Source organism: Aliivibrio wodanis, assembly GCF_052920805.1.
On the sequence record NZ_JBREXA010000001.1, the window covers coordinates 115,343 to 173,013 of the forward strand.

The 57,671-nt window shown below is 35.5% G+C and carries 56 protein-coding genes, 3 tRNA genes, 2 rRNA genes and 2 pseudogenes (2 of these 63 running past the window's edge); 25 read left to right on the forward strand and 38 right to left on the reverse strand.

Annotated elements, in window-relative coordinates:
* Positions 1–291, reverse strand: the start of a protein-coding gene (tssH, locus tag ACU5DF_RS00495) for a type VI secretion system ATPase TssH (protein ID WP_446711370.1). Its footprint begins 2,376 nt before the window's first position; only the first 291 of its 2,667 coding nucleotides appear in the window; the start codon lies at positions 289–291; its stop codon lies off the left edge, out of view.
* A gap of 463 nt (positions 292–754) precedes the next feature.
* Here tssH and ACU5DF_RS00500 point away from each other — a divergent pair, with 463 nt between their 5' ends.
* From ACU5DF_RS00500 to tssG, 13 genes are all read left to right on the forward strand, one after another.
* Positions 755–1,273: an Hcp family type VI secretion system effector gene (locus ACU5DF_RS00500; RefSeq protein ID WP_446711371.1), complete on the forward strand. Its 519-nt coding sequence runs from the start codon at positions 755–757 to the stop codon at positions 1,271–1,273.
* 69 nt (positions 1,274–1,342) lie between these two features.
* The gene (locus ACU5DF_RS00505; protein WP_446711372.1) at positions 1,343–3,421 is read left to right on the forward strand and encodes a type VI secretion system Vgr family protein; all 2,079 of its coding nucleotides are present in this window, start codon (positions 1,343–1,345) and stop codon (positions 3,419–3,421) included.
* A complete protein-coding gene (locus tag ACU5DF_RS00510; RefSeq protein ID WP_446711373.1) occupies positions 3,408–3,905 on the forward strand; it encodes a hypothetical protein in 498 nt (165 codons plus the stop codon). Before ACU5DF_RS00505 ends, ACU5DF_RS00510 begins: the two co-directional genes overlap by 14 nt.
* Positions 3,906–3,913: 8 nt before the next feature.
* On the forward strand, positions 3,914–5,239 hold the full coding sequence (locus tag ACU5DF_RS00515; RefSeq protein ID WP_446711374.1) for a hypothetical protein: 1,326 nt from the start codon (positions 3,914–3,916) through the stop codon (positions 5,237–5,239).
* Complete coding sequence (locus ACU5DF_RS00520) at positions 5,220–6,194, forward strand: DUF2169 family type VI secretion system accessory protein (protein ID WP_446711375.1); 975 nt, start codon at positions 5,220–5,222, stop codon at positions 6,192–6,194. The genes ACU5DF_RS00515 and ACU5DF_RS00520 overlap by 20 nt, the downstream gene beginning before the upstream one ends.
* A gap of 2 nt (positions 6,195–6,196) precedes the next feature.
* A complete protein-coding gene (locus ACU5DF_RS00525) occupies positions 6,197–7,132 on the forward strand; it encodes a hypothetical protein (RefSeq protein WP_446711376.1) in 936 nt (311 codons plus the stop codon).
* A gap of 149 nt (positions 7,133–7,281) precedes the next feature.
* Positions 7,282–9,267 carry a serine/threonine protein kinase gene (locus ACU5DF_RS00530; protein WP_446711377.1) on the forward strand — a complete coding sequence of 662 codons (1,986 nt, stop codon included), beginning with the start codon at positions 7,282–7,284 and terminating at the stop codon, positions 9,265–9,267.
* A 1-nt stretch (position 9,268) separates the two neighbouring features.
* The gene (tssA, locus tag ACU5DF_RS00535) at positions 9,269–10,801 is read left to right on the forward strand and encodes a type VI secretion system protein TssA (RefSeq protein WP_446711378.1); all 1,533 of its coding nucleotides are present in this window, start codon (positions 9,269–9,271) and stop codon (positions 10,799–10,801) included.
* Between the two features lie 42 nt (positions 10,802–10,843).
* Positions 10,844–11,350: a type VI secretion system contractile sheath small subunit gene (tssB, locus tag ACU5DF_RS00540; protein WP_446711379.1), complete on the forward strand. Its 507-nt coding sequence runs from the start codon at positions 10,844–10,846 to the stop codon at positions 11,348–11,350.
* A gap of 8 nt (positions 11,351–11,358) precedes the next feature.
* Positions 11,359–12,837, forward strand: coding sequence for a type VI secretion system contractile sheath large subunit (tssC, locus tag ACU5DF_RS00545; RefSeq protein ID WP_446711380.1), 1,479 nt, complete (start codon positions 11,359–11,361; stop codon positions 12,835–12,837).
* Positions 12,838–12,893: 56 nt separating this feature from the next.
* The gene (gene tssE / locus ACU5DF_RS00550; RefSeq protein ID WP_446711381.1) at positions 12,894–13,304 is read left to right on the forward strand and encodes a type VI secretion system baseplate subunit TssE; all 411 of its coding nucleotides are present in this window, start codon (positions 12,894–12,896) and stop codon (positions 13,302–13,304) included.
* Positions 13,305–13,315: 11 nt separating this feature from the next.
* The gene (gene tssF / locus ACU5DF_RS00555) at positions 13,316–15,064 is read left to right on the forward strand and encodes a type VI secretion system baseplate subunit TssF (RefSeq protein WP_446711382.1); all 1,749 of its coding nucleotides are present in this window, start codon (positions 13,316–13,318) and stop codon (positions 15,062–15,064) included.
* On the forward strand, positions 15,061–16,059 hold the full coding sequence (gene tssG / locus ACU5DF_RS00560) for a type VI secretion system baseplate subunit TssG (RefSeq protein ID WP_446712457.1): 999 nt from the start codon (positions 15,061–15,063) through the stop codon (positions 16,057–16,059). Before tssF ends, tssG begins: the two co-directional genes overlap by 4 nt.
* A 70-nt stretch (positions 16,060–16,129) precedes the next feature.
* Here the strand turns inward: tssG and ACU5DF_RS00565 are convergent, their stop codons facing one another.
* From ACU5DF_RS00565 to ACU5DF_RS00670, 22 genes and pseudogenes are all read right to left on the reverse strand, one after another.
* Entirely contained in the window at positions 16,130–16,579 is a 450-nt protein-coding gene (locus ACU5DF_RS00565) for an Lrp/AsnC family transcriptional regulator (protein WP_446711383.1), read from the reverse strand.
* A gap of 19 nt (positions 16,580–16,598) precedes the next feature.
* The gene (gene tssM, locus ACU5DF_RS00570; protein WP_446711384.1) at positions 16,599–20,000 is read right to left on the reverse strand and encodes a type VI secretion system membrane subunit TssM; all 3,402 of its coding nucleotides are present in this window, start codon (positions 19,998–20,000) and stop codon (positions 16,599–16,601) included.
* Between the two features lie 37 nt (positions 20,001–20,037).
* Entirely contained in the window at positions 20,038–21,204 is a 1,167-nt protein-coding gene (locus tag ACU5DF_RS00575; protein ID WP_446711385.1) for a type VI secretion system ImpA family N-terminal domain-containing protein, read from the reverse strand.
* Between the two features lie 396 nt (positions 21,205–21,600).
* Positions 21,601–22,434 carry a peptidoglycan DD-metalloendopeptidase family protein gene (locus tag ACU5DF_RS00580; protein WP_446711386.1) on the reverse strand — a complete coding sequence of 278 codons (834 nt, stop codon included), beginning with the start codon at positions 22,432–22,434 and terminating at the stop codon, positions 21,601–21,603.
* A gap of 356 nt (positions 22,435–22,790) precedes the next feature.
* Positions 22,791–23,243, reverse strand: a complete 453-nt coding sequence (locus tag ACU5DF_RS00585) for a hypothetical protein (protein WP_446711387.1) — start codon at positions 23,241–23,243, stop codon at positions 22,791–22,793.
* Between the two features lie 118 nt (positions 23,244–23,361).
* Positions 23,362–23,610, reverse strand: coding sequence for a hypothetical protein (locus tag ACU5DF_RS00590; RefSeq protein WP_446711388.1), 249 nt, complete (start codon positions 23,608–23,610; stop codon positions 23,362–23,364).
* Complete coding sequence (locus ACU5DF_RS00595; protein WP_446711389.1) at positions 23,577–23,762, reverse strand: hypothetical protein; 186 nt, start codon at positions 23,760–23,762, stop codon at positions 23,577–23,579. Before ACU5DF_RS00595 ends, ACU5DF_RS00590 begins: the two co-directional genes overlap by 34 nt.
* Positions 23,763–23,773: 11 nt before the next feature.
* On the reverse strand, positions 23,774–24,709 hold the full coding sequence (locus ACU5DF_RS00600; RefSeq protein WP_446711390.1) for a hypothetical protein: 936 nt from the start codon (positions 24,707–24,709) through the stop codon (positions 23,774–23,776).
* A 126-nt stretch (positions 24,710–24,835) separates the two neighbouring features.
* Positions 24,836–25,390 carry a hypothetical protein gene (locus ACU5DF_RS00605; RefSeq protein WP_446711391.1) on the reverse strand — a complete coding sequence of 185 codons (555 nt, stop codon included), beginning with the start codon at positions 25,388–25,390 and terminating at the stop codon, positions 24,836–24,838.
* Positions 25,391–25,437: 47 nt separating this feature from the next.
* Complete coding sequence (locus ACU5DF_RS00610; RefSeq protein WP_446711392.1) at positions 25,438–25,746, reverse strand: hypothetical protein; 309 nt, start codon at positions 25,744–25,746, stop codon at positions 25,438–25,440.
* A 116-nt stretch (positions 25,747–25,862) separates the two neighbouring features.
* Positions 25,863–26,753, reverse strand: a complete 891-nt coding sequence (locus tag ACU5DF_RS00615) for a hypothetical protein (protein WP_446711393.1) — start codon at positions 26,751–26,753, stop codon at positions 25,863–25,865.
* A 31-nt stretch (positions 26,754–26,784) separates the two neighbouring features.
* Positions 26,785–27,054, reverse strand: coding sequence for a hypothetical protein (locus ACU5DF_RS00620; protein ID WP_446711394.1), 270 nt, complete (start codon positions 27,052–27,054; stop codon positions 26,785–26,787).
* A gap of 30 nt (positions 27,055–27,084) precedes the next feature.
* Positions 27,085–27,327, reverse strand: a pseudogene (locus ACU5DF_RS00625) (ISAs1 family transposase); the annotation flags it as partial.
* Between the two features lie 68 nt (positions 27,328–27,395).
* The gene (locus ACU5DF_RS00630; RefSeq protein ID WP_446711395.1) at positions 27,396–28,253 is read right to left on the reverse strand and encodes a hypothetical protein; all 858 of its coding nucleotides are present in this window, start codon (positions 28,251–28,253) and stop codon (positions 27,396–27,398) included.
* A 42-nt stretch (positions 28,254–28,295) separates the two neighbouring features.
* The gene (locus tag ACU5DF_RS00635; RefSeq protein ID WP_446711396.1) at positions 28,296–29,132 is read right to left on the reverse strand and encodes a hypothetical protein; all 837 of its coding nucleotides are present in this window, start codon (positions 29,130–29,132) and stop codon (positions 28,296–28,298) included.
* 215 nt (positions 29,133–29,347) lie between these two features.
* Positions 29,348–29,800 (reverse strand): hypothetical protein, encoded by a 453-nt coding sequence (locus ACU5DF_RS00640; protein ID WP_446711397.1) that lies wholly within the window; start codon positions 29,798–29,800, stop codon positions 29,348–29,350.
* A gap of 4 nt (positions 29,801–29,804) precedes the next feature.
* Entirely contained in the window at positions 29,805–30,365 is a 561-nt protein-coding gene (locus ACU5DF_RS00645; protein WP_446711398.1) for a hypothetical protein, read from the reverse strand.
* Between the two features lies 1 nt (position 30,366).
* Complete coding sequence (locus ACU5DF_RS00650; protein WP_446711399.1) at positions 30,367–31,257, reverse strand: hypothetical protein; 891 nt, start codon at positions 31,255–31,257, stop codon at positions 30,367–30,369.
* A gap of 9 nt (positions 31,258–31,266) precedes the next feature.
* A complete protein-coding gene (locus ACU5DF_RS00655; protein ID WP_446711400.1) occupies positions 31,267–31,536 on the reverse strand; it encodes a hypothetical protein in 270 nt (89 codons plus the stop codon).
* 30 nt (positions 31,537–31,566) lie between these two features.
* Positions 31,567–31,995 (reverse strand): annotated as a pseudogene (locus tag ACU5DF_RS00660) (ISAs1 family transposase); the annotation flags it as partial.
* Between the two features lie 159 nt (positions 31,996–32,154).
* A complete protein-coding gene (locus ACU5DF_RS00665) occupies positions 32,155–33,093 on the reverse strand; it encodes a hypothetical protein (protein WP_446711401.1) in 939 nt (312 codons plus the stop codon).
* Between the two features lie 116 nt (positions 33,094–33,209).
* Positions 33,210–33,554 (reverse strand): hypothetical protein, encoded by a 345-nt coding sequence (locus ACU5DF_RS00670; RefSeq protein WP_446711402.1) that lies wholly within the window; start codon positions 33,552–33,554, stop codon positions 33,210–33,212.
* Between the two features lie 395 nt (positions 33,555–33,949).
* On the opposite strand from ACU5DF_RS00670, the gene ACU5DF_RS00675 reads away from it, so the two are divergent.
* Positions 33,950–35,071, forward strand: coding sequence for an ISAs1 family transposase (locus ACU5DF_RS00675; protein ID WP_446711344.1), 1,122 nt, complete (start codon positions 33,950–33,952; stop codon positions 35,069–35,071).
* Here ACU5DF_RS00675 and ACU5DF_RS00680 read toward each other — a convergent pair.
* From ACU5DF_RS00680 to ACU5DF_RS00730, 11 genes are all read right to left on the reverse strand, one after another.
* Positions 35,054–35,293, reverse strand: coding sequence for a hypothetical protein (locus tag ACU5DF_RS00680; RefSeq protein ID WP_446711403.1), 240 nt, complete (start codon positions 35,291–35,293; stop codon positions 35,054–35,056). The genes ACU5DF_RS00675 and ACU5DF_RS00680 overlap by 18 nt on opposite strands.
* 215 nt (positions 35,294–35,508) lie before the next feature.
* Positions 35,509–35,961, reverse strand: a complete 453-nt coding sequence (locus tag ACU5DF_RS00685) for a hypothetical protein (protein ID WP_446711404.1) — start codon at positions 35,959–35,961, stop codon at positions 35,509–35,511.
* A gap of 4 nt (positions 35,962–35,965) precedes the next feature.
* Positions 35,966–36,526 (reverse strand): hypothetical protein, encoded by a 561-nt coding sequence (locus tag ACU5DF_RS00690; RefSeq protein WP_446711405.1) that lies wholly within the window; start codon positions 36,524–36,526, stop codon positions 35,966–35,968.
* Position 36,527: 1 nt separating this feature from the next.
* Positions 36,528–37,364, reverse strand: a complete 837-nt coding sequence (locus ACU5DF_RS00695) for a hypothetical protein (protein WP_446711406.1) — start codon at positions 37,362–37,364, stop codon at positions 36,528–36,530.
* Positions 37,365–37,378: 14 nt separating this feature from the next.
* Positions 37,379–38,530: an AHH domain-containing protein gene (locus tag ACU5DF_RS00700; protein ID WP_446711407.1), complete on the reverse strand. Its 1,152-nt coding sequence runs from the start codon at positions 38,528–38,530 to the stop codon at positions 37,379–37,381.
* The gene (locus ACU5DF_RS00705; protein WP_446711408.1) at positions 38,531–40,066 is read right to left on the reverse strand and encodes a PAAR-like domain-containing protein; all 1,536 of its coding nucleotides are present in this window, start codon (positions 40,064–40,066) and stop codon (positions 38,531–38,533) included.
* A gap of 63 nt (positions 40,067–40,129) precedes the next feature.
* Positions 40,130–40,921 carry a type IVB secretion system protein IcmH/DotU gene (gene icmH / locus ACU5DF_RS00710; RefSeq protein ID WP_446711409.1) on the reverse strand — a complete coding sequence of 264 codons (792 nt, stop codon included), beginning with the start codon at positions 40,919–40,921 and terminating at the stop codon, positions 40,130–40,132.
* Positions 40,918–42,243: a type VI secretion system baseplate subunit TssK gene (gene tssK, locus ACU5DF_RS00715; protein WP_446711410.1), complete on the reverse strand. Its 1,326-nt coding sequence runs from the start codon at positions 42,241–42,243 to the stop codon at positions 40,918–40,920. Before tssK ends, icmH begins: the two co-directional genes overlap by 4 nt.
* 11 nt (positions 42,244–42,254) lie before the next feature.
* Positions 42,255–42,755 (reverse strand): type VI secretion system lipoprotein TssJ, encoded by a 501-nt coding sequence (gene tssJ / locus ACU5DF_RS00720; RefSeq protein WP_446711411.1) that lies wholly within the window; start codon positions 42,753–42,755, stop codon positions 42,255–42,257.
* Between the two features lies 1 nt (position 42,756).
* A complete protein-coding gene (gene tagH, locus ACU5DF_RS00725) occupies positions 42,757–44,133 on the reverse strand; it encodes a type VI secretion system-associated FHA domain protein TagH (protein ID WP_446711412.1) in 1,377 nt (458 codons plus the stop codon).
* Between the two features lie 9 nt (positions 44,134–44,142).
* Complete coding sequence (locus tag ACU5DF_RS00730; RefSeq protein WP_446711413.1) at positions 44,143–44,745, reverse strand: hypothetical protein; 603 nt, start codon at positions 44,743–44,745, stop codon at positions 44,143–44,145.
* A gap of 225 nt (positions 44,746–44,970) precedes the next feature.
* On the opposite strand from ACU5DF_RS00730, the gene ACU5DF_RS00735 reads away from it, so the two are divergent.
* The 3 genes from ACU5DF_RS00735 to ACU5DF_RS00745 all read left to right on the forward strand — a co-directional run bounded on the left by ACU5DF_RS00735 (position 44,971) and on the right by ACU5DF_RS00745 (position 49,211).
* A complete protein-coding gene (locus ACU5DF_RS00735; RefSeq protein WP_446711414.1) occupies positions 44,971–45,255 on the forward strand; it encodes a hypothetical protein in 285 nt (94 codons plus the stop codon).
* Positions 45,256–45,442: 187 nt separating this feature from the next.
* Positions 45,443–47,776, forward strand: a complete 2,334-nt coding sequence (locus tag ACU5DF_RS00740; RefSeq protein WP_045104037.1) for a Lon protease family protein — start codon at positions 45,443–45,445, stop codon at positions 47,774–47,776.
* Between the two features lie 205 nt (positions 47,777–47,981).
* Positions 47,982–49,211: a hypothetical protein gene (locus ACU5DF_RS00745; protein ID WP_446711415.1), complete on the forward strand. Its 1,230-nt coding sequence runs from the start codon at positions 47,982–47,984 to the stop codon at positions 49,209–49,211.
* Between the two features lie 45 nt (positions 49,212–49,256).
* Here the strand turns inward: ACU5DF_RS00745 and ACU5DF_RS00750 are convergent, their stop codons facing one another.
* The 3 genes from ACU5DF_RS00750 to ACU5DF_RS00760 all read right to left on the reverse strand — a co-directional run bounded on the left by ACU5DF_RS00750 (position 49,257) and on the right by ACU5DF_RS00760 (position 51,908).
* Positions 49,257–49,601 carry a DOPA 4,5-dioxygenase family protein gene (locus ACU5DF_RS00750; RefSeq protein WP_446711416.1) on the reverse strand — a complete coding sequence of 115 codons (345 nt, stop codon included), beginning with the start codon at positions 49,599–49,601 and terminating at the stop codon, positions 49,257–49,259.
* A gap of 79 nt (positions 49,602–49,680) precedes the next feature.
* Positions 49,681–50,712, reverse strand: a complete 1,032-nt coding sequence (tdh, locus tag ACU5DF_RS00755; RefSeq protein WP_446711417.1) for an L-threonine 3-dehydrogenase — start codon at positions 50,710–50,712, stop codon at positions 49,681–49,683.
* A complete protein-coding gene (locus ACU5DF_RS00760; RefSeq protein WP_446711418.1) occupies positions 50,712–51,908 on the reverse strand; it encodes a glycine C-acetyltransferase in 1,197 nt (398 codons plus the stop codon). The genes tdh and ACU5DF_RS00760 overlap by 1 nt, the downstream gene beginning before the upstream one ends.
* Before the next feature lie 123 nt (positions 51,909–52,031).
* Between ACU5DF_RS00760 and ACU5DF_RS00765 the strand changes: the two genes are divergently transcribed.
* From ACU5DF_RS00765 to ACU5DF_RS00800, 8 genes are all read left to right on the forward strand, one after another.
* Complete coding sequence (locus tag ACU5DF_RS00765) at positions 52,032–52,955, forward strand: LysR family transcriptional regulator (RefSeq protein WP_446711419.1); 924 nt, start codon at positions 52,032–52,034, stop codon at positions 52,953–52,955.
* Complete coding sequence (locus ACU5DF_RS00770; RefSeq protein ID WP_446712458.1) at positions 52,955–53,332, forward strand: AAA family ATPase; 378 nt, start codon at positions 52,955–52,957, stop codon at positions 53,330–53,332. Before ACU5DF_RS00765 ends, ACU5DF_RS00770 begins: the two co-directional genes overlap by 1 nt.
* Before the next feature lie 449 nt (positions 53,333–53,781).
* Positions 53,782–55,352: ribosomal RNA gene (locus ACU5DF_RS00775) — 16S ribosomal RNA — on the forward strand.
* 88 nt (positions 55,353–55,440) lie between these two features.
* Positions 55,441–55,516 (forward strand) — tRNA-Glu (locus tag ACU5DF_RS00780).
* An 84-nt stretch (positions 55,517–55,600) separates the two neighbouring features.
* Positions 55,601–55,676, forward strand: a tRNA-Lys gene (locus ACU5DF_RS00785).
* Between the two features lie 61 nt (positions 55,677–55,737).
* Positions 55,738–55,813: transfer RNA gene (locus ACU5DF_RS00790), tRNA-Val, on the forward strand.
* Between the two features lie 345 nt (positions 55,814–56,158).
* Positions 56,159–56,274 (forward strand): 5S ribosomal RNA (rrf, locus tag ACU5DF_RS00795).
* A gap of 196 nt (positions 56,275–56,470) precedes the next feature.
* Positions 56,471–57,391 carry a manganese-dependent inorganic pyrophosphatase gene (locus ACU5DF_RS00800; RefSeq protein WP_045104031.1) on the forward strand — a complete coding sequence of 307 codons (921 nt, stop codon included), beginning with the start codon at positions 56,471–56,473 and terminating at the stop codon, positions 57,389–57,391.
* A 264-nt stretch (positions 57,392–57,655) separates the two neighbouring features.
* On the opposite strand, the gene ACU5DF_RS00805 is transcribed toward ACU5DF_RS00800, so the two are convergent.
* A protein-coding gene (locus ACU5DF_RS00805; RefSeq protein ID WP_446711420.1) for a nonsense-mediated mRNA decay protein NMD3 family protein crosses the window boundary here: on the reverse strand, positions 57,656–57,671 show its end. 137 nt of this gene lie beyond the right edge of the window; only the last 16 of its 153 coding nucleotides appear in the window; its start codon lies off the right edge, out of view — the gene reads right to left on this strand; it ends in the stop codon at positions 57,656–57,658.

Sequence of the window (57,671 nt, forward strand, 5' to 3'; positions counted from 1 at the left end):
TTGTAACCATTCAATTAACATGGAAGAGAAAACAGGCTTTCCGCCGTGATTTTGATGATTGCTCTCTAGACTTGACTTAATAGCTTGTCGCAAGAGGTTTTCAGAACAATCAAAGTGAGCAAGTAATTGGTCAATATCATTATTAGGACGTTCTAATAAACTTAATAAAAAATGTTCGATCTGAACTTCTGCTGATCGTTCAGAAACGGCAAGAGAAGCGGCATCTTCTAAAGCTGTTTTAGTTAAAGGATGTAAGCGCTGTATTAAAGAGGAGAGATTTATATTTATCATAATATCGTTTCTATTGTTAGCCAATGTGAATAATTAGTCTGAGTATACTAAATATAAAAAATATTTTTTTTTAGAAAGTAATTATATCGCTATGTTTTAGATGAAATATCGTTATTTAATTTTATTAGCAATGTCTTTAATTAATATTTTCAGTTATTTTGATTTTTATTGTAGGCATAATAACTAAACTGCATGTCATTATGACCTTTTTGCTATTTGAGTATTATATTAACTAGTATTATTTATATTTGTCGATAAAATGATTTTTTCATCCAATATATTGGATGATTAAACAATAAATTGTTTCAATAAATTAAAATAAAACGGTATAGAATGGTTAAGTTATTGTTTTTATGGTTAAAATAATGTTGGCACAGTGGTTGCTATATCAATTTTAATCGTAGTTATAAACGATTCAATAAATGTAAGTAACTTTAAATATAAATAATGAAAGGATAATAAGATGCCAACTCCAGCATATATGTCAATTACGGGTGAAACACAAGGCGCTATTACTAAAGATGCATACTCTGCAGATTCTGTGGGTAATACATGGCAGGAAGCTCACGTTGACCAATTTTTAGTTCAAGAACTTGATCATGTATTAACTGTTCCACGAGATCCACAAAGTGGCCAACCTACGGGCCAACGTGTTCATCGTCCAGTAATCGTAACTAAACAGCAAGATCGCTGTTCTCCATTAATTTTTAATGCTTTAGTCTCTGGTGAAAAATTACCTGAGTGTAGTATTAATTTTTATAGAACTTCAATTACCGGTAAACAAGAGCATTATTATACAATCAAACTAATTGATGCATTATTGGTTGATGTACAAACTCGCATGGCTCATTGTCAGGATGCGGCTACGTCTGATCGTGTAACTGAAGAAGTACTTAAGTTTACTTACCGAGCAATTGAAGTAACTCATGAGATTTGTGGTACTGCTGGTAATGATGACTGGCGTGCTCCACGCGAAGCCTAATGGTTTTGTGTTAGATATAAAGGGTCACTTTGTGGCCCTATTTTTTTCTATTAGTATTAGGTAAGAGATATGGTTGGCAAAATAGAATTTAAGTTTGACGTTTCAGGAACAGCACACGATTTTCGTGTCGAAAGCTTTAATGTAGTGGAAGGCTTATCTAAATCTTTTAATGTAAGCTTATCGTTACTTTCACTTAATGCAAATATTGCTTTTGATGAGTTGATACGAAAACCAGCACTACTTGAAGTGTTTGGTCAAGGTGTTGGAACGGCTCGTAAATTTCACGGAGTAGTTAGTGAAGTTCGTTATTTAGGTGAAGGTCGACGTTTTTCTCGTTATCAAATCACGCTTGTTCCACAATTTTGGTTCTTAACACAACGTCAAGATTGTCGTATATTTCAAGAAAAATCAGTGATTGATATTGTTAATGAGGTATTTGATCTCGCATGTTTGGTTGATTACCGTTTTGACATTTCTTCTGAATACCCAGTAGAAGAGTATATTTTACAATATCGCGAAAGTGACAGTAATTTTGTACAACGATTACTCGCTGAAAATGGGTTATGGTATTACTTTGAACATACTAGCTCTAATCATACTATGGTTATTGTGGATAAAAATGATGCTATTGCTGAATTAGAAAATACGCTAGGGAATTCATCTTATGTTGGCCCTGTTGTATATCAATCAGATGGTGGTGGTAATGCAGATCGGGAGCATGTTTTCAATTTACAATCCGTTAACCGTGTTCGTACTGGGCAGGTTACGCATACAGATTATAATTATGAGCAACCACTTATTCCACAACAGATGGAAAGTATAGGCTTGATTGATAATGATTTAGCGTATTTTGATTTTCCAGGAAGGTATGTTGAACCTTCTCAAGGCTTACTGAGAGCCGAAGAAATAATGGCAGAGAACGTGGTTGATAATTATCAAATTGAAGCGTTGAGCAACGTAATGCGACTGACTCCCGGTTACAGTTTTGTATTGGATAAGCATCCACGTAAATCGTTAAATCGAGACTATACAATTTTAACAGTGAAACATAACGGATTTGATCCTCAGGTTCATGAGGACGAAGCATCGGGTCAGCCGACTACATATCAGAATCAATTTAGCTGTTTACCACGTGATATTGAAATTAAAACACCTAAGTTAGCGGCTCCTATTGTAGATGGACCTCAGACTGCCATTGTTGTGGGGCCTGCTGGTGAAGAAATTTATACAGACAAACTTGGCCGTATTAAGGTTCAATTTCATTGGGATCGCTATGGTGAGAATGATGAACATTCAAGTTGTTGGATCCGTGTTAGTCAATCAATGGCCGCTCCTACTTGGGGAGCTGTTTATTTACCAAGAATTGGTCATGAAGTCGTAGTTGGTTTTTTAGAAGGAAACCCCGATCGTCCATTAATTACGGGGGCTGTCTATAATGGATTACATTACCCACCGTATTCTTTACCTGAGAATAAAACACGTACAACCTTTAGAACTCAAACGCATAAAGGCGATGGTTATAACGAATTAAGCTTTGAAGACAAAACCAACGAGGAAGAGGTATACATTCATGCTCAAAAGGATATGTCGACAATGGTTCTTAACGATCGTTTTCGAACTATTGGTAGAAATGAAACTTTGAATGTTGCAGGTAACCAGACTAACGACGTAAAAGGTGATCATAAAGAAACGATTAATGGTCATAAAACCACTTTAGTTAATAGTACATTTACTGAAACAATCGAGCAGGATGTTCGTGTTAAATATAATGCTAATGAATCACAAACTGTTATTAACAATACCACGTTAGAGATAGGTGATAATAGAACCACTAATATTGGTAAAAATGATGACTTAAAGGTTAATGAAAATAGTAATCTATCGGTTGGAGCTTCTCGTTCTAGTGATGTTTCTGTTGATGATAATCAAACAGTTGGAGGAGATCTTACTGTTTCAGTTAAAGGTAATACTGCCTATAAATCTGACGATTCAACGCAGATTATTAGTGGCAATAAAATTGTGCTAAAAACGGGCAGTTCTTCATTAGTAATGAGTAGTGACGGAACGATCAAATTATCAGGTAAAGATATTACTATTGAAGGTTCAAGTACCGTAACAGTGAAAGGTGGTAAGGTTGCAGTTAATTAATTCAGTTGAAGAAGTGATTGAGATCCTCAATGAGGCACCGCAAGCTGATGATTCAGCTTGCGTTCCTCGTTTTGGTAAAATCGTTTCTTTTCATGCGGCACAGAATGATCGAATTTATGTCGAGTATGATGGATTACCAGAAGGTAGTTCTGTTATTGCCAAGATAGGACGCTTGTTTCGGCATTCGGAATTAGATTTAGCTATTAAGAATAAATTGATGTGTCGGATTGAGTTTTTAAATAATGATATGAGTTTACCGATTTTAACAAATATATTTTTTTCAGTATTAGATGATGATAACCCGATTGTATTAAAAGGTAAGTCAATCATAATTGAAGCTGAGCATGAAGTAATTATAAAAAGTGGTAAGACTCAAACTAAATATAGCGGGCGTGATGGTAGGGTGACAACACAGGCAAAGCATATTACGTCACAAGCTGAAAAAGCAAATAAGATCCAAGGATCTACCATTTCTGTTAATTAGGGGTATTTATGAATAAAAATAAATATCGTCATTTAGTTGCAGATGTAGAAAAACCACTATTAGAGACAGATAAAAAGCAAGTTTTATCGCATATTCAATCTTCTCAAGAAGAGCTTGATTCATTTTCTGATCTTACAATTGATTTTTTACGAACTAAAGCGATACTAGCAGCTGAAACGGCTTCTTTTTATCTTAAGCAACTGTGTGGGTTTCATCAGCAAGGATATCCGTCCTCAGATATTAGTTACCTTTACTTATTACAAGAACAATTAGCGGCTATTGAAAATGTATTTGTAGCATTATTTCGTATTCACCATGGCTTTGTTAATCTTATTTATGAAGAATTTCCTGAAGTCCTTGCTTGGCTTTACTTAGGTCAACAGTTTGAAAATCAAGATAAAAAAAGTACATTATTAGGAGTTTCTATTTTAGATGATTTAGAAACTACGTTATCTATTGCCTTAATTTTAAGATCCGACTCTTTACAGCTAGATAAAATACTAGTTCGGTTAATTGAAGGGAAATCAAGTAATCGTGATTTGTACTTTCAGTGTGTGGTTTTAAAACAAAGTGTAAGTATTCAACTTGTTAAGCACTGGCTTGAAGAGAAAACGTTGTCTCAAAATACACTACACTCTTACTTAGCATTATCTAATGTAAACAGTAGTATTCAATGGCTTGATGAAGCGAAGAATTATGAAGACGTTCTATTTGAACAACTTATTTTAAAAGAAGATAGAGCGACTTGGTTGTATCAGAAGTATTTACCAGAAAACAAGCCTTCAGATATTGTTTGTAGTTATTCAAAATTACTAGCATTAAAAGAATGTTCTGAATTTGATATACAAAAAAAACACAGTTATGTTCATTTGGTGCTATGCGGAGATACAACGCTAGTTCCTATGGTTATCGAACATCTTAAAGCACTTGATGAGTGTGACGCAAAACCTTGGTATGAAGCCTTATTTATCTTATACGGTGAATTATTACCATTTTTACCATCAGAAATAGGTGTATTAATCGATTGGAAAGATGCTTACATTCTTTTGTTAGAGTGGAAAGAAAAGCAAGATATTGAAAAAACTTATGCGCTTCGTATGGGAAAGCCTCTTGACTTTGATGCTTCAATTACTGCGATGAAAAGCTCAGAGATAAATGCTGTATTACGTGGTTGGTTATGGCGTGAATTATGTATTTTAAGTCGGGTGCATTTTTATTGGCATGCACAATTGCCTTTTCATGACCAAGAACGATTATTCGAAAATATTATTAATATCCCTTTGATTCGAGAACGATTTAATTTGAGAGGTAAAAATGCAACTGTGGGATATTGATCCTGACTCATCCCATTCCTTAAAAGGGCGCTTTCAACGAGATGCTGAAGGGAATGAAGTGTGGGTATTAAGCATGAAAAGAGCATGGTATTTTTCTGATGGGGTTTGGCTGGAAATACGGGATAAAGTTGTGCTTAATGATGATCCTATTTATGAAGGTGCACCAGGCTTCTCGACTATGCTTGCAGATCATGATTTCCCAGTCTATAAACAAAATACAGATGTAGTGATTTATGGTAAAGCTCGCAGTTATGGCCAAAAAGCAGTGAATAGTCACATTTGTCGTTTATTGTTAAATGGTCATATTGATAAATCATTAAAAATAGTAGGTGATCGCCATTGGGTAGAGCATGCAGGAAGCATTACGGTATCAGCCACACAACCTTTTATTGAAAAAGATATTGATTACACAAATGCTATTGGAGGTGATATTCGAAATAAATTTGGTGGTGGAGCTTCAACGAGCAACCATGAATTACTTAAAAGTAAAGTACCTTCTATTTTTTATCCAACCCAAAATTGGCAAGCAAACAGTAACAAAGTTGATGTTGCAGGTTTTGGCCCTTACCCTCAATTTTTTCAAGACCGAGCGAAATGGGCCGGTACATTTGATGAGCAATGGTATGAAGAAAGACGACCTATGTTGCCATTAGATTTTAATCCATATTTTTATCAGTCAGCTCCGTTTGATCAACAATGTAATGGATATTTAAAAGGGGGAGAAAGACTTGTACTTAGTGGGTTTTGTCATGATGATACGTTGTCGTTTTATATACCAGAGAACACCTATCAGGCGTTAGCTATTTTTGATGGTGAAGAAGAGTCAGTGGATATGCCTTTATATACCTTATGGATAAATACAGAAGAGAAGCGTATTGAAGCTACTTATACTGCCTGTTTTCCTTGTCAAGGTAGAGAGCATTTATTAACGTTATCTCGTGTATTGGAGCTTTAATAATGAGCGGTTATGAATATATTTTAGATACAGAAGTCACAGTTCCTTCAGGAATTAATGTTGAATTAGCCATTGCGGTTGCACAAGCAAATATCGATCTTTTTTCTTCATATGAGGCAGATGGTGAAACATATACATTAGCAACATTGGCATTTTTAGAACAGAGTAATATATTCACTAAAGTGACAGATATACTCACTTTCCTATTGCCCCCTTTACTAGAGCGATTACCAACGTTATTAAAGCCATTACCGATAATTTTGTCTGTTCCAAGTACTATTTCTGAGCACAGCCTATTGAACTGGATACATAATAGCCAATACATGGGTTATTTATCTCATATTACAATCAGTCACAATAGAGGAAATGCATTTATAGAAGAGTGCTTGCATAGCGGATCAGAACCAGATGCGGTGATATGTATTGCGATTGATAGTTTACTGGATGAGCTTGATGCCTTAATTGAAAAGAAAAAGGTAATGTGCAAAGTGAACCCTTGGGGAATCATTCCTAGTGAAGGTGGGGCGGGAATGGTGCTAGTTAAAAAAAATGTAGTCGACACATTAAAATTAAGTCCTCAAAGTCAGATTGTATTTTCACAATTCGATCATGGCAGTTCTGATAGAAGGGGCTGTTCTCGTCTTATTAGATTAGTAAGTAAAGACTTTACTCATTTAGGCTTAATCTACAGTGATATGACTAATCAACGTTCACAAATAGAAGACTATGGTTTTGCTATTGGTGCGAGAAGTGAAGTAATGTCTCATGAGCAAGAAGTATTATTAACTAATGAGTACTGGGGAACTATTGGTGATGCTTCAGGTATAGCCACGCTTGCAACAATAAACGCTCTTCATCCAGTAGGGGAAATAGCAACGGCTTTTTTATTCGATCAACATAATAGTCGAGGACTTTTAGTTTTAAAGAAAAATAAGTAACAAAGGTAATGTCATTTATTAGGTTTACCCCTGTCAAATTAACTAAATGTCTAGAGAAAATGCTTGTTTTGTTTTCTAGTATTGAAAGTGATTACCTAAATTTATTATTATAGTCTCTAAATTAATGAGGCGTTTATAAAGAGTATCTAGTGTCTGACCATCAGGGACAAACTAATGATTTTATTAATCAGTTAGTTGTTAAAGCGATCGAAAAGAAAAAAAAGAATGAAGAAACATTGGCAAATAAATTAAAGCCAAGGTTAGAGCATGTCTTATTTTCACAGTTCGATGTATTAGATACGATTGAATCAAAAAATAAAAAAACAACTTTATACCGATTAGCTAAAAAGGATGAGCCAGAAAAGCAGATTTGTTGCAAAGTATTAAATTCAGAACAGTCTGATGTTATTAATGATATGTTTTTAACGGAAGCTACTCATTTAGAAATAGCACAACACCCAAGTATTGCTGAATTTATTAAATTAGGAAAAGAATTTGAACAACCTTATTTTATGTATAAATGGGTTGATGGCGAGTCTGTTTCTAAAAAACTTTCTCGGTATAAATATAAAAACTTTCGCCATGATCATATTGCATGGCTGATCTACCAATTGGCTGGTGCATTAGAATATATTCATACCCAAGGTATTTGTCATTTAGATATTAAGCCTTCAAACATTATTATTTGTGAAGACGATAGCATTAAGATAATCGATTTTGGTGCGTCAAAGGACATGAACGATGTCAGTACTTACAGTGAAGTGAGTCTTGCTTACGCGTCCCCATTATTTATCAAATCAGGCAAGGCGATCCCACAAGATGATGTTTATTCGATGGCACTACTGACATGCTGTTTATTTACTGGTTATTCTGATAACAATGATTGGAAAATAGTATTAAAGCAACGCAAACGACCATCAGGAATGCCGAAATCTGTATGGAACTTACTGCGTCTAGTTGTTGAAAACCCAAGAAATCATGGATTAACACCAATATCATTTGCTCAAGCTTTGGCATATATAGATACAAAGGCGATACAGAGTAATCATAATGCACCGTTATTTACACAATTGAAAAATGCTGATTTAGTGCTTAGAAAAAATGATAAATACGATTTTGTACAAATAGGGCGTTTTAAGTATTTAGAAACGGTATTAGTAGTAAGTGTATTTATTTTAATGGCAACTTTTTTATTTACTAAAACTCCTTTATTTCAAACACAAAACACAGATATAGCATTGGTTCAAAACTCAACTGTTATAGCTTCCCCTCAAGTGGCTCAGTCATCAGAAAATGAGCAGTGGAGTGCTAAGCAATCAGCAGAGAGTCGATTATCAGATTCACAATTGTTTTCACAATATAGAAATGTAACTAGTGTTCAAAATAGTCAGTTAGGTACTTGGTATCAACAAGAAGAAGATAAATTACAACAACAGCGTCTTAGTCAGATAACGCAATTTTCGGAACTTAAAGAAATGCATAAAGATACTGTCTATATAAGAGATATTTTGGCTAGAAATAACGCTTTATCTCCCTTAATCGATAAACGATTAGCGAGACTTATAACAACAGTAAACTCCCTTAAGTTAGAGCACCAAAAATACAACTATTCGTCAATGCTAGAAGGTAATGTATTAGCAAAAAATATTCTAATGGGTCAGAGTGAAAATGTTCAAGAGTATATGAAGAATGCTTGGGTTAAAAGTCAAGCCGAATCTTATTTTTATGCAAAAATATTACCAAATGATGTATTAAAAGAAATATTGATTTTGGTTGATAATCAAGCCGAGTCACATTTTTACAGCAATGCAATCTCAGATCTAGATAAAGCGATTAAGGTCTATGGTAATAGTGTTGAATTAATAGATAAAAGGTCAGAACTTATAGTCAAACGTAGTGAGTACATACTATTTGGTACGGTCACTGGTGAAAACGTATTTCAAAGTGAAAAATTGACTTTAGCTCTGAAAGAGTTAGATAAAATAGAGCCTAAACGATTTAAAGAAGTAGCAAAATTATTAAAGAAAATGTCTCAAGATTCATTGAATAAAAGCTTTAAAAAGAATATACCGACCGACGGTGCTTTATTAATAGAGAAGGCATTAAATAAATATCAGAACAAGGTCACAATTTAATATGCCGAATATAAATATAGAGCCACTGTTAAAACCAATATCTGATAGTTCACCATCAGGAGAAGAGTCAAAGTATGAGTTTTGTTATGAATTAATGGAATTGGAAATAAAAAAATTTGGTTCTTTATTTGGTGAAGTTGTTGACTGGAAAATTGTAGAAACAAACGCAATAGAAGTTTTAACAGTTTATAGTAAAGATCTTAAAGCATTGTGTTATCTAATTCGAGCCTTGATTGAAGATAAAGGTTTTGTTGGTTTAAAAGACGGTTTAAATTTATTAAAACAATATTTAATCTTATTTGGAAGCGAACTTTATCCACGCCGAAATAGAGCTAGAGATGGTGCAATAGAGTGGTTTGTGGCTCAGCTAGAAAGTGTGTTATCTAAACTAAATGTAGAAGACATTAATCGAGATAATCTCAACCTCTATATCCAATTAGTGAATGATATTAATGAGCTTTATCGAGATACCTATCTTGATTCAGAGGTGGATTTTTATGCCATTACTTCAGTACTTAATAGTTTATCTGAGCGAGTTAGTGGCAGTTTTGAGCCTCCGTTGGAGCAGGCCATTAATAAAGTTGACACTGAGGTGGCAGTTTCTCGACCTGTAGTGAACCAACAGAAGTCGATGACAGAAAAAAAATCAGTAGTAGCCGTCAAAAAAAAAGTTGATATTGATACGGACTTTTCTTCACCAAGTGCTTCAAAGCGCACGTTGAAGAAAGTTGCAGAGTTCATGATGCACACAGATATTGGGACGCCACTAGCCTATCGGTTGCAGCGTTATTGTACGTGGTGTGAGGTTGATGAATTACCACCTCATGATAATGATAGCAAAACACCATTGAGTCTTGCAGTCTCACAAGATCAATTAAGTGAGTATAAAGATAAAGCAAAAAAAGAAACGGAATCGGACGTAATTAAAAGGTTAGAGAAAACGCTCACAGATGCACCTTTTTGGATCACAGGGCATTATTTAATGTTCCAAATGTTATCGAACTTAAATCATACCGCTGCAGCAGAAGCTGTGAGACAGGAGACTCAAGATTTTATTTCTCGTTTAGAAGGAATTGAATATCTAACGTTTGCTAATTTGACCCCATTTTCTGATAAAGAGACACTAAAGTGGCTTTCTATTAAGACACAAAATAGTCGGTCAATTTCGCAAAGCCCTGTTGTATATTCAGAAAGCAGCGATCTGGTTGAGGGGGAAATTTCATTAGAAACCCTTGGGGAATACGTATCTCGTATTTCTCAACATTTGGCGGAAGATCCTTCTGGTCGAGGTCAATGGATGCTCCACCTTAAATTAGTTAAAGCTTATCAGTTTATAGGTTTATGCCCCCTTTGCTTACCTTACATTGAAAAAATGCAGGCAATGAAGGAAGAAAATAATCTTATGAATTGGGAACCTAATTTATGTAGTCAGCTTGACTCGTTGGTTAATCAAGTCTTAGGAGATTTGTATCCATCAAAAGAGAGCATGCCTGAAAAGTACCAACAATGGATAGAAATTAATAACCCCAATTAAAATAATTGGAATAAAAAATAATCATAGAAATAAGGATAGATTATGTCACGCGATGGCTCGGTTGCACCTAAAGAGCGAATTAATATCCGTTATGTCCCTGCGACAGGCGATGTACAAGAAGATGTGGAATTACCATTAAGTATGATGGTAGTTGGTGATTTTACTGCTCGTGCAGATGAAACGCCGATTGAAGATCGTACTCCAATTAACATTGATAAAGATAACTTTAATGATGTATTAGAAGGTTACTCTCCTAACATTAAAGTCAATGTTGATAACAATTTAAGTGAAGAAGAAGGGGCTCAACTAGGTGTTGATCTAACGTTTAGTAGTTTGAAGGACTTTTCTCCAGAAGCGATAGCTAAAAGTGTTCCTGAATTGAATGGTCTACTTGAATTGCGTGAAGCTTTAGTTGCACTAAAAGGACCTCTTGGCAATGTTCCGTCATTTCGTAAAAAGATAGCAGCTTTACTTCAAGATGAAGACGCTCGTCAAAAACTATTAACAGAATTAAATATTGATTCTGATAAAGAAGAAAAAGCTGAATAGAGGGTATTATGACAGCAGAAGCACAAGCTCCAGAACAAGAAGCAGCAAGCGTTGAGTCTGTTTCTTTATTAGATAGTATACTTAATGAAACGCGTTTAAAGCCAACAGATGAAGGTTTTGATGTTGCAAAGCGCGGAGTAGAAGCATTTATTAGTGAGTTGCTAACAAATAAGACAGCTGAGAAAGTAGATCAATATTTAGTTGATTTAATGCTTTCAGAAATTGACCAAAAATTGTCGAAACAAGTTGATGCTATTTTGCACAATGAAGAAGTTCAAGCAATTGAATCGACATGGAGAGGCTTGAAATATTTAGTTGATCACACTGATTTCCGTGAGAATATTCAAATTGAACTAATTTCAGCTAAGAAAGATGAAGTATTAGATGATTTTGAAGATGCACCTGAAGTGGTTAAATCTGGTCTATATAAACAGATCTATACTCGTGAATATGGTCAATTTGGTGGTAAACCAATTGGTGCAGTTATTTGTGATTTCCAAATGTCAGCCTCATCACCAGATATTAAGCTAATGGAATACATGGCAAACGTAGGTGCTATGTCTCATGCACCATTTATTACTTCTGCGTCATCTAAGTTCTTTGGGTTAGACAGTTATGAAGAACTGCCAAACTTGCGAGATTTAAAATCGGTATTTGAAGGTGCGCAATACACTAAATGGCGTGGCTTCCGCGAACACGAAGATGCACGTTATGTTGGGCTGTGTACTTCACGAATGATGCTTCGTACTCCATATTCAGTTGAAGATAACCCAATCAAGGCATTTGATTATAATGAACATGTTAAAGATGGTCATGATAATTATCTTTGGGGTAACTCTGCTTATGCAATGGCTTCAAAAATCAGTGAATCTTTTGCAAAATATCGTTGGTGTCCAAACATTATTGGTCCACAAAGTGGCGGAACAGTATTTGATTTACCTGTATATAACTACGAATCTCTGGGGCAAATTGAAACTAAAATCCCAACGGAGATCTTAATTTCAGATCGCCGTGAATATGAACTAGCAGAAGAAGGTTTTATAGCACTTACTATGCGTAAAGGCTCTGATAATGCTGCATTCTTTTCTGCAAACTCTGTTCAAAAACCTAAAGTATTTCCGAATACACCAGAAGGTAAGCAAGCGGAAATGAACTATAAATTGGGAATTCAATTACCTTATATGTTCATTATTAATCGATTAGCTCATTATATTAAAGTGCTACAACGTGAACAAATCGGTTCATGGAAAGAGCGTTCGGATTTAGAAATTGAGCTTAATAAATGGATCCGTCAATATGTATCTGATCAAGAAAATCCACCAGCAGAAGTTCGTGGTCGCCGTCCATTACGAGCAGCAAAAGTAGAAGTATCTGAAGTAGAAGGTGATCCAGGTTGGTACAAAGTATCAATGTCAGTTCGCCCACATTTCAAGTATATGGGAGCAAGTTTTGATTTGTCACTTGTTGGTAAATTAGATCAGAACTAATCTGCTTATCATTTATAGGCGCTCAGTTTTGGGTGCCTATTTTTTAAGAAGTTATTATGGAAAAAGGTTACCGACTGCTTGAGCGAATAGAATTAGGGGAACCTAAGAATTGTTATGAAGAAATTGTTTCGCATAGGCATTTAATCGAATCTATTCATCTTCATCTTGCTGATTTACTAAATACGCATGCAGGAAACGCGATGATTGATCAGGATTATGGATTACCAGATTTTAATGATGTGTTATCTAGTAATCGAAACTTGGTTATAAATATTCGACAGCATATTCGTACATCCATCGAAAAATTTGAACCCCGATTGAAAAGTGTTGAAGTTCACTACTTGCAAGATAGTAATAATGCCTTGCAATTGAGCTTTGCAATCAGTGGGGAGATAACTCATAACGGTAATAAAAAATCAATGTCACTGAGTGTTTTTATGGGCATTGATGGGCAATTTAATGTTTAATGGAGTAAGTGATGAGTAATAGTAAATATTTTCAAGATGAACTTGCCTACCTAAAAGAGTCAGGCAGTGAATTTGCAAAATACAATCCTAAGCTAACTCATTTTTTATCAGAGGGTGCTTATGACCCTGATGTTGAACGTTTATTGGAAGGCTTTGCATTTTTAACTGGTCGAATTCGTGAAAAAATTGATGATGAGCTACCAGAATTAACCCAATCTTTAGTTTCTTTGCTTTGGCCTCACTATATGCGATCTTTGCCTTCAATGTGCATTAGTGAACTAACTTCCCACGTCGGTAGCGTGACAGAAAAAACCCTTGTTAAACGCGGGGTAGAAATGGCAAGCGGAGAAGTTGAAGGTACACAATGTCTATTCCGAACTTGTTATGACGTTGCCCTATATCCATTAAAAATTAAGAAAATAGAACAAAATAATAGTAGAACTAATTCATTAGTACATTTAACCATTACTGTAAATAATGGACTGGAGCTTTCTAGGATTAAACTAGATACGCTGCGTTTTCATTTACATGGAGAGCAGCATATTACACGCAGCTTATATTTATGGTTATTTCGTTATTTGGAATATATTGAATTAGATGTTGGTGGTGGGCATAAGCACAAGTTAAGACCTGATCAAGTTGTTCCGGTTGGTTTTAATGATAATGAAGGTTTATTGCCTTACAGTAAAAACTCTTTTTCTGGCTACCGTTTACTGCAAGAATATTTTTCTTTACCTGATAAATTTATGTTTTTTGATCTTAAAGGACTTGAGTGGTTAAGTGGCATACCTCAAAGAAGTACGGTAAAGATTTCTTTTGCTTTTTCTCGTGCATTGCCATCAGAAGTCATGGTCAAAAATAAACACTTTAAATTGCATTGCACTCCGAGTGTTAATCTATTTGAAAAAGATGGCGATCCTATTCGACTAGACTACCAGCTTAATGATTATAAAGTTCGTCCTCAAAGTTCAAATCAAGCGCATTATGAAGTTTATTCTGTAGAAGAAGTTGAAAGTTGGAGTAAAGCCGAGCGCTGTCGTAAAAAAATTATTGAATTTGAATCGTTTGAGCATCAAATTAACCAGAAAGATAAGCGAGATTTTTACAAAACAAAAGTGAGTGAACGTATTAATGGCCGTGGTCTTGAACGTTACATTTCATTTCATTCTCATAATAATAACGTTTCAGAGCTTGGTTCTGAAACAGTACTAATGAAACTGATTTGTAGTAATTCCAATTTGGCAGAACGTTTATCAATTGGAGATATTATTCATACAACATATAAATCCCCAACGTATGCGACTTTTAGCAATATCACAAAGCCAACACAATCAGTTAGTCCGCAAGTTACTGGTGAGCTACAGTGGCAACTCATTGCAAATATGTCATTAAACTATTTATCATTAGCAAATATTGATGTATTAAAAGTATTACTTTCAACATATGACTTTCATTCTCGTGTAGATAGACAAGCACATAGAGCATCAATACATCGATTAGATGGGATAAAATCAGTAGCGATGACACCAACAGATCGTATTTTTAGAGGCGTTGCAGTTCGTGGGGTTAAATTTAAAATTGGGATGGATTCATCGTACTTTGTTAATGAAGGGGACATGTTTCTATTGGCCAGTATTATAAATGAATTTATTCGTTTATATTCCAGTATTAATTCATTTACAGAGCTAGAGGTTCTTGATGAGAGTCGTGGTGAAATATATGAATGGCCAAGTATCAGTGGGCAGCAGACCATTTTATGATTCAATATATTATTAGTAAATCTTGTGACTACAGCTTTTTTCAAGCAGTATCTCTATTAGAAAAACATTATCAAAATATTCAAGGGCTTGAATATAATGCAATTGGAGAAAATCAATATGCTAAACATGAATATATCCAGTTTAGTGTCTCTCCAAAATTAAGTTTCCCCAAAAGCGATATTGAATATATATCTGAGCTAGAAAGGAACGGTGTTGTTTATACTCAAGTAGAAGTTAATTTCATGGGACTTCACGGGGTAAGTTCGCCGTTGCCGGTTTCATATACAGAAAAATTGGCAGGACGAGATCCTGATGATAATCCAGTAAAAGATTTTTTTAATTTTTTTCATCATCGATATATCAGTATGTTATATCAAGTATGGAAAAAATATCGTTATCATATTCAATATAAAAGTGATGCTAAAGATCCTTTTTCAGGCAGATTATTACACCTTGTTGGTTTATCGAGTGTGATTCAAGAAAGTAATGAAATTGATCTTGATAGAGCGAAGTTGCTTTCTTATGTCAGTCAATTATCAACTCGAACACGTTCACCAAAACTTATTTCAGGTATTGTTTCGCATTATTTCTCATTACCAAATGTTTATATAGAAGAATGGGTATATCGACGTATTAATATAGCATCATCGCAAAGAAATAGCTTAAATAGAAAAAATTGCCAACTTGGTGGAGACTTTCACCTAGGTAAAACTATGGGAGACTTAACGGGTAAATTTAATTTATGTATTGATGGAATAGATTTTGATACTTATATAGATTTTTTACCAGGTAAAACACTAAATGAAACATTAATTGGATTAATGAAATTTATCTTATGTGATCCTATTGCGTGGGACTTGAAATTAACTGTGAAAAATCAAACATTGCCTATAAATAAATTAGGCAGTGGTCAGGGTAATGAGTTAGGACAAACATTTTGGTTAGGGAAAGCAAAAGGAGATGAAACAGAAATTAAAATTGTAGGCAGTAATTAAGATATAGAAAGCAAGCAATAAGTTGCCGCTTAATGCCGCTTTCCATATTAATTAAATATTAGTGGATAATCTATCGACAAACAGGCTGATGTAAAACGATAGTATTTTTTAAGTCTTTAATGCCCGATATTGCTTCAATTTCATTACATAAATAATGAATACGATGTAAATCGGGCGCTTCAACGAGGGATATAATGTCATATGTTCCCCCAACAATACTTGTCATTTTAACTTCAGGGATCTCTTTTAATCCTTCAGATACATCATCTTTTCTCCCTCTCTCACATGAGATAAGTAAATAACATGATGCATGATTCTCGTTACTGCTAGCTCGTATTTGCGCGGTATAGCCTTTGATTATTCCTGTTTTCTCAAGTCTATTCATACGCTCAGTAACCGCAGTACGTGATAATCCAACGTTACGTGATAAGTTTGCTATAGACTCTCTCCCATTGGATAGTAGGTTGGATATTATCCTACGGTCTAATTTATCTAAGCCTTGTAAATTCATGTTTGACATGTTGATCCCTGCCTTTTATCTATTTGTTTTTATTTATTATTTCTGGTAAATCAAAATTTGATAGTTCTGCAAAATTAAATGGATTATTTTGCGTTAACGGAGTAAATAAAATACTAATCTCACGCCCAGACACATTAATGTGACTTATTAAACTCGTATTTGTAACATCAGATAATGTAGATTCACTAAGTAATCGATAAATAGCCCATTGACCGTTTTTAGATAAAGAGTGTTCTTTTCCCTCACTTGTTACGTCTTGTAATGTAACTCTTACTTCAAAGTCACCACTTTTAGGGGGCCATTGAAACGCTTGTACTTTGCTTGGCCCATGATAATAATCCATTATATTTTCACCAATATTAATGCTTGCTCGTATTGCACTTGAATCAAGATCAACAACTTTGGCACTAAATGGAATATAAAATTTATTCGTATCTTGGTTAATCATAGTGTTACGAATTGTTTTATATTTTTTTAATTGAGCAATAAATTGTGGAGATAGAGACATTACTTGGCCATCGACACGTTTTGGTACCCATAAATTAATGTCATAAAAAGGCGCTAGGGTTTCTTGAATGAAATAATCAAGAGTACCGCCAGTAGCAAATAAATTTTCAAAATCCTTTAAAGAAATCTCTTCACTTGCAGACACATCAAAAGGATAGCGATTTAACCCCATATCACGGAATACACTATATACCTCACTGTGCCAGCGAGCCTGTATTCCTTTACTTGCTTCAACCACCACCACCGACCAAGCTTCGTTCACAATATCAAGCAGCCAACTACGAACGGGTTCTGGAGATTTTTGAGCAATTTTTTTAAGTTGAACAAGCGGATCTATATCAGCTCTAGTCATTCTTTTTCGAGCAGCTTCTAATGCTGCTTGATGTAAGTTTTGTGAATCAGAAATATCTTTTATATAAATTCTTACTTGATTAAGAGCGGTAGTAATTTCATCCCACGGAGTAGGGGCGTTTTTTGTCTCACTAATTTGCAATTGATTAAGAGTTAAAAAAACCTGTTCTACACGTGACATTAACACATGATCAGGCTCAACCACTTTCTCAACTACTTTACTTGCAGTGTCTATTGCACCTTGTAATTCTTTTTTTACATTTGTTAATGTCGATATATCAACATTTGGAGAAAACTTTGTATTTTCATACAGTTGTTTTAAAATTACTGTCATCGGTGACGATGGACTTGATGCTAAACTAATTGCACTATTAAGCTCATAAATATTAGAATAATGTTTAACTTTTAATTCGTTTAAAGCATTACGCCAATAATCAATATAATTATCAGTGTATTTATCACGAACGGTATCCTTGAATTTTTTTTGTTCTTCATCAGTTGGAATAATATTTTGAGATAAACCCAATACCCAGTTATCTGCTATTATACGGTTTGATAAAAGATCGATATTCGGACGATAAAATGAAGTAAATCCTGAAGCAGTATATACTTTACTTATTTTTAAACTTTTATTATCAGTTGGATCTTTGAAAATATTATTGAAATCAAATCCAACGACTCTTTGAAGATCAAGAGTACCTAATTCATTACTTTTTGCTTGATCTAGCATTTGCAAATAAACTAAATTTACGTGTGATTGTTCGAGCAACTTACGACGGGTTGTTCTAACTAAATCCATTTTTATACTAATAGGCGAAAACTGTGTTCTAAAGTAAGCGTCTAGGTAATCCATTGTTTGACTAATAGTAACATCGTCATTACTTAGCTGATTAAGTACAGCGGATGTCTGCTGTTTTAGATAGGGTATATCACGTTTACTTGGGTCATTCAGCATCAGGTAACCTTTCAATAGAGGTAGCGACACAGATACATTACTTTGATTTTTCACTAATAAAGTATGGTAGCCATCCGCAATTATAGGCATTAGTGAACTATTGATTTGCCCGATTAAAGCGTTGTAAGCAATTTTAGTTGTGGGTTCTAGTCGGCTTACTTTCATCGTTAATATTTCATTATTTAAAGCATCGTTCCCATTAGACCAAGCTGAATAGGTCGCTTCAATTGTTCGCTGTGCATTAATAAGCTTGTTTGTGTAATCTTTTTGATTTTTTAGATCCGTATTGGTTGTTTCAACTTGAATCAGCTGGTTAATCACACGTAGGTTACTGTCTAAAGCTTGAAATAAAAAGTAAGCCCCACCAGAAAGGACAATGACTGAAGCCGCAAGAGTTAAGTGACTATATTGCTGAATTCGTCTTAAATAATGTTGATTCTCCGTTGAAAAATCAGCTTCAGGTAAGATTTTTGCGTCAATTAAAAAAGAGGTAAAATAGGGAGTTTCTGTTAATTGACTGTGCTCAGATGCAATAATGGGTAAATTAAAATAATTACTACAGCTTTTTGCTAATAAATTATATTTTCTACCGCCTTGTAAACTAGAAGTAAAAAATACTTCACGAATATCAATAGAGTAGGTGCCTTGATTAAGTTCATTTAAACGTTCGATAATGCGAGAAATCTCTGACTGACATAATTCAAATTGTTTAGGGAAAGCAAGAATAGCTTGTTTCTCATTGTCATTATTTGTGTGTGATGAAGAATCAAGGGCATTAGATTCCATTACCTTAACTATATTCTTATAACTGTCGATGAAGTAACTTAACACTGTGCCTTTTGCATCTTTTAAAGGTATAGCTAAAAATTCGATACTTGATTTTAAAGGGCTAAAACTTACATATTCTTTAAAGCCTTCTAGCTTATCTAGTTTTGTCATTACAAGATAAAAGGGCAATGTCGCGCCAGTCACTTCTCTGACTGATTCTAGACGTTGTAATAATGCACTTAAGGTGTAATTTGTATACTCATCATCTTGAACAATTAAAAATTCAAAATCTATAAAGAATAAACAACCAGCAAAAGGCTTACGAGGCTTATGACGAATGACTTCTTTTATTAAAGCTTGCCATAAAAAATCATGCTCACTAGAGCCTTCTTGAAAAGTTAATCTATGATTTGGCTTAATATAAACCGCAGAGTTAGACTCTGACCACTCGAAAAAATCATTTTTAACATCATTAAGTTTATCAATTGGCTTGATAGCATTAGAGACGCTTAAGAATTGGCTCTTACCTGCATTTTTATTGCCTAAGACAAGATATATAGGCTTTTTACCTGATTTATGTAATAAAGGTCTTAAAACCATAGCTAATGTATCTTCTTCAGTTTCAATGTCTTGATCGCTTTTGTGTTTACGTCTTTTAAGATAAAGCGTTAAATTGAAGACAGTATAAAGTAAGGTTACAGTACCTAGCATTCCCCACAATAAGCGAATGTCAGCATCTTTAAACCATAAAAAATACGTCCCTACTAATAAAAGAGCGATAAGCGCTGATACAAATGTAGAGAAAATAAAAGGTGTCCTAGTCAAAAATTTCTTAATCATAATGTTATATTTTTATATTATATTGAGGTAAGCCAAACTATGGTTGAATTTCTTGTTTCACGAGATTTAGTCTATGCTGATAAACATTTAACAAATATTGAGTTTGATTTAGTTCATCGACTGAATTTTCTTTTTCTGCATACTCTAATCTCCCTAAAAGTGGGAACAGTGAGTTGCTGTAATTATAGGCCTTGTCGATATGTTTGTTTGAAGCGTCATCTTTTACATTAGCAAAGACGGTTCGTGCTCTCTTAAATTGCTGATTTAAAAGATAATATTCATTATTAAAGACGCTAAGTTGCTGCGTAAACTCAGTTTCTAGTTTTTTTGCTGTTGCAGAGTCTGGGTATAATGTCTTTAAGTGCTGAACTAATTCACTTAATTTATCAATATTATTGACTTTTAGAGGCGTTATTTCCCACCCTTTTACAAAATCTTGAGTGCGTTGGATTAACTCATTTTTAATGGATTGCTTAAATTTTGTGTCTTTATTTTCAATAGTTGAAAATACTTCATTAATGGAAGCAATATCTGATTGTTGTATTTTTAAAATATAGACTCTTGTCTGGTTATCGTTATAGAAAAAATGTCCAAAAAGCAGGCATATAATAAAAATAAATGCAGATAAAATAATCAAAAATGGTTTGGTATTACTATTTTTCTCTTCTGTTTTATTTTTAGTCACCGCCGTCGTTATTAGTTTTTGATGAACTGATGAGTTATTATTCTCACTTTTTTCTTGATTATAACTACAGTCACGAGTCGTTTTATTTTCTTTATCTTCTAATGCTTGACGTTGAGCTTGAATTTCTTCAATCCATTGTGAAAAAATACGTCTTATAGCACCAAGAGAGGGGGCTTTATTTCCGTAATGCGTACGAAGCTCCTCCTCAATTTTTAATGTAAGTTTATGACCTGTCTCGATTAAAGGTAGATCTGAAGGCGATATTTTCAGCAGCTTTTGTTTTTGAACTGCATGCTCTGTAAGCCAATCAAGAGCGCTCATTCGGGCTGTTGTCTTACTTACATCTGGGAATCCTGAGTACCAATAGATAACACAAAGGTCATGCAATGAATTTAAGCCATTAACTAATCCTTTTAAACCATCAATATGCGTACCTGAAACGGTATAATAGCAGGCACATCTAATATCCTTACTTTCAGTTTCTAAGATATTTTTAGACAGTGTAAAAACTTTTTCCAAGAAACTTTAGAGGTAACGGTACTTAGTTTATTTATTTCTCGTTTTATATCAGAAAAATCATCCAGAAAATTAGGATTAGTCCCAGCAGGAGATTCTTTTGATATAGGGCGTCGTGAAAAATCAGAAAAACTCATAGTTATTATAACCTAGCGTGTATTTAGCTTATTTAAAAAAGCTAATATATAATATGTCGAATTGTACGCATATATTTGATAATTCCTATATTAAATTAGAATATTTAATATATATTACCCTCTAAATGTGATCTTTGTTCAAACATATTTATTGACTTTATATTATCTGAGTTAATTATCATCAATTATTAACTTAGTAAAGACAGATATAATATTTTGTTATTTGTTATTATTTTTATATCAATATATACACAAATTTTCATTAAATTGGCTTATTCGGTTGTAAATTATAGAAATTTTTCGGTTTACCTTTAATGAGGTATTCAAAATGTAAATGAGGGCCTGTTGTTCGTCCTGTATTACCACTATGAGCAATTATTTCTCCTTTGTAGACATAAGTTCCTTTATTTACTTTTCTGTCATTAAGATGAAGGTAGCGAGTTATAACGTTATTATCGTGACGGATCACAATATAATTACCAGCAATAGGGTGGTATCGAGAAGCTAATATAATTCCCTTGGCTATGGTTCTAACAGGAGTACCGACAGGTGTGGCATAATCTGTCCCTAAATGAGGCTTTATTACCCCTAGTACAGGATGCTTTCTTTTCGTTGAAAAATGAGAGCTAATGGCGTATTGACCTGAAACAGGCAATATTTTTTTGCTTGAAGAAAGGTTTGCTCCGTCATTCGTATAGTATCGACCGTCCTTATCTTTTTGAATTATAGTGGTTTTATTCTTTGTAGTATAGGTTAACTGTTCAATGCTTTTATCTAATTCGTTCAAGATTATAGTAAAGGTTGTCCCACTTTTTATTCCTGTCATTAAGTTTATATTTTGCTGAATGGAGCTAGTGAAAGTGAATATTTGTTCGCTAGTCAATCCTGAACTTAAAGCAGCACTGAAGAAAGATGTTTCAATGATACCTGAAATTGTCCTTTTATAGCTGTGATTCTTTTTTAAGAGAGGCTGAGAATTAGGATGAATATTCGTTATATCTTCTTTGACTGGTAAACTTGAAACATAAAAAAGAGATAAACCTATAAATAGAAAGGTTAAATTGAGACCTATAAAAGTAAAATACCTGATTTGCATAATAAAAGAACAGTAAGTCAGTTAATTAGTTATTCTACCGTATTTATGATGAATAATAAATGTACTGAATTTAGTTATAAAAGGTGTGGTTTTAGGTTTTTTTTATAAAAAATGTAGAAGTGATTAGTTAATTTGACGGTTTGGTATTATATAGTGACTTATTAGTTAGTTATTATGACTGTTGTAGTTTTGGTAAATAAAATCTTTTTTATCGGGGGGAATTCTATTTTTGTGAGAAACATTTAGATGTTTGATCTCCTTATCAACTTCCCACGAGTGATATGCAGTTAATGGATAGCACTCATGGTAAAGGGGAGGCGTGTTTTTAAAGTAAATCTATCTCTATCGATAAAATGTTATTTCGGGATCCTAAACTCAATATCAGCAATAGAAGGGGTGCTTAGGCGCTTAAGGAAATCATGGTGGATAACTAAAACATCTAAATGATCGTGCACTTTTAGAAGAGCGGGTTGCTCATCTTTTAAAGGGCTGAAATCAAGCTGTGTGATGTCGATGTTTTCACCTTCTTCTATTGTTTGAATCGTCGAAACGGAACGTTGTGGACGCAGCAGTGAAAACCCTCGAAACAGTTTCTGTTGTTTTGCGGTGAAATACCCAGCCTCTAGTACCTCTAGCTGATCGCTCTTTTTGACATCAACGAGATCGGTACGCAGGAAGATCCTTGGTTGCAGTAAGAAAAAATCAAGGATTAAATCTGGCTCAACACCGATGAACTTATGACCTAAATGTTGCTTAATTGGAAACTGATCAAGCTCTGCTTTCGATAATATTTGATATGGGATAGACATTGTTCTAAATTCCCTCGTAGGTGGTTTCATCGGTGATCAGAATATGATGAGGGATCAGCTCTAATCCTTTTATTCTAAAAAAGTGCAATTCTTCTTGCGGTATTTTCTGGATAACATCTTAAGATAACACGATTTTTTCAAAGCAGTACCCATATTCAGCGTCGCCATCTTCAATGATGGAAGCATTCATATCAATTAAGTTGTGCTCAATCTCTGAATCTAACCGATAATAAGGCAGTGAAACATTATCTGTAAATTGCAGCTCAATAGGGGTGATATGAAGCCCTTTAGGGTCGATCTTTTGAAACGCCTCGGCAATCGCTGGGTTAACAATTAAGCATCTAAATCGTAAAAGCTTTTTGCGCATGAAATGGGTAATTCACTGGTTTTATAGCGAATAGGGCGATCAACCGAAAGGTGAGTACCATCAACTAATGTTGGCCCCATATCATCTTCTTCAATAAGCAGACCTGGCATCCAATCGTAATCTTCATTAATAAAATGCAGTTGTGTTTTCATGATTCTTCCTTTTATTGTGATTGATCATTAGATAATATCGTTACTAGATCTGGCTGATTTAATTTTTTAAATATACTAATTAGCCCATCGGTATTCACATCACTGTTTTTAAGATCAACCAAGACATCCATATAGAGGGATTTTTCATCATCAGTATCGACGTCATCAAGTAATTCTTCCCAAAAGTTTTCAGAATTAATACACCCTGATTCAAACTCTGGAGTATAAAAATATTTTGCAGCCGCAGGGGCACAGATCAAACAATCAAAATATAAATAATTCCACTCCTCACTACCTATATTAACATCTACTTTATTTGATTTAATGAGTTTTGAAATGATATATATTTGATCTGGATCGTCACTAAAAGGACCAAATCTTTCTGATGTTATAACTCCTTCTAATGACTCATTTATTGTTTCGTTGGGTAGTTCAAAGTTATTCATTATATAATCGACCATATCTTTTTGACCAAAGGTACAGCTATATACAAATATCAAATCCCAGTCACTTTCTATTTCTGCTTCATGCAGTAGTTTAATGAACTCTACATTTTCACCTTTACACATATAGTATATGTGTTCACTATCAGTAAATTCTAGCTCTAAATCTAAATCATTTTTTTTGGGGTGGTTAAATATTTTACTTAATATATGTTTAGATGCCTCATTTATACCTGAACTAATAGAAGAATCTAATGCCATATCATGTAATTTATCTATTATACTTTCTGTTGTATTATCTACTACATTTTCTGTTATGTCATCAGTAATTAAACTGTTGCAGATGAATTTAATAATTCCCGTATCATTAGTATTAATCAACTTGCGAATAACACTTTCACTGTTTATTATTTTTTTTATTTCATCTATATTGTTTTCTTCGATTAAACTTTTAACTTCTTCTATTTTAACTTTAAGTTTTTGATCTTCAATTTCTCTGTTCATATAGATTTCCTTTATTTATTTTTTATAATTTAAGCTCGGATGATACAACAAATCCAATAAGCAGGTCTGGCATCCAATCGTAATCTTCATTAATAAAATGCAGTTGTGTTTTCATGACTCTTCCTTTTATTGTGATTGATCATTAGATAAGATCGTTACTAGATCTGGCTGATTTAATTTTTTAAATATACTAATTAGCCCATCGGTATTCACATCACTGTTTTTAAGATCAACCAAGGCATCCATATAGATAGATTTTTTTTCAGTCTTGATATCATCAAGTAACTCTTCCCAAAAGCCTTCGGAATTAATACATCTTGATTCAAATTCTTGAGTATAAAAATATTTTGCAGCCGCAGGGACATAAGAAAAGCAATCAAGATATAAATAATTCCAATAAGGCCCTTCAATATTGATATCTACTTTATTTGATTTAATGAGTTTTGAAATGATATATATTTGATCTGGATCGTCACTAAAAGGACCAAATCTTTCTGATGTTATAACTCCTTCTAATGACTCATTTATTGTTTCGTTGGGTAGTTCAAAGTTATTCATTATATAATCAACCATGTCTCTTTGACCAAAGGTACAGCTATATACAAATATCAAATCCCAGTCACTTTCTATTTCTGCTTCATGCAGTAGTTTAATTAACTCTACATTTTCACCTTGACACATATGGTATATTTCTTCACTGTCAGTAAATTCTAGATATAAATCTAAATTTAACTCCTCTTTTTTTGGTGGTGAAATATCTTACTTAATATGTATTTAGATGCATCATTTATGTCTGTACCAATAGAATAATCTAGTGCTTTACTATGTAATTTATCTATTATACTTTCTGTTGTATTGTCTATTACGTTTTCTGTTATGTCGTCAATAATTAAATTATCACAGATGAATGTAATAATCGCCACATCATTGGCATCAATTAATTTTCTTATTACAATTTCACTATTTATGATTTTTTTGATTTCATCTATATTGTTTTCTTCGATTAAATTTTTAATTTCTTCCATTTTTAAGTTCATATATAAGTCCGTAATTAGTTTTCTATAATTTAAGTTTTGATGATACAAAAAATCCAATAAGCATAACTAGTATCCAATCGTAATCTTCATTAATAAAATGCAGTTGTGTTTTCATATTAACTCTTACCATTTGGCTCATTTACATAAGCACTAATTAGTTCATCTAGACCTTCAGACTTTAACGCTGAAAGCATAATAGAGTCATCAAATGTAATGCCACTTGCTTTAATTTGTTGGAAAGCGATTGGATAATATTGAACTTTCCTACCTAGTCCATCACAAAACTCCTTCCAAAATTCAGGATCTTCAAGAAGAGATATATCAAATTTTTTTGTTAAAAAATATTTTACAGAAAATGGATAATAATATAAGCACTGATGCACTGCATAATCAAAATCCATCCCAAGATCACCCATATTAACATCTACATTATGATTGTTAATTAAATCTTCAATTATTTCACTTACATAAATGGAATTACCTTCCATACTTTGGTCTATAGGATTAGAAATTAATAAATTAAAATACTCGTTAAAATCCGCCTTTGTTAAAGTAACGTTATTACTTAAATAATAATAATGTTCATCATAGCAATAAAAAGCGCCTAAAATAAAGCATTTATGGAAATTAAACTTAATATTATATTCTACCAGTTTCTTTAAAATATCTAATGAATTATCAGGATCCTGCATCATATAAAATATAGCTTCACTATCTGCTAACATTATGCCTTTAGAACCAAACTGATCACTTAACAATTCGATTAAGTCAGTGATTACTGGTGGATTTGATAGGTGTAAATTAATCGCATTTACTAACAATTCATTTGGAGATTCATTTTTTCCCAAAGGAATATATTTCAGAAATAACTTAGCCCTTTCTTTTCCTCCTAAATACAAAACAGTAAGTAACCCCATTCCTGTATTTTCTGCATGTTGAATTATATTATTTTTATTATCAGCATCGTATGCATTTTTTAAATATTCTAAGTCTTTGATAGTATACATAATATTCCTTTAATATTCCTTTAATATTCCTTTAATATTTTAGTTGAGATGCTACAACAAGCCCTTTCTTTTTTCTATTTTTTATATCTAATCTTTTTATATTAAATATTTGGTTTAGATAGTCATGGTTTCTATTTTCTTTACAATCGGGTAAAGGGGCGTCTGTTATTTTTAATTTTTGATTCTCACGCTCTTCTGGGTCTAATCCGTCAGTTGAGATAACCTTTACACCACAACATCCTTTACTTGAATCTGGATTATAATCTTTGCCTGTAGGGCTTAATACCCAGGGCAACCGCATGAGTGGTTAAATTTTTAACCTCTTCGAAAAAACCTGCCCTAAAACCAATTTGTTTGAAGAGGCGTAAGCACTCACCATATGGATAGTACTTGAGCGGTCGTCTCGATCATAAGAGCCACGAAGTGTCTTGCCATCAATAGCAACGACTTGGCCTTGAGTAAAAGAATGCACTGAAGACATCCAAGAGACGAAGCATTGATGAAATTGATCTGGTTCAATATTTGAAACAATCCTAGCAATCGTATCATCGACAGGAATGTCATTTAAAAACATTCGTTATCTTGCCCTGATCTGGCATCCAATCGTAATCTTCATTAATAAAATGCAGTTGTGTTTTCATATTAACTCTTACCATTTGGCTCATTTACATAAGCATTAATTAATTCATCATAACCAGAAGATTTTAAGGCAGAAAGCATAATGGAACCATCAAATTTAATACCACTTGCTTTAATTTGTTGGAAAGCGATTGGATAATGTTTAATATATCCATCAATTAAATCACAAAACTCCTCCCAAAAATCACTATCTTCAAGAAGAGATGAATCAAACTGAGACGTTAAAAAATATTTCGCAGCATAAGGGTAACCAAATAAACATTGATGTATTGCATAGTCGAAATCATTATCTAATCCACTTAAATTAACATCGACATTAAACTTTGTGATTAGCGAGTTAATTAATTTATCGATCTCAGGGTCGATATATTCACTGTCACCGCCGCTTAGGAGTGTTTTAGTAAATGACTCAAAAGTACTTTCATTAAATTCATAGTTTTCTGTTAAGTACTTAAAATTATCATAATTTTCATTGTGAGCACTTGAATACAAACAGTCTAAATGGTCAAATTCAATATTAAGCTCTGTACATGTTTCAATGAATTTTAGAGACTCTCCTTGGTGTTTCATTAACTCATGATAGACTTCTGAATCGATATCTATGGTATTTATAGTGTAAACCTCAGAGAGCAACCTAATGGCGTCACTAATTGCATCCACGCCATAGGTATTGTTAGTAAAAATATGTCTTAGAAAATAATGATAACTTACCTTTTTTAGGTCAACTGTTGTCAATAAAAATCGACCAGCCTCTAAACCATCATGGTAAATTATTTCAGGTAAGTAATTCCAACGTTCTAATATTCTGACTTTATTTACATCTTTGTTTTTTATGGCATCTCTAAGTTCATCTAAAATCATTTTAATTCCTTTGTGTTATTTTTGTTGAAACAAGTAAATAAATTAACTCTTACCATTTGGCTCATTTACATAAGCATTAATTAGTTCATCTAGACCTTCAGACTTTAACGCTGAAAGCATAATAGAGTCATCAAATGTAATGCCACTTGCTTTAATTTGTTGGAAAGCGATAATATAATGTTTGATTATATTTTTTCGTATACATTTACGGCATAATGTCGCCCAAAAGTCTTCATCTTCGAGTATTGAACTATCAAAGTTCTCGGTGAAAAAATACTGGATCGCATTAGGGTAGAAATATAAACAATTAAGTACGGCATAGTTAAATACACCTTTTGAGTTATTAGTATTTACATTGACATTAAACTCCGTAATTAACTGCTTGATCATGGTTGAGATGTGTTTATATATTTCATATTGCTTATCGATGTCATTAAATTCAGAAAAATAATTTTTGCCAAAGCTAAGTAATGTTTCAAAAAAATCATTATAATCTTCATTAGTAAATTCAAAATGTTGTATTAAATAGTCAAAATGCTTATCATAATTATGTGTGGCACTCAGTATAAAATATTCTAGGTGATTAAATTTAATGCCAAGTTCAGTACATGCACAGATTAAATCAAATGACGGCCCGGGATGTTGCATTAACTGATACGTTAATTCACATTCATCAGGGAATTCAATGCTGTCAGAGCCATAAAATTCACAAATTAAGGTTAATACTTCCTCAAGATAGCTGTAGTCATCGTCTAAGTAATCTTCTAAAATATCATAAGGACATACTTCCTTTAAATTAATGCTATTAAGATATTTTCTTCCAGCTTCTAGGCCATCATTAATGATAATATCTTTAAGCTCTGTTGCGTCAGGTGTCATTTTTACTTCCTATATTAATAATCAATTTCAGTGGATACAAGCAAACCAAGTTCTTTGCGGTTTATGCACTTCTTTTTAGTAAACAGCAGCTGTAAGTGAGGGTGCTTTTTATATAATTAAAGCAACTTCCCACGAGTGATATGCAGTTAATGGATAGCACTCATGGTAAAGGAGAGGCGTGTTTTTAAAGTAAATCTATCTCTATCGATAAAATGTTATTTCGGGATCCTAAATTCAATATCAGCAATAGAAGGGGTGCTTAGGCGCTTAAGGAAATCATGGTGGATAACTAAAACATCTAAATGGTCGTGTACTTTTAGAAGAGCGGGTTGCTCATCTTTTAAAGGGCTGAAATCAAGCTGTGTGATGTCGATGTTTTCACCTTCTTCTATTGTTTGAATCGTCGAAACGGTACGTTGTGGACGCAGTAGTGAAAACCCTCGAAACAGTTTATGTTGTTTCGCGGTGAAATACCCAGCCTCTAATACCTCTAGGTGATCATTCTTTTTGACATCGACCAGATCGGTACGCAGGAAGACCCTTGGTTGCAGTAAGAAAAAATCAAGGATTAAATCTGGCTCAACACCGATGAACTTATGACCTAAATGTTGCTTAATTGGAAACTGATCAAGCTCTGCTTTCGATAATATTTGATACGGGATAGACATTGTTCTAAATTCCCTCGTAGGTGGTTTCATCGGTGATCAGAATATGATGAGGGATCTGCTCTAATTTTTCTTTTAGAGTTTCTGATACCATGTACTGGATCAACTCTAACCCTTTTACTCTAAAAAAGTGCAGTTCTTCTTGTGGTATTTTTTGGATAACATCTTCAGATAACACTATTTTTTCAAGGCAGTACCCATATTCAGCGTCGCCATCTTCAATGATGGAAGCATTCATATCAATTAAGTTGTGCTCAATCTCTGAATCTAACCGATAATAAGGCAGTGAAACATTATCTGTAAATTGCAGCTCAATAGGGGTGATATGAAGCCCTTTAGGGTCAACCTTTTGAAACGCCTCGGCAATCGCTGGGTTAACAATTAAGCCATCTAAATCGTAAAAGCTTTTTGCGCATGAAACGGGTAATTCACTGGTTTTATAGCGAATAGGACGATCAACCGAAAGGTGAGTACCATCAACTAATGTTGGCCCCATATCATCTTCTTCAATAAGCAGATCTGGCATCCAATCGTAATCTTCATTAATAAAATACAGTTGTGTTTTCATATTAACTCTTACCATTTGGCTCATTTACATAAGCATTAATTAGTTCATCTAGACCTTCAGACTTTAACGCTGAAAGCATAATAGAGTCATCAAATGTAATGCCACTTGCTTTAATTTGTTGGAAAGCGATTGGATAATATTGAACTTTCCTACCTAGTCCATCACAAAACTCCTTCCAAAAGTCAGGATCTTCAAGAAGAGATATATCAAAGTTTTTTGTTAAAAAATATTTAACAGAAAATGGATAATAATATAAGCACTGATGCACTGCATAATCAAAATCCATCCCAAGATCACCCATATTAACATCTACATTATGATTGTTAATTAAATCTTCAATAATTTCACTTACATAAATATAATTACCTTCCATACTTTGGTTTTTAGGATTAGAAATTAATAATTCAAAATACTCGCTAAAATCCGCCTTTGTTAAAGTAACGTTATTACTTAAATAATAATAATGTTTTTTATAGCAATAATAAGCACCTGAAGTAAAGCATTCACGGAAATCAAACTTAATATTATATTCTATCAGTTTCTTTAAAATATCCAATGAATTATCAGGATCTTGTATCATATAAAATATAGCTTCACTATCTGTTAACATTATACCTTTAGAACCAAACTGATCACTTAACAATTCGATTAAGTCAGTGATTACTGGTGGATTTGATAGGTGTAAATTAATCGCATTTACTAACAATTCATTTGGAGATTCATTTTTTCCCAAAGGAATATATTTCAGAAATAACTTAGCCCTTTCTTTTCCTCCTAAATACAAAACAGTAAGTAACCCCATTCCTGTATTTTCTGCATGTTGAATTATATCATTTTTATTATCAGCATCGTATGCATTTTTTAAATGTTCTAAGTCTTTGATAGTATACATAATATTCCTTTAATATTTTAGTTGAGATGCTACAACAAGCCCTTTCTTTTTTCTATTTTTTATATCTAATCTTTTTATATTAAATATTTGGTTTAGATAGTCATGGTTTCTATTTTCTTTACAATCTGGTAAAGGGTCGTCTGTTATTTTTAATTTTTGATTCTCACGCTCTTCTGGGTCTAATCCGTAAGTTGAGATAACCTTTAGACCACAACATCCTTTACTTGAATCTGGATTATAATCTTTGCCTGTAGGGCTTAATACCCAGGGCAACCGCATGAGTGGTTAAATTTTTAACCTCTTCGAAAAAACCTGCCCTAAAACCAATTTGTTTGAAGAGGCGTAAGCACTCACCATATGGATAGTACTTGAGCGGTCGTCTCGATCATAAGAGCCACGAAGTGTCTTGCCATCAATAGCAACGACTTGGCCTTGAGTAAAAGAATGCACTGAAGACATCCAAGAGACAAAGCATTGATGAAATTGCTCTGGTTCAATATTTGAAATAATCCTAGCAATCGTATCATCGACAGGAATATCGTTTGAAAACATGCCATTATGCTCAAACTAAGCGTGATGACCAAGAATTTATTCTCTAATATCAAACCAGCCTTTTGCTCCTGCAATAACAGCACACATTTAGCCGAATAGAACTTCAAAAAGGCAATAGGTTACTTTTGCACCTTGTCTTTGGTCTGTTATTTCATGAAAGTGTTCTTTAAAATGGTCAATGTGCACCGAATTCTCCTCGTTAAAGGAGGTATATGATCACAGGTAAATCTGATCGTCAAATCGATCGTTTAATTGATTAAAAAACATTCGTTATCTTGCCCTGATCTGGCATCCAATCGTAATCTTCATTAATAAAATGCAGTTGTGTTTTTATGAGTCTCTCTTTTATTGTGATTGATCATTAGATAAGATCGTTACTAGATCTGGCTGATTTAATTTTTTAAATATACTAATGAGCCCATCGGTATTCACATCACTGTTTTTAAGATCAACCAAGGCATCCATATAGAGGGATTTTTCATCATCAGTATTGACGTCATCAAGTAATTCTTCCCAAAAGTTTTCAGAATTAATACACCCTGATTCAAACTCTGGAGTATAAAAATATTTTGCAGCCGCAGGGGCACAGATCAAACAATCAAAATATAAATAATTCCACTCCTCTCCATCTATATTAACATTTACTTTATTTGATTTAATGAGTTTTGAAATGATATATATTTGATCTGGATCGTCACTAAAAGGACCAAATATTTCTGATGTTATAACTCCTTTTAATGACTCACTTATTGTTTCATTGGATAGTTCAAAGTTATTCATTATATAATCGACCATGTCTCTTTGACCAAAGATACAGCTATATAACAATATCAAACCCCAGTCACTTTCTATTTCTGCTTCATGCAGTATTTTAATAAACACTATATTCTCACTATCATGACTACATTTGCACATATTCCTTATTTGTTCACTGTCAGTAAATTCTAATGAATTTATGTATAGCTCCTCTTTTTTTGGATGATGAAATATTTTACTTAATATGTATGCAGATGTTTCATTTATTCCATCATCAAGAGTGTTTTTTAAAGCTCTAGAATGAAGGTTATATATTATGTTCTTATTTATTTCTTCATTTATATTTTTTTTAAGTAAATTGTCACAGATAAATGTAATGATTTTTATATAATTATAATTAATTAATATATCAATAATACTATTGTTACTATTTATATCATTATTTATATCATCAATGATGATTTTTTTGATTTCATCTATATTGTTTTCTTCGATTAAATTTTTAATTTCTTCTATTTTTAAGTTCATATATAAGTCCGTAATTAGTTTTCTATAATTTAAGTTTTGATGATACAACAAATCCAATAAGCAGATCTGGCATCCAATCGTAATCTTCATTAATAAAATGCAGTTGTGTTTTCATATTAACTCTTACCATTTGGCTCATTTACATAAGCATTAATTAGTTCATCTAGACCTTCAGACTTTAACGCTGAAAGCATAATAGAGTCATCAAATGTAATACCACTTGCTTTAATTTGTTGGAAAGCAATAATATGGTGTTTTATTTTAGATTTTCTAAGTCTATTGCAAAACTTAGTCCAAAAATCGTTATCCTCAAGAATTGAGCCATTAAAATTATGAGTTAAAAAATATTTAATTGCATTAGGATAATAATATAAGCAATTAAGTACAGCATAATTATAACTTCCCCCTGCATCATTAGTATTAACATTGACATTAAATTCAGTAATTAACTGCTTGATCATGGTTGAGATGTGTTCATATTCTTTATACTGCTTATCTATGTCATTAAATTCAGATAGATTATATTCACCAAAGCCAAGTAGTGTTTTAAAAAAATCATTATAACTCTTGATTACTGAATTTAAAGTGTTGTATTAGGTAGTTAAAATGCTCATTATAACTATGTGTGGCACTTAGTAGAAAAAATTCTAGATGATTAAATTTAATACCAAGTTCGGTACATGCACAGATTAAATCAAATGATTGACCGGGATACTGTATTAAGTGATACGCTAATTCGTCTTCATCAGGGAATTCAATCAGGGCAAGATCACGAATGTTTTTTAATCAATTAAACGATCGATTTGACGATCAGATTTACCTGTGATCATATACCTCCTTTAACGAGGAGAATTCGATGCACATTGACCATTTTAAAGAACACTTTCATGAAATAACAGACCAAAGACAAGGTGCAAAAGTAACCTATTGCCTTTTTGAAGTTCTATTCGGCTCAATGTGTGCTGTTATTGCAGGAGCAAAAGGCTGGTTTGATATTAGAGAATACATTCTTGGTCATCACGCTTGGTTTGAACGTAATGGTATGTTTTTAAATGACATTCCTGTCGATGATACGATTGCTAGGATTGTTTCAAATATTGAACCAGAGCAATTTCATCAATGCTTCGTCTCTTGGATGTCTTCAGTGCATTCTTTAACTCAAGGCCAAGTCGTTGCTATTGATGGCAAGACACTTCGTGGCTCTTATGATCGAGACGACCGCTCAAGTACTATCCATATGGTGAGTGCTTACGCCTCTTCAAACAAATTGGTTTTAGGGCAGTTAAAAACAGAGCAAAAAAGTAATGAAATAACAGCTATTCCAGAGCTTATTAAGATGCTTGATATTAAAGGCGCATTAGTGACTATTGATGCCATGGCATGCCAAACGGCAATAGCCAAAGTCATAATAGATAAGGGCGCAGACTACTTATTAGCAGTAAAAAACAATCAAGGCTCGCTACGCAAATCTGTTGAAAAAGCATTTTCAAATCAACGCTCTACAGTAAACAAACTCATTAACCTTGAGCAAGGTCATGGCCGTATTGAATCACGTCAAAGTTATGTATTACCAAGTACAGCTCTAGAAGGTAACTTTTCTCGTTGGAAAGGCTTAAAAAGTATCATCATGATTGAAAGCTTTCGTGCCATTAAAGGAAAACAGCCCAGTCTAGAATATCGTTATTACATTAGCTCAAAAGAATTAAGTGCAGAGCAAGCAGCAGTGGCGGTCAGAGAGCATTGGGGGATCGAATCAATGCACTGGGTACTCGATGTCAGCATGAATGAAGATGCTTGCTCTATATTCAAAGATAATGGTGCCGAAAACCTTTCCTGCTTACGACACATGAGCTTGAACATGCTCAGAGCTGAGCCCACAAAACTGAGTATCGTGGGTAAACAAAAGCGATGCATGATGAATACTTCAATGCTTGAATCTGTTTTAACGGCAGGTTTTTTCTCAGAGGTTAAAATTTAACCACTCATGCGGTTGCCCTGGGAATTCAATGCTGTCAGAGCCATAAAATTCACAAATTAAGGTTAATACTTCCTCAAGATAGCTGTAGTCATCGTCTAAGTAATCTTCTAAAATATCATAAGGACATACTTCCTTTAAATTAATGCTATTAAGAAATTTTCTTCCAGCTTCTAGGCCATCATTAATGATAATATCTTTAAGCTCTGTTGCGTCAGGCGTCATTTTTACTTCCTATATTAATAATCAATTTCAGTGGCTACAAGCAAACCAAGCTCTTTGCGGTTTATGCACTTCTTTTTAGTAAACAGCAGCTGTAAGTGAGGGTGCTTTTTATATAATTAAAGCAGCTTCCCACGAGTGATATGCAGTTAATGGATAGCACTCATGGTAAAGGGGAGGCGTGTTTTTAAAGTAAATCTATCTCTATCGATAAAATGTTATTTCGGGATCCTAAACTCAATATCAGCAATAGAAGGGGTACTTAGGCGCTTAAGGAAATCATGATGGATAACTAAAACATCTAAATGGTCGTGCACTTTTAGAAGAGCGGGTTGCTCACCTTTTAAAGGGCTGAAATCAAGCTGTGTGATGTCGATGTTTTCACCTTCTTCTATTGTTTGAATCGTCGAAACGGTACGTTGTGGGCGCAGCAGTGAAAACCCTCGAAACAGTTTATGTTGTTTCGCGGTGAAATACCCAGCCTCTAATACCTCTAGGTGATCATTCTTTTTGACATCGACCAGATCGGTACGCAGGAAGATCCTTGGTTGCAGTAAGAAAAAATCAAGGATTAAATCTGGCTCAACACCGATGAACTTATGACCTAAATGTTGCTTAATTGGAAACTGATCAAGCTCTGCTTTCGATAATATTTGATACGGGATAGACATTGTTCTAAATTCCCTCGTAGGTAGTTTCATCGGTGAGCAAAATATGATGAGGGATCTGCTCTAATTTCTCTTTTAGAGTTTCTGATACCATGTACTGGATCAGCTCTAACCCTTTTATTCTAAAAAAGTGCAGTTCTTCTTGCGGTATTTTCTGGATAACGTCTTCAGATAACACGATTTTTTCAAAGCTGTACCCATATTCAGCGTCGCCATCTTCAATGATGGAAGCATTCATATCAATTAAGTTGTGCTCAATCTCTGAATCTAACCGATAATAAGGCAGTGAAACATTATCTGTAAATTGCAGCTCAATAGGGGTGATATGAAGCCCTTTAGGGTCAACCTTTTGAAACGCCTCGGCAATCGCTGGGTTAACAATTAAGCCATCTAAATCGTAAAAGCTTTTTGCGCATGAAACGGGTAATTCACTGGTTTTATAGCGAATAGGGCGATCAACCGAAAGGTGAGTACCATCAACTAATGTTGGCCCCATATCATCTTCTTCAATAAGCAGATCTGGCATCCAATCGTAATCTTCATTAATAAAATGCAGTTGTGTTTTCATATTAACTCTTACCATTTGGCTCATTTACATAAGCATTAATTAGTTCATCTAGACCTGCAGACTTTAACGCTGAAAGCATAATAGAGTCATCAAATGTAATACCACTTGCTTTAATTTGTTGGAAAGCGATAATATAATGTTTGATTATATTCTTTTCTATATATGTACTGCAAAATGTCGTCCAAAAATCGTTCTCTTCGAGAATGGAACCATCAAAATGTTCAGTGAAAAAATACTGGAGCGCATTAGGGTAGAAATATAAACAATTAAGTACGGCATAGTTAAATTGACCTCCTGCATCATTAGTATTGACATTGACATTAAATTCCATAATTAATCGTTTGATCATAGTCGAGATGTGTTCATATTCTTTATACTGTTTATCTATGTCATTAAATTCACACAAATAATGTTCGCCAAAGCCAAGTAGTGTTTTAAAAAAATTATTATAATCTTTATTACTGAATTTAAAGTGTTGTATTAGGTAGTTAAAATGTTCATCATAATTATGTGTTGCACTCAGTCTAAAATAATCTAGGTGATTAAATTTAATACCAAGCTCAGTACATGCACAGATTAAATCAAATGATTGACCGGGATATTGCATTAAGTGATACGCTAATTCGTATTCATCAGGGAATTCAATGCTGTCAGAGCCATAAAATTCACAAATTAAGGTTAATACTTCCTCAAGATAGCTGTAGTCATCGTCTAAGTAATCTTCTAAAATACCATAAGGACATACTTCCTTTAAATTAATGCTATTAAGAAATTTTCTTCCAGCTTCTAGGCCATCATTAATGATAATATCTTTAAGTTCTGTTGTGTCAGGTGTCATCTTTATTTCCTATATTAATAATCAATTTCAGTGGCTACAAGCAAACCAAGCTCTTTGCGGTTTATGCATTTCTTTTTAGTAAACAGCAGCTGTAAGTAAGGGTGTTTTCTATTATTTGGGCAATGTTTTAATGCTGTTCCATTTAGCTTAGCAACTTCACCTTCCGTTTCATCGTGCAGTATGCTTATATCTTTATCTTTATGGCTTTTCTTAGCGACATAAGTTGAGATTACCTCCACACCACAACATCCTTTTTTTGAACCGGGCTTGTAGTCTTCACCTGTGGGGTGTAATACCCATTTGAAATTTTGTAACTTCAATAAAATTAGTTTTGAGCACTTATTCATATCGTTGATGAAATAAGTGTCATTTAAATCTTTTGGACAGTTTTTAAAGTATTTTTCTAGTATTTTAGTCACATACTTAAATACTTTAGAATGGTATGCTTTAAATTTCATCTGCTGATTTAGATGTTTTACAATTTTAGATTCATCTGTATCATCTCCTGTGTATTTAGCAGCTTCAGGTTTATTTGTGTTCTTATCTATCATATTCCAAAATTCGACCTCTAGTCCTTTTTTAGATGTTGCAGTTTCTTGGGCATATTTGTTGTATTCATCTATGCTAATGTAATCTTTCATTCGTCCTTTAATGTGTGTCCCTTCGTGCAATGGGATCTTTAAATGGCAAGCGACGACAGCTGAGTTAGTCAAGATAACTAAATTATGTGCACTGTTTACATTGTAGCCAATGTGGTTTTCAATTATTTTTTGCCAATGTCGGTTAATTGATTCCGTCACACTACAACTAATTAAGTGATGTGGTGTTAATAATTCTTTATCATACTTTAACCATTTAGGGTTTTTTAGTTTGTTTTCATCGACCAGTTGTTGTCCTATTTTCTCATTCCAGTAGCGTCGTTTTGGAACAGACCAAGGATGATGTGCTAAAAAGTATTTGTCATTTTTTTTCTTTTTATTTTTAAATCTAAAATAAGCTAGTATAGGCACCCAAGTGGCGAATTCTTGTTCTGTATCATTACAGTTAAATACTTTCCTTGAACAACAACCTCGAAATTTTTTGTGTGGGTTGTCTTCTAGTGCTTTATAATATTCTACCCAACTTTCGATTGTAGAGGGTGAGTTTTGTTTATTAATTTTTGCCATTTAAACCACCTTATGTCCTACGCATGTGCCATCTTTATTTTTTTTCTGTTTTTTCTTGCCAGCTTTCTTAATGATTTTTTTACACAGAAGACAATGCTTGGTGCCTTGTTTGTCTTCATTTACTTTGGTCTTTTTCTTTCCTGCTTGAGAGGTGCCTTGGCCTGCGCTGTGATAGGTTCTTGCAGGGAATACGTCATCCGTTTTTGTTAAAATGGATTTAAATAATTGATCAAAGCTTTTCATCGCTTCACTTATGTTATCAATACCCAGTTTGTCGAGCAGTTTTAGCTCATCGACTAAATCAGTAAAATATTTGGTGAGCACATCAGCCCCAATTTTATCAGAAGCTGCGGCAAGCTCGGCGGCGACCTCATAGCAAGGTTTGATAACATCCGATAAAATTTGTGAACACTGTTTTGCGTAATCCGCCCAATCTAAGGTGCGTAAAAACTTTTCAGGATCCCCTTTACCACACGCCCTAATCACCGCAAGTAAATCGTCTTTTGGGGTTTCTTTCCCTAACTTAAGGGCAATTTTACAGGTGCCTTTCATGGCACTCCCAAATAGAGGGATACACCCAATTAGCGTCAGTGCAAGCATTAACCAGTTTTCAGGCTCTTTACGGGCTTCTTCATCCAATAAATTTATCATATTGGCACTTAAATCTCGCAAGTCAGCCACTTGGTCAACCACGGGGATCATAGTAATCGCAGTATTGGCGATGATTTGCTCTACTGTGGCATCGTGATTAAAATCACCTAATGCCACGCCCCAAACCCAACGAACTTTTCCCGACAGTTTTCCCCATGGATTCTCCCAAAAACCAATGTCACCTTGTTTAGCGTTATCTAATAAGGCTTGTGGATCGGTTGTTGGGTTATATTTAGGGTTGGCTTTTGTTGGCTCGTTTGGCGAAAACTCACGCGTGTCTTCTCCATATTCAATCGAGAACTCTCCCGGTGCAATACCACTAATGCTTGCCTTTCCGCTTGTGTTTAAGCTTCCCTCAAACACGCTGCCGGTTTGGTCAACTAAGGTGTAAGTTGCCCCTTGAACTGGATCGCCATCAGCGTAAGACAAGGTTAAATCGACACTATAGGTGCCTTCTTCTTCCGCGGAGATAGACACTGACGGGTTTTGTGCGCCCCCTAAACATAGGGTGTTGGCTTTGTTCATCGTCATTTGGTCAGATAGGCGACATACGCCTTTTCCCTCAAACTTAACCGTCGGAGAGGCAGAGATAAATTTGGCTTCCCCTTCGATGGTGCCAGAAGCGATGCCTTTTTTATTACCTCCTGAATCTCCGGTACTTTTAGAAAAGGAGCTGCCTTTAATGGCGACGGGATTACCACCATCCATGGTAATTGTCGTGGTGCCTTTAACCAAGTCTTTGGATTTTGCACTGTTGCCATAAGGAATAGGCACAACAGCGTTGCCTACCTGAGTTAAGCAGACATCAGGTAGGGTGGCGCTTGCTTCTCCCCCTGAGTCTTTATGAATAATACTGAGTCCATTTGCAGCAACGGTGACGGCCATAATAGAACTGCCTTATTTTGGTTAAGTTAAAAAGAGTCTCTTTGCACTTATTTATAAATACATTTATTGATAGATAGAGAGGAGCTTTTGATACTTCATATCAATAATTAAATAAGTGGCGGCATACATGAGCGTAAACAATAGGGCACTAGCCCCAAGAATGAGTTTAGGCGGCAAGACTCGTTTCAATGGTTTTTTGATGTATTTGGCTTTTACATCAACCAGTGAGACTTTTTCTTGCTCGGCAAGGCGCTCATCACGAACAAGGCGATAAACAGTATTGCCAATGTCGGTTAAGTTTTCTGAGCCTCGCTCAGCACGGCCATATTTTCCTTTAAAGCCCAATTGCAGTAATAAGTATAAAAACTCAATGACATGACGGTATTTTTTAGGATCGGCTTGTAGGCGAGTTAAAATGACAAAAAACTTATCACCACCAGAGGTTTCATTATGAAACTCAGACAATAGGCTGCTTTGGCTCCAATGGCTATTTGCTCCCCATTCTTGTCGGCATACGGCTTCATCCATGGCGGCACACAAGCAGTAACGTATGACTAAAATAGAGGCGTGGTCGACTTCCATTTCATTTAACCGACGTTCTCCTTTACGGATCTCGCGAGCGACTTGCTCTCTAAATGGCATAGGGTCATCAAGCCATGGAATGGACGACATGCAAGATAAACTCGCAATTAACCATGAAAATTGGTCAACTAGTGGATTGATCCCCATAGAGGTAATGTCAAGTTGGTTGACTGAAATATTACGAGATAAATCAGGGGCAGGCATAATTTCCATTGGCTTGCCTGGCTCAGGTTGAAAAAGTACAACCGTAATATCATCATCAGTATAACTCATAATCGAACAGCCCAAAGTTGGAGAGATAAGTTAGCAAAATCACCGGCTACATGAACAGCAATGGCTGCGGTGGTGTTTAATGCATCCCACTCTTCGCTTGATTTATCCAATTCAAAATATGTATATCCAGCATGATATGGTAGAGCACGAGGAACGACAGGCATTGGTTTGATAGCGATGCCCGGAAGTTGTAAATTGATAAGCTCTCGAATGTTATCAATGGAGCCAATTTTAGTTTGAGAGACAAACTGTGTATAAAGCATGTCAAGCGTCACATCAGCTTTTACGGCTAATATGAAGGTGGTTGAATCGACAATACTTCTGTCAGAAATAGGCGCAATGCGAATGCCATAGCCTTGCTCTTTAAGAGGCAGAGGTATTGCACGTTGTTCAGACATAACACTCAAGGTCATTTTAGAGTTATTTAATATGGCAGATAAGCAACTTGTTAAATTACCGTGATTGTACGGTATGAATTCTTGAGGTCTACGTGAAGATGAGCATAAAGTGGCGAGCTCTCCTTCTGCTTGTAGCAAAATACGGTAAAGGCTTTCAGGATGAACCCCCTCGGTATTAGAAAAATGCCAAAATAATGGTTCGTATCGGTTTAGTGCCTGCAAAAGCATAAAGTCGGAAACAGAGGAAACGCCTTGTTGGTCTACAACATTTAATCGTTGAACAATAGATTCAGCACGATGACGTAGCATAGAGGCAAATTCAGTTGTGAATTTTTTTAAAACAGTAGAGGCGTTAATATCAACACACGTAGGAATATAGCTATTATCTAAGATAATGCTTCCATCTGGTTTTACCTCTGATATTTTTAAAATAGGAATTGAAGTGTAAGCACTTTTATCTTCGTCTTCATACATTAAACAAAAATTCAGTTTACCAATGGTGATATTAGTGATGTCTTCGCTTTCGTAGCATGCATCTACAGCTTCTTGTGTATGCATTGAATAACGAGCGCCTTCTTTATTTGAGCCAAATAGCTCAGAGCGCTCAGAAGGTAGTGGGCAGCATAAATACAATACTTTATTTGCAACAGAGGCATCAACATCTTTGACTTCAGGTAATGAAGCGTGCAGGGGAAGGCAGAAAGGCGTTCTATCTTGCAACACACCTTCAGCGTGAGTTATCCCTATTTTACCTAAGGCCAGTGATTCTGTATTAATTTCAATGCGCTTTATTCCCCAATGAAGAGGTGACTCAAAGCCGCTTAACATTCCACTTTGTTTACTTTGAGAGCGATCCAGTTGCTGGAAATGCTGTGGTTTCATGAACATACCATCTTGCCAAGCAACAGGGTTATATAGTGACATTATTGATATCCTTAGAAATATATTTGCGTAATACCGTGAGTATTGTTAGTGCTGAGAACGCTTTCTTTTAGGTTAAGATGCAGAACGTATTCACTTTTTTCTTCGATTAATTCCACTTTACGCCAGGTGGCACCATCAATATTTCGGAATGCGACAGAGAACCCAATAACACTAGTTTCAGGCTCAAGCACTAAGGTCGTGTGTATCATTTCCCCCGGTTGAATTTGATATTCGTGACGTTTGATATATTCATCATTTAGAGCTGCTTTATCATTTTCAAACAGCGCAAAAAAGTCGAGGTTTCGAAATAGAACAGGGGAGTTAAGCTCATGAATACGGAGGATAACAGGTGATGATTGTCCACCGTCACGTACATTTAATATATTGTCTGCGGTGATTATAAGCTCTATAGAGGAGGTTTCAGGAGTGATCCCTGTTGATTCCTTTACTTGATCCCACATGGCACAACTAGATAGTAGGAAAATAAGAGAGATAATGATTAACTTTTTCATATTAGGTGTTGGTTCCCTTAGTGTAATTTTCTTTGATTTTTTGTTGTATTCCCTGGCTTGAAATATCTATTTTTTCATCGCTATGTAGAGCATGAAATGCAAGGTATTCCTTCCATAACTTTCCATTACTTTTTAGGCGAGATTGAGATCGTCTGATATGAGAAAATTGGTTAGGATCTAAGGCTTGTAATTTTTGGTTGAGCACTTCATTAGTTGCTTGAGCTACTTTTATTTTATGGCTTTCAAGTTCATCAAGAATTTGCTCAATTAGCTCATTTGGTGCGAGTAATTGCTGCTCATGAAGTGAAAATATCAACTCAATAATGTCTGTTATCTCAGTGCTTGTTTCACTTTCTTTTAGTGTTTTTAATTCGGTTAACTTTTTCTGCAAATCATCAATACAAAGACGTAAACACGTTCCCATTTGTTGAAAGAGGTGTTCATTCATTTGCTCTGCTTTTTCTTTTGGTATACCTAGCCCTTTGCAGAAAGCTAATTTTTCCTCATTTATATATTGATTAGGATTACTTTTGGTAATCACTTCAATATTTGAACGAGGTGGTTCTTTTTGTTCTTCTATTATGTCTTTAGGTTGTATTGCTTGAGTTACGTCTTCCCACGCTTGTGTGTTTGAAGCTGTTTGTGTTTGTTTAGGCACAATGGGTTGCGTTATTGGTTTTGAGGGTGGTTCTATTGTTGGGGTGAGATCATGTGGATACCAATCTTCAGGAATAAGGTTTGGTGCATCAAATCCGGAGTGAACGCATTCGTTATCATCAAGTAGTTGACGATTTTGGAAAGACGCTTTGTTTGTGCTCTTTGTATTTTCTTCTGCATCATCACGAAGTAAAATGTCATCGTCATTTTTCATCATAAGATTTAGGTGAGCTACAGGGTCAGAGTTATCAAGCTTGTCTGTGCGAGTTTCTATGAATAGATCTGAAATACTTCCTTTTTCTTCTTCGTTTTCTGCTTGGTATTCCGCTAAGTTGATTAGGGGATCTGTTGAATCTATTTCATCAGAAATGTCTACTGCGATATTAATATTATTAGAGAGCTTTTCTAAATTTACTGAAATCTCATAGCGACCAAGAATGATTAAATCACCATGATATAATGAGACTGGCTGGTTTTTGAGTAGTTTATTACCATTAATTAAAGTGCCATTTGTACTGACATCACTTAAGTAATAAGTATCACCATAAATACTAATAAGGCAATGAGAGCCTGAGATAAAACGATTATGGTCGATTAAACTTACGGTATTACTGGGATGACGACCTAATGATCCCCCATTTTCTGGTATTTCAAGGTGTTTATTACCAGTATATTCTTCTGGTGACTTTGTAATAAGTAAAGTGAGTTGATATAAATGCACAATGTTTCCTTAGAATAACAATGCTACAGATAGCTCAAGCCCACCAATACCATCATTATAAAGTGGTTGGATATAAGAGGCTTGTGGAATAATTTGCAAATGAGAATCAGGATTATCACCTAGCTTAATGACAGTTGCTAAAGAGACAACAACACCGAGCTCAAATTGGTTAATGTCTTCTAGCTCAGTACCTGATGCCTTGTTGTTATTTTCTATTTGCCAACGATTAGAGTATTGGCTATATGCCATAGATAGACCTGTACCTATATAAGGCGTAAAGGCGTTCCATTTTCCTAATGCGTATTGAGGAACTACTCTAAACTCATAGTTGTTAACGTCTTGATGTATTCCATTTTCGGCGGTATCAGTAGTATCCGACAGATAATTTACGCCAAACCACCAACGCCAACGGTTATTATTTTCATCAATTGGTCTTGTGTGTACAAATCCATAGCTAATGGTATTAAACTCATCACTTAGACCTTCTTCATATTCAATTGATTCCATCATTTTAAAGTTGGCTACAGCACCATAGCGTTCGCCTTTAGCAAATACAGGTGTAGAAAGTGCAAATATGACAGCCATGAATCCAAATTGAATGGGCTTAACCATATGTATTAGTCCTCTAATGAAATTGGTATATATCCTAATTTCAGATTAAAATACCTAGTTGTATTTTTTTTTCAATAGGGAATGGCTGCGCTTTAATAAAACGAACATAATGACAAGGTGATTAGTTGTTATCACTAGCTTTTTAGTCATTTTGCTTAGAGCACTATTTATTGGTACGACTGACTGTTTGTGTGGTAGTATATGACTTCACATTAAGGAGCTATCATGAAAAAAATCTTACTTTCACTATCTGTACTGCTGTTTTCTGCAAATTTATCAGCAGCACCAATGATTGAAAAGAATCGAGTGGTTTGTGATAACCAAAAATCGATGAAAGTTTTTTTGAATCGCAAAGATAATGGTAAGGCTAAATTACCTTCAGATTGTAAAAAACTAGACTACAAGCGCAAAGGTAAAGTGATTAAAACTTTCCCAAATAAAGGCTTTGTAAAGTTTGAAACAAAAGCGGGTCAAACCTTTTATACTCCAACGAGCGCAGTTAAACGTTAATATACGTTAATCAAATTCTAATGGCGTGATCATGAGAATGGTCACGCCATTTTGCTATCTGAACAAAAATTAACCTCCAAAGTATGTAAAAAGTATCAATTTTTCAAATATTTAAGTCTAGGTCACTTAATTTTGTGTTTTTTCAATCTATACTGATGAAAATCATAAAAAACTAAGAGGTCGCCTTATGTCTACTTTACCTCTCACGCATAAGCAAGTATATCGCTCAGCAACACTTGATGAAAACACCTGTAAATCAACCAAATATATAACACCCATTGATGAAATTGTCGGGCAAGATAGAGCGCAACAATCCGTTGAGTTTGCCATGTCTATTCCTGATCGTGGTTATAATATTTATGCTGTAGGTCAAAATGGCCTTGGTAAGCGAACCATGGTGCTTCGCTATCTCAAACGTCATAATCCTGTTGGCAATGGTATATATGATTGGTGTTACGTCACTAATTTTGATGATACTCGAACTCCCAAAGTACTAAAGTTACCAGTAGGAACAGGGGCAAGTTTTAAGAAAGAAATTGAAAAAATTACTTTAAAGTTGGTTAAAGCTATTCCGCTAGCATTTGATAATGAGCTTTATTACACAAGAACAGGAACGCTTAAAAACCAGTTGGTAGATAAACAAGAGTCCCTTCTTGGTACATTAACAAAAGAAGCAAAAAGTAAAGGGATCAGTCTTGCTGTTACTACTCAAGGTGACTATCAATTTATTGCTATGAATGGTGAAGAGCTGCATACCGAAGAGACATTTGATGCATTAGATAGACAAGATCAGCGTCAATTAGAATCAATTATTGATGAATTAGAAATAAAACTCCGGAGTTTGGTTCGTCAGCTAACAGAGTGGGAAGATAAATATTCCGATAAGATAGAAAAATTGAATGAGGATGTCGTTTCTCAAGTGCTAACTGTGAATTTTGGGGCGATCAAGAAGAAGTACCAAGGTTCAAAAGTAATAACACAACATTTAAAAGAGATGGAAAAAGACATCTTAGAAAATTTCGATGTGTTTATTCAGGAGGACAATGAGGATGCGGAGCTTGCATATGCTTCTTTAGAAAAAAAATTGCCCCGTCGCTATCAAATTAACTCCATTGTTAGTCAAAAAGAAGAAAAATTCCCACTGATTGTTGAAGAGAGCCCAAGCTACCATAATTTATTTGGCTATATCGAAAATGCGACTTTTAAAGGTACAGTATTTACTGATTTCTCTTTGATTCGTCCAGGTAGCCTTCATAAGGCAAATGGTGGTGTTTTGTTGATGGATGCCGTTAAAGTACTTGAGCGTCCGTACGTATGGGATGGTTTAAAAAGAGCACTCCGTTCTCAAAATCTTAACTTAAGTTCATTAGAAAAAGAGGTAACACTTTCAGGGACGGTATCTCTTGAGCCTGAGCCAATTCCTTTGAATGTAAAAATTATTCTGTTTGGCGATTACCAAACTTATCAATTACTTCAACATTATGATTCTGAGTTCAGTGAATTATTTAAAGTGACGGCTGATTTTGAAGACGATATGCCAAGAACTGATGCGTCTGAATATCATTATGCGCAGTTTATCTCTAGTATTGTACACGATGGAAATATGCTTCAATGTGATAAACGAGCTATTGAACGAATCATAGAATACAGTTCTCGTCAGGCTGGTGATCAAAATAGGTTGTCATTATTATCTGCCGATATATCTAATTTATTAAAAGAAACTAATTATCTCGCTCGTGCGGGTAACTCAAATATGATCCGCTTAAAACATGTAGAGCAGGCGTTAGCAAATAAAGAACATCGAGTTAATCGAGTTCAAGATGGAGTAATGCAAAGTTTCATCAATGGCACAACACTTATGGAAACCGAAGGTGGTGTTATAGGGCAGGTTAATGCATTAGCGGTACTTTCGACCTCGAACCATCAGTTTGGAATGCCTAATCGTATTACAGCGACTACTGCTTTTGGCAAAGGTGAAGTTTTTGATATTGAAAGAAAGGTAGAACTTGGCGGTAGTATTCACTCTAAGGGGGTGTTTATTTTAAGTGCTTATCTTGCTTCTTTATTTGGTAATGAGAAGACAATTCCATTAAAAACTTGTCTGGCGTTTGAGCAGTCTTATGGTGGTGTTGATGGTGATAGTGCTTCGATGGCTGAATTTAATGCAATTATTTCAGCGTTTTCTGGTATGCCAATCCGACAAGATATTGCCATTACGGGGTCTATGAATCAATTTGGCGAAGCGCAACCGATTGGTGGAGTAAATGAAAAGATAGAAGGCTTCTACCAAGTGTGTAAGATTAAAGGTATCAAATCAATGCAAGGAGTGATTATTCCCTACGCGAATATTCAAAATTTGATGCTTAATAGTGAAGTAACCAAAGCCATTGAAAAAGGAACTTTTGCCATTTGGCCAGTGAAACATGTTAGCGAAGCAGTAGAGTTGTTAATGAATGAGTCGATTGAATTAGATTCAGGGGAAGGCATTTATAATAAGATACGAACAAGATTGAATGCATAATTTTTACTAACTTATTAAGAAGCAAAGGCATAGAGAATATTCTATGCCTTTTATTGTGGTATAAGATAATTGTTACCATAAGATAATTGAACTAACAATTGAAACGATGGTATAATGAACATTAGATAACAATAAAATACTAGGTTCTTTCTTCAAGGGCTTCCTCCATTGTAATTTATCTAACCCATGTTTTTAGAGGCTCAATATGTACCATCCCTTATCCCCCTTGCTGGATTACAGTTCGTACCTTGTTGTGCGTGGCAAAAAAACGTATATAGAAGAAAACTTATTATTGCGAGTTAAACCTGTAGAGATATCAGGCACTGAATATTGGGTACCTATTGGGATTAATTGGAATAGCGGTCAATCGACAAAACGCCGTAGAATGGAATTTGCTCAAGTTCGATTTGCACGTAAAGGGCAACCTTATTACAGTAAAGCATATTATGCCGACTTTGATAATGAAGAGGATGATCTTGACGCTCGCTCAGAAGCGATTATTGAAGCCGCGTGGTCAATTGCGGAATTAGTTGAACAAGATGAATATGAAACTGCAGATGCCGCAAGAAAAACAAAAACGTTTACAGCAAAATCTGCTTATAATGGCTTACACCCTAACATTCAATTAAAGTTGTCCATGATAAATGGTACGCCTTATGTTAATAGTCATTTTGAACGACATGAAAGTAAGTCTTGTTATCGCTCTCATAATTTCTCTCGCAGTATCTATTCAGTAAATTTTGATGATCTTGGTGAATACCTAGCAGAGCTTAATGCTATCGGTGAGGTTTTAGATACGTATTTAAAAACCAAAGATGCAGATATTTCCGCTTTTAAACCAGCAAAAGGGCTAACCACGACACCGCTTTCTAAGTTTGAAATGCGTGAAATCTGTGATCAATTAATTCAGAAAGCAATGGATGGTTGCATGGCTGAGTTTAAAGATACTTGGTTTGAATTTAGAAGAAAACCGAAGCAAATATTAATGATTGAAGCGGATGATAAGTCCAATTTTATTGTAAGAAAAGAATTTGTTAAAACGGGCTCTACGATTCACCTGGATAAATTTAAAGCCTGTACTCACCCGACCCATGTATTACGTAAAGTCGCATTGATGAAAGCGAATTACAATTGGGCAAATTATAAGAATGAGCGTAAAGCTGAATCGGCAAAGGGTAAATACTTCAAAGCTGCTCATCCATCATCGGGTGTTATTGGTGTCGTTGTTAAAGTAACAGAAGCTGAAACGATCTATAAAGGAATTGTTGGGCAAACACCACGAAGTAGCTACAAGTTTAAAATATTTTCGACGAAAACAATGAGTGATAAAAACGCATTTATAGCAGCAAAGCAAGCCTATCTTGAAGCTATGGGTGAGGAAGCATGGTCTGACTATAAATTGGCAAAAGAATTTTCAATTTATAAAGCGAAATAAATACTTCTCTTAATTTAGTCAATAATTAAGAGAAGCGAATCGTGGTTATTGCTTATTTGTGAAGATACTAAGATCTAGCTCTAATGATGGGCCTAACCACACAGCAGAGCTAGTATGATCAAGGTATTCATTTTCAGTTAAAGGATGAATCAATACCGATAGTTGTTTTCTATTTTCTTTCAGCCACGCCATCACGGCATCGTAATCATGATGCTTAAAAGAAACTTGTCGACTCCAAACTGGATGAGGGCCGACGGGTTTTTGATTCACTTTTCCTAATTGGTATCCAAATTTCTCGTGTAACTGTTCTGTTAAACTAACAGCAAAGTCGATACTTGTTTGATCGAAATAAACGTGAACGTGGTAACCGTTGATGTCTGATTGATGCATATTATCTTCTTAAATAGGAAACATAAAAAAGGCCAAACCGAAGTTTAGCCTCATTATAGTTCATTTTAAATGAGAATGATTATTCCCAATCTAGAATAACTTTACCTGACATTCCAGAACGCATCATGTCGAAGCCTGCTTGGAAGTCGTCAATCTTATAGCTATGAGTAATAATTGGTGTTAGATCTAGACCCGATTGGATCAGTGATGCCATCTTGTACCAAGTTTCAAACATTTCACGGCCGTAGATACCTTTAATAACTAAGCCTTTAAAAATTACTTGGTTCCAATCTACCGCCATATCTGATGGTGGAATACCTAATAGAGATATTTTACCGCCATGGTTCATGTTAGTTAGCATGCTGTTGAATGCAGATGGAACACCTGACATTTCAAGACCTACGTCAAAACCTTCAGTCATGCCAAGATCTGACATTACGTCTTCAAGCTTTTCGTTCATTACGTTTACTGCACGTGTTACGCCCATCTTTTTAGCAAGATCTAAACGGTATTCGTTAACATCAGTAATTACAACGTGACGAGCGCCAACGTGTTTTGCAACAGCTGCTGCCATGATGCCAATTGGACCAGCACCAGTGATAAGAACATCTTCACCTACTAAGTCAAATGATAGGGCAGTGTGAACCGCGTTACCAAATGGGTCAAAGATTGATGCAAGATCATCAGAAATCTCAGCAGGGATTTTAAATGCATTAAATGCAGGAATAACTAAGAACTCAGAGAATGCACCAGTGCGGTTAACACCAACACCTGTAGTATTACGACAAAGGTGAGTACGGCCGCCACGACAGTTACGACAGTGACCACAAGTGATGTGACCTTCGCCAGAAACACGGTCGCCAATCTCAAAGCCACGAACTTCTTGGCCAATACCAACCACTTCACCCACGTATTCGTGACCTACTACCATAGGAACAGGAATGGTTTTTTGTGACCACTCATCCCAGTTGTAGATATGTACATCAGTACCACAAATTGCGGTCTTCTTAATACGGATAAGAATATCGTTATGACCCATTTCAGGTTTTTCAACCTCAGTCATCCAGATGCCTTCTTCAGGTTTTAGTTTTGACAGTGCTTTAATTTTCATTATTTAATGATCTCCATGTCTTTACCTACTGCGATAAAGGCATCAATTGCGCGATCTAACTGCTCACGAGAATGAGCGGCAGACATTTGTGTACGAATACGAGCTTGGCCTTTAGGCACTACTGGGAAAGAGAAAGCAACAACATAGATGCCTTTTTCTAACGCACGCTCTGCGAATTCAGCGGCAAGTTTTGCATCGCCTAACATGATTGGGATGATAGCGTGGTCAGCACCACCCATAGTGAAACCAGCGGCTTCCATACGAGTACGGAAATGAGCAGAGTTTTCCCATAAACTTGTGCGTAAATCACCAGACTCAGCCAGCAAATCAAGAACACGAATAGAGGCAGAAACAATTGCAGGAGCTACTGAGTTTGAGAATAGATACGGACGTGAACGTTGACGTAACCAATCGATCACTTCTTTTTTACCAGAAGTGTAGCCGCCTGATGCGCCACCCATTGCTTTACCTAGCGTACCTGTGATGATATCAATACGGTCGATAACATTATGGTGCTCGTGAGTACCTGCACCGTTGTCGCCCATAAAGCCAACAGCGTGAGAGTCATCAACCATAACTAGAGCGTTGTATTTATCAGCTAAATCACAGATAGCAGGAAGATTAGCAACAACACCGTCCATCGAGAACACACCATCAGTAACGATAAGAGTATGACGAGCGCCTGCTTCTTTTGCTGCAATTAATTGTGCTTCTAATTCAACCATGTCGTTGTTTGCATAGCGGAAACGCATTGCTTTACAAAGACGAACACCATCAATGATTGATGCGTGGTTTAGGGCGTCAGAGATGATCGCATCTTCTTTACCTAAAATTGTTTCAAATAAACCAGCGTTTGCATCAAAACATGATGTGTAAAGAATAGTGTCTTCTTTACCTAAGAAAGTAGATAGTTTTTCTTCTAGTACTTTATGTGAGTCTTGAGTACCACAGATAAAACGTACAGAAGCCATACCAAAGCCGTGCTCATCCATACCATTTTTTGCTGCTTCAATAAGAGCAGGGTGGTTAGCTAAACCTAAGTAGTTGTTAGCACAGAAGTTTAGAACTTCTTGGCCTGTAGAAATAGAAACAGACGCTTTTTGAGCTGACGTAATGATACGTTCAGATTTGTATAAACCTTCGCTCTTTACTTCTTCAATTTGATTTTGGATCTGAGTGTAGAATGCAGAAGACATTGTGTTCCCTTTTTTTAGTTATGATTGTTGCACATAAAAAGTGTAATCAAAATCCGATAAATAGATTCTAATTCAAATCAATTACGACTATTATCCCTAAAAATGGAAAAGCATTAGTGAATCATGGTCACAAATAAACTTATTACTTTATTACCCGACTTAGCAACATATATCGTTGTTGTTAATGAAGGTAGTTTTACAGCAGCAGCTAAGAAATTGGGTGTTACACCTTCTGCATTGAGTAAATTGATTACTCGGTTAGAAAGTGCGCTATCAGTTAAGCTATTTGAGCGAACAACGCGTAGTTTATTGATTACTGAATCGGGAAAGAAGATATATCAGCAATCCGTTATTATGGTTGAGGCAGCTCAGCAGGCGATTGATATTTCGAGTTCAGAGCATATCGTGCCGTCTGGAAGCTTGACGGTTGCAGCTCCAAAAGCATTTTTAACAATAGTACTTCAACCGCTGATTACACCGTTTTTGATTAAGTATCCTAAAATCCAATTAAAGCTAAGAGCATCGGATGGTGATATCGATATGATAGCTCAAGGGATTGATGTGGTTTTTCGTTTAACCGATAAACCAACAGAAGGTTTGATCATGAAAGAGATAGGAAAGGTTAATCTCAGCTTATGCGCTAGTCCCTCTTATATAGAAGACAGAGGATTGCCAATCAACCCACATGATCTTACTCATCATGACTGTCTTTATTTAGGTGAAACGACAACAGATCATATTTGGGAATTTGTAAAAGCTGAAGAAAGCCATGTTATAGCCGTGACTGGTCGTTACGCTGTCAATCATTCGCAAATGAGATTAAATGGGGTTAAGGATGGTTTTGGTATTGGGATTTTCCCTGATTTTGTCATTAAAGAGGCGTTAGATAATAATGAGGTTGTTCCTGTTCTTTCTGATTGGCAGATAAAAGGGAATTATCATGGTGTTATCGCTATGCAATACGCTCAGAATAAATATATGCCTTCTCGTTTAAAAGTTTTTACTGAATTTGTAAAAGAGAATTTAATGAAAGAGCAGAGTAAATGATGAAGAAGTTAGAGTTACGATTATTGAGAGGCTTGCCGGGAAGTGGTAAGTCGACCTTGGCACAAAGCTTGGACTTGATACATCTTGAAGCGGATCAGTTTTTTGTGAATGAAGAGGGAGCTTATTGTTTTGACGGTACTCTTTTAAGCTCTGCTCATCAATGGTGTCAGTTACAATGTGAATTTCACTTATATCATGGTAGAAGTGTTGTCGTCGCAAATACTTTTGTAAAACAGTGGGAAATGGATGCATACAGAATAATTGCTCAAAAGTATGATGCTGTATTAGAGATAGAAGTGTGTAAAGGAAAGTTTAAAAGTACTCATAATGTCCCTGAAAATGTAATAAAAAGGATGAGAAAGGAGTGGGAAGCCTAAAAGTAGTTTACTCCTGAGTGTTTTATGTCCGCTTTGTTTGTTTTTTGAGCGCTTGGTTTTTTGTGTTTAAAAAGGGCTTGCAACTCATCATTAAATCTCTATACTTCGCTTCCGTTGTCACAGTAAACCTTTATTAGTAAGGGCTAGCAGTGATGGCAAGAAGTGAAACATTGACGCGAACGGAGTTTTCAAAAGTTGCTTGCAACTTACTTTTAGTAATTTAAATGACACTTCAAGCAAAACAAAGCGAAAGCCTAGTTTTGAGCTCTTTAATAATTAGACCTTAGCAATCTGTGTGGACACTTATGGATTGATAGTCAAAATAGCTTAACTTATTTATAAGTGAGCAACTATCAATGAACTGAGTGACTACACAAATATATTTATGTAAGAAATCAGTATTAATCATTGAGCCGGTTTTGTTTCTGCTGAAACAAACCACAAAACTTTAATTGAAGAGTTTGATCATGGCTCAGATTGAACGCTGGCGGCAGGCCTAACACATGCAAGTCGAGCGGTAACAGGAATTAGCTTGCTAATTCGCTGACGAGCGGCGGACGGGTGAGTAATGCCTGGGAATATGCCTTGGTGTGGGGGATAACTATTGGAAACGATAGCTAATACCGCATAATGTTTTTGTTTATTTGAACAAGAACCAAAGAGGGGGATCTTCGGACCTCTCGCGTCAAGATTAGCCCAGGTGAGATTAGCTAGTTGGTGGGGTAAGAGCTCACCAAGGCGACGATCTCTAGCTGGTCTGAGAGGATGATCAGCCACACTGGAACTGAGACACGGTCCAGACTCCTACGGGAGGCAGCAGTGGGGAATATTGCACAATGGGCGAAAGCCTGATGCAGCCATGCCGCGTGTATGAAGAAGGCCTTCGGGTTGTAAAGTACTTTCAGTCGTGAGGAAGGGTATGTAGTTAATAGCTGCATATCTTGACGTTAGCGACAGAAGAAGCACCGGCTAACTCCGTGCCAGCAGCCGCGGTAATACGGAGGGTGCGAGCGTTAATCGGAATTACTGGGCGTAAAGCGCATGCAGGTGGTTTGTTAAGTCAGATGTGAAAGCCCGGGGCTCAACCTCGGAACCGCATTTGAAACTGGCAAACTAGAGTGCTGTAGAGGGGGGTAGAATTTCAGGTGTAGCGGTGAAATGCGTAGAGATCTGAAGGAATACCAGTGGCGAAGGCGGCCCCCTGGACAGACACTGACACTCAGATGCGAAAGCGTGGGGAGCAAACAGGATTAGATACCCTGGTAGTCCACGCCGTAAACGATGTCTACTTGGAGGTTGTGGCCTTGAGCCGTGGCTTTCGGAGCTAACGCGTTAAGTAGACCGCCTGGGGAGTACGGTCGCAAGATTAAAACTCAAATGAATTGACGGGGGCCCGCACAAGCGGTGGAGCATGTGGTTTAATTCGATGCAACGCGAAGAACCTTACCTACTCTTGACATCCAGAGAATTCGCTAGAGATAGCTTAGTGCCTTCGGGAACTCTGAGACAGGTGCTGCATGGCTGTCGTCAGCTCGTGTTGTGAAATGTTGGGTTAAGTCCCGCAACGAGCGCAACCCTTATCCTTGTTTGCCAGCACGTAATGGTGGGAACTCCAGGGAGACTGCCGGTGATAAACCGGAGGAAGGTGGGGACGACGTCAAGTCATCATGGCCCTTACGAGTAGGGCTACACACGTGCTACAATGGCGCATACAGAGGGCTGCAAGCTAGCGATAGTGAGCGAATCCCAAAAAGTGCGTCGTAGTCCGGATCGGAGTCTGCAACTCGACTCCGTGAAGTCGGAATCGCTAGTAATCGTGAATCAGAATGTCACGGTGAATACGTTCCCGGGCCTTGTACACACCGCCCGTCACACCATGGGAGTGGGCTGCACCAGAAGTGGTTAGTTTAACCCCTTATCTTCGGATCAGGGGAGGACGATCACCACGGTGTGGTTCATGACTGGGGTGAAGTCGTAACAAGGTAGCCCTAGGGGAACCTGGGGCTGGATCACCTCCTTAAACGATAGATTACGATTTGTGAGTGTTCACACAGATTGCGAAGGTTGAAAAAATAAAGAGATTTGAAGGTGCCCGACACCTTCATAGTGTCCCGTTCGTCTAGAGGCCTAGGACACCGCCCTTTCACGGCGGTAACAGGGGTTCGACTCCCCTACGGGATACCATTTTTTCCTTATAGTTTGTTAAGTTGACGTCGTTTATAGATTATAAACGTCCTTACAACTTGCCGCCTCTAAGAAGAAAAATATGGGTCGTTAGCTCAGTTGGTAGAGCAGTTGACTTTTAATCAATTGGTCGCAGGTTCGAATCCTGCACGACCCACCATTCTTTCCACAGAGAATGGGTTTATTTCTGATAGAGTCAGGAGTAAATTGAAATATTATGTGGGCGATTAGCTCAGTTGGGAGAGCACCTCCCTTACAAGGAGGGGGTCACTGGTTCGAGCCCGGTATCGCCCACCATTTCATATGGATATACTCTTTAAATATTTTTGGAAGGATTCCAAACCAGTTCAAGAAATTGACCTAGGTTCGGATTTTTTGTGTCTGAAAATGATTAAAAAGTATTTTATCATTAACAATGTTAGTGGTTTTATATAGCTCTTTAACAATTTGGAAAGCTGACTGATTTAGCTTAATTTATTTTTACTTTTTACAAAGTAAAACAAAACAGCTCAGGCTGTAATTAAGTTAAATCAAAATTTAAAAGTTCTTAATATTTTTTATATAGAGCAACAGCTTTCCAGATTATTATATTTTCCTCGCTAATTGTAGTTTTATAGCAAGCGGGAAATATAGAAGAATTTGCTTGGCGACCATAGCGTTATGGACCCACCTGATCCCATACCGAACTCAGAAGTGAAACGTAATAGCGCCGATGGTAGTGTGGGGTTTCCCCATGTGAGAGTAGGACATCGCCAGGCTTCCAATTCGTCTTTATTTTTTATAAGAAGATAAAGACAAAAAGTAAAAGGCTCATACCGAAAGGTATGAGCCTTTTTTCGTTTATCAAAGAGATACCTATCTATATACTCGATAGTTTATATTCTATCGATACTTTCTGTTTTCAAATCGTCTCAATTTGTTAGAATAGCGCCATATTTAAAGGAGAGTAATACAATGTCAATGTATGTAGTGGGCCATAAGATCCCAGATTCAGATTCAATTTGTGGTGCAATCGCACTTGCTTACTTAAAAAATCAAATTGGTGAAGCAGCTATCCCTGCTCGCTTAGGTGAAATATCTCCTGAAACAGCATTCATCCTTGAAAAATTTGGTTTAGAAACACCTGAACTAAAAATGAGTTATGCTGGTGAAGAGGTTTATATTGTAGATCATTCTGAATTGACACAAGCACCAGACGATATTGCTGAAGCGACAATTGTAGGTATTGTTGATCACCATAAATTGGGCGATTTAACAACATCAACGCCATTAGAGTGTTGGATCCGCCCTGTTGGTTGTAGTAACACAATCATCAAAATGATGTATGACTTTTACAATGTTGAAATTCCAAAAGACATGGCTGGTATCATGTTATGTGCAATTTTAAGCGATACCGTGATCTTTAAATCACCAACATGCACAACTGCTGATATTAAGTGTGTTGAAGCACTAGCAGAGATCGCTGGTATTGAAGACTTTAAAGAATTAGGCATGGATATGTTTAAAGTAAAATCAGCAGTTGAAGGCACACCTATACGTGACCTTGTTATGCGTGATTTTAAAGACTTTAACATGAATGGTGAGCTAGTTGGTATTGGTCAACTTGAAGTTATCGACCTAGCTGTATTCGATGAAATCAAAGAAGAATTAGAAGCGGATATCGCAGCAATGAAAGTTGAAGGTAATCGTCACACTATGATTTTACTTCTAACTGATATCATGAAAGAAGGTTCAGAGTTATTAGTTGTTAGTGACAATGCAGACCTAACAGAAAAAGCTTATGGTAAAGAGACGGAGAATGGCCGCGTTTGGCTTGATGGCGTACTTAGTCGTAAGAAGCAAGTTGTTCCTCAGTTACAAGAAGTGTTTGCTTAGTTATATTGATTGAATCCAGTAAGGATCAGTATAACTATTACTGGTTAAATTAAATCAAAGCCCAGACTTAACGTTTGGGCTTTTTTCTACCCTCTAATAATACCAATTCCAGAAATTCTCTAGTCATTATTACTGGTTAAATCACATAATAGCTTCGTTAAAAATTATTTAAGTAGAATAACTACTTATCAAAATTTTTGCCTTGCTCTTAAGTGGTTTTCCTGCGTAATAAATAGACCATTTAATTAATGGCAATGGTATAATCTAAGCTGTAGCTTTT

Coding starts and splice junctions, on each gene's coding strand:
- ACU5DF_RS00500 (WP_446711371.1), top strand. CDS start 755: ATGCCAACTCCAGCATATATGTCAATTACGGGTGAAACACAAGGCGCT.
- ACU5DF_RS00505 (WP_446711372.1), top strand. CDS start 1,343: ATGGTTGGCAAAATAGAATTTAAGTTTGACGTTTCAGGAACAGCACAC.
- ACU5DF_RS00515 (WP_446711374.1), top strand. CDS start 3,914: ATGAATAAAAATAAATATCGTCATTTAGTTGCAGATGTAGAAAAACCA.
- ACU5DF_RS00520 (WP_446711375.1), top strand. CDS start 5,220: ATGCAACTGTGGGATATTGATCCTGACTCATCCCATTCCTTAAAAGGG.
- ACU5DF_RS00525 (WP_446711376.1), top strand. CDS start 6,197: ATGAGCGGTTATGAATATATTTTAGATACAGAAGTCACAGTTCCTTCA.
- tssA (WP_446711378.1), top strand. CDS start 9,269: ATGCCGAATATAAATATAGAGCCACTGTTAAAACCAATATCTGATAGT.
- tssB (WP_446711379.1), top strand. CDS start 10,844: ATGTCACGCGATGGCTCGGTTGCACCTAAAGAGCGAATTAATATCCGT.
- tssC (WP_446711380.1), top strand. CDS start 11,359: ATGACAGCAGAAGCACAAGCTCCAGAACAAGAAGCAGCAAGCGTTGAG.
- tssE (WP_446711381.1), top strand. CDS start 12,894: ATGGAAAAAGGTTACCGACTGCTTGAGCGAATAGAATTAGGGGAACCT.
- tssF (WP_446711382.1), top strand. CDS start 13,316: ATGAGTAATAGTAAATATTTTCAAGATGAACTTGCCTACCTAAAAGAG.
- tssG (WP_446712457.1), top strand. CDS start 15,061: ATGATTCAATATATTATTAGTAAATCTTGTGACTACAGCTTTTTTCAA.
- ACU5DF_RS00565 (WP_446711383.1), bottom strand. CDS start 16,579: ATGTCAAACATGAATTTACAAGGCTTAGATAAATTAGACCGTAGGATA.
- tssM (WP_446711384.1), bottom strand. CDS start 20,000: ATGATTAAGAAATTTTTGACTAGGACACCTTTTATTTTCTCTACATTT.
- ACU5DF_RS00580 (WP_446711386.1), bottom strand. CDS start 22,434: ATGCAAATCAGGTATTTTACTTTTATAGGTCTCAATTTAACCTTTCTA.
- ACU5DF_RS00585 (WP_446711387.1), bottom strand. CDS start 23,243: ATGTCTATCCCATATCAAATATTATCGAAAGCAGAGCTTGATCAGTTT.
- ACU5DF_RS00590 (WP_446711388.1), bottom strand. CDS start 23,610: ATGCGCAAAAAGCTTTTACGATTTAGATGCTTAATTGTTAACCCAGCG.
- ACU5DF_RS00595 (WP_446711389.1), bottom strand. CDS start 23,762: ATGAAAACACAACTGCATTTTATTAATGAAGATTACGATTGGATGCCA.
- ACU5DF_RS00600 (WP_446711390.1), bottom strand. CDS start 24,709: ATGAACAGAGAAATTGAAGATCAAAAACTTAAAGTTAAAATAGAAGAA.
- ACU5DF_RS00605 (WP_446711391.1), bottom strand. CDS start 25,390: ATGTGTCAAGGTGAAAATGTAGAGTTAATTAAACTACTGCATGAAGCA.
- ACU5DF_RS00610 (WP_446711392.1), bottom strand. CDS start 25,746: ATGAACTTAAAAATGGAAGAAATTAAAAATTTAATCGAAGAAAACAAT.
- ACU5DF_RS00615 (WP_446711393.1), bottom strand. CDS start 26,753: ATGTATACTATCAAAGACTTAGAATATTTAAAAAATGCATACGATGCT.
- ACU5DF_RS00620 (WP_446711394.1), bottom strand. CDS start 27,054: ATGCGGTTGCCCTGGGTATTAAGCCCTACAGGCAAAGATTATAATCCA.
- ACU5DF_RS00630 (WP_446711395.1), bottom strand. CDS start 28,253: ATGATTTTAGATGAACTTAGAGATGCCATAAAAAACAAAGATGTAAAT.
- ACU5DF_RS00635 (WP_446711396.1), bottom strand. CDS start 29,132: ATGACACCTGACGCAACAGAGCTTAAAGATATTATCATTAATGATGGC.
- ACU5DF_RS00640 (WP_446711397.1), bottom strand. CDS start 29,800: ATGTCTATCCCGTATCAAATATTATCGAAAGCAGAGCTTGATCAGTTT.
- ACU5DF_RS00645 (WP_446711398.1), bottom strand. CDS start 30,365: ATGAAAACACAACTGTATTTTATTAATGAAGATTACGATTGGATGCCA.
- ACU5DF_RS00650 (WP_446711399.1), bottom strand. CDS start 31,257: ATGTATACTATCAAAGACTTAGAACATTTAAAAAATGCATACGATGCT.
- ACU5DF_RS00655 (WP_446711400.1), bottom strand. CDS start 31,536: ATGCGGTTGCCCTGGGTATTAAGCCCTACAGGCAAAGATTATAATCCA.
- ACU5DF_RS00665 (WP_446711401.1), bottom strand. CDS start 33,093: ATGAACTTAAAAATAGAAGAAATTAAAAATTTAATCGAAGAAAACAAT.
- ACU5DF_RS00670 (WP_446711402.1), bottom strand. CDS start 33,554: ATGATCAAGCAGTTAATTACTGAATTTAATGTCAATGTTAATACTAAT.
- ACU5DF_RS00675 (WP_446711344.1), top strand. CDS start 33,950: ATGCACATTGACCATTTTAAAGAACACTTTCATGAAATAACAGACCAA.
- ACU5DF_RS00680 (WP_446711403.1), bottom strand. CDS start 35,293: ATGACGCCTGACGCAACAGAGCTTAAAGATATTATCATTAATGATGGC.
- ACU5DF_RS00685 (WP_446711404.1), bottom strand. CDS start 35,961: ATGTCTATCCCGTATCAAATATTATCGAAAGCAGAGCTTGATCAGTTT.
- ACU5DF_RS00690 (WP_446711405.1), bottom strand. CDS start 36,526: ATGAAAACACAACTGCATTTTATTAATGAAGATTACGATTGGATGCCA.
- ACU5DF_RS00695 (WP_446711406.1), bottom strand. CDS start 37,364: ATGACACCTGACACAACAGAACTTAAAGATATTATCATTAATGATGGC.
- ACU5DF_RS00700 (WP_446711407.1), bottom strand. CDS start 38,530: ATGGCAAAAATTAATAAACAAAACTCACCCTCTACAATCGAAAGTTGG.
- ACU5DF_RS00705 (WP_446711408.1), bottom strand. CDS start 40,066: ATGGCCGTCACCGTTGCTGCAAATGGACTCAGTATTATTCATAAAGAC.
- icmH (WP_446711409.1), bottom strand. CDS start 40,921: ATGAGTTATACTGATGATGATATTACGGTTGTACTTTTTCAACCTGAG.
- tssK (WP_446711410.1), bottom strand. CDS start 42,243: ATGTCACTATATAACCCTGTTGCTTGGCAAGATGGTATGTTCATGAAA.
- tssJ (WP_446711411.1), bottom strand. CDS start 42,755: ATGAAAAAGTTAATCATTATCTCTCTTATTTTCCTACTATCTAGTTGT.
- ACU5DF_RS00730 (WP_446711413.1), bottom strand. CDS start 44,745: ATGGTTAAGCCCATTCAATTTGGATTCATGGCTGTCATATTTGCACTT.
- ACU5DF_RS00735 (WP_446711414.1), top strand. CDS start 44,971: ATGAAAAAAATCTTACTTTCACTATCTGTACTGCTGTTTTCTGCAAAT.
- ACU5DF_RS00740 (WP_045104037.1), top strand. CDS start 45,443: ATGTCTACTTTACCTCTCACGCATAAGCAAGTATATCGCTCAGCAACA.
- ACU5DF_RS00745 (WP_446711415.1), top strand. CDS start 47,982: ATGTACCATCCCTTATCCCCCTTGCTGGATTACAGTTCGTACCTTGTT.
- ACU5DF_RS00750 (WP_446711416.1), bottom strand. CDS start 49,601: ATGCATCAATCAGACATCAACGGTTACCACGTTCACGTTTATTTCGAT.
- tdh (WP_446711417.1), bottom strand. CDS start 50,712: ATGAAAATTAAAGCACTGTCAAAACTAAAACCTGAAGAAGGCATCTGG.
- ACU5DF_RS00760 (WP_446711418.1), bottom strand. CDS start 51,908: ATGTCTTCTGCATTCTACACTCAGATCCAAAATCAAATTGAAGAAGTA.
- ACU5DF_RS00765 (WP_446711419.1), top strand. CDS start 52,032: ATGGTCACAAATAAACTTATTACTTTATTACCCGACTTAGCAACATAT.
- ACU5DF_RS00770 (WP_446712458.1), top strand. CDS start 52,955: ATGAAGAAGTTAGAGTTACGATTATTGAGAGGCTTGCCGGGAAGTGGT.
- ACU5DF_RS00800 (WP_045104031.1), top strand. CDS start 56,471: ATGTCAATGTATGTAGTGGGCCATAAGATCCCAGATTCAGATTCAATT.